This is a genomic window from Streptomyces litmocidini (assembly GCF_014649755.1).
GTDB classification, from domain to species: Bacteria; Actinomycetota; Actinomycetes; order Streptomycetales; family Streptomycetaceae; genus Streptomyces; species Streptomyces litmocidini.
This window is the reverse complement of record NZ_BMTQ01000004.1, coordinates 452,955-510,625: the sequence shown is the minus strand read 5'-3', so window position 1 is coordinate 510,625 and position 57,671 is coordinate 452,955. Positions and strand designations below refer to the sequence as shown.

Annotated in this window: 44 protein-coding genes and 2 pseudogenes (2 of these 46 cut by a window edge); 27 read left to right on the top strand and 19 right to left on the bottom strand. The window is 73.8% G+C overall.

The annotated features are described in order from the left end of the window. The 4 genes in view from IE180_RS11870 to IE180_RS11855 are tightly spaced (at most 23 nt apart) and all read right to left on the bottom strand, a layout consistent with a single transcriptional unit that may run on beyond the window. Window positions 1-408, bottom strand: the start of a protein-coding gene (locus IE180_RS11870) for an acyl-CoA dehydrogenase family protein (RefSeq protein ID WP_190156767.1). Its footprint begins 753 nt before the window's first position; only the first 408 of its 1,161 coding nucleotides appear in the window; the start codon lies at window positions 406-408; its stop codon lies off the left edge, out of view. 8 nt (window positions 409-416) lie between these two features. Then, window positions 417-1,352 carry a hydroxymethylglutaryl-CoA lyase gene (locus tag IE180_RS11865; protein WP_190156766.1) on the bottom strand — a complete coding sequence of 312 codons (936 nt, stop codon included), beginning with the start codon at window positions 1,350-1,352 and terminating at the stop codon, window positions 417-419. Beyond that, a complete protein-coding gene (locus tag IE180_RS11860; protein WP_190156765.1) occupies window positions 1,349-3,340 on the bottom strand; it encodes an ATP-binding protein in 1,992 nt (663 codons plus the stop codon). Before IE180_RS11860 ends, IE180_RS11865 begins: the two co-directional genes overlap by 4 nt. A 23-nt stretch (window positions 3,341-3,363) precedes the next feature. After that, entirely contained in the window at window positions 3,364-4,971 is a 1,608-nt protein-coding gene (locus IE180_RS11855; protein WP_190156764.1) for a carboxyl transferase domain-containing protein, read from the bottom strand. Window positions 4,972-5,058: 87 nt separating this feature from the next. Here IE180_RS11855 and IE180_RS11850 point away from each other — a divergent pair, with 87 nt between their 5' ends. Together IE180_RS11850 and IE180_RS11845 are read left to right on the top strand one after the other, a co-directional pair. Next, entirely contained in the window at window positions 5,059-5,646 is a 588-nt protein-coding gene (locus IE180_RS11850; protein ID WP_190156763.1) for an SACE_7040 family transcriptional regulator, read from the top strand. Window positions 5,647-5,711: 65 nt separating this feature from the next. Further along, window positions 5,712-6,488, top strand: coding sequence for a phosphatase (locus IE180_RS11845; RefSeq protein ID WP_190156762.1), 777 nt, complete (start codon window positions 5,712-5,714; stop codon window positions 6,486-6,488). A gap of 13 nt (window positions 6,489-6,501) precedes the next feature. Here the strand turns inward: IE180_RS11845 and IE180_RS11840 are convergent, their stop codons facing one another. From IE180_RS11840 to IE180_RS11825, 4 genes are all read right to left on the bottom strand, one after another. Beyond that, window positions 6,502-7,446: a cation diffusion facilitator family transporter gene (locus IE180_RS11840; protein WP_190156761.1), complete on the bottom strand. Its 945-nt coding sequence runs from the start codon at window positions 7,444-7,446 to the stop codon at window positions 6,502-6,504. A gap of 21 nt (window positions 7,447-7,467) precedes the next feature. Then, window positions 7,468-8,337, bottom strand: a complete 870-nt coding sequence (locus tag IE180_RS11835; RefSeq protein WP_190156760.1) for an acyl-CoA thioesterase — start codon at window positions 8,335-8,337, stop codon at window positions 7,468-7,470. Continuing rightward, window positions 8,338-9,495, bottom strand: a complete 1,158-nt coding sequence (locus tag IE180_RS11830) for an acyl-CoA dehydrogenase family protein (protein ID WP_190156759.1) — start codon at window positions 9,493-9,495, stop codon at window positions 8,338-8,340. Between the two features lie 71 nt (window positions 9,496-9,566). Further along, window positions 9,567-10,766 (bottom strand): helix-turn-helix domain-containing protein, encoded by a 1,200-nt coding sequence (locus IE180_RS11825; protein ID WP_190156758.1) that lies wholly within the window; start codon window positions 10,764-10,766, stop codon window positions 9,567-9,569. Window positions 10,767-10,927: 161 nt separating this feature from the next. Here IE180_RS11825 and IE180_RS11820 point away from each other — a divergent pair, with 161 nt between their 5' ends. After that, window positions 10,928-11,533, top strand: coding sequence for a hypothetical protein (locus tag IE180_RS11820; protein WP_190156757.1), 606 nt, complete (start codon window positions 10,928-10,930; stop codon window positions 11,531-11,533). Between the two features lie 3 nt (window positions 11,534-11,536). Here the strand turns inward: IE180_RS11820 and IE180_RS11815 are convergent, their stop codons facing one another. Beyond that, window positions 11,537-13,105, bottom strand: coding sequence for a PucR family transcriptional regulator (locus IE180_RS11815; RefSeq protein WP_229860436.1), 1,569 nt, complete (start codon window positions 13,103-13,105; stop codon window positions 11,537-11,539). Window positions 13,106-13,220: 115 nt separating this feature from the next. Here IE180_RS11815 and speB point away from each other — a divergent pair, with 115 nt between their 5' ends. Next, the gene (gene speB, locus IE180_RS11810) at window positions 13,221-14,198 is read left to right on the top strand and encodes an agmatinase (RefSeq protein ID WP_041129339.1); all 978 of its coding nucleotides are present in this window, start codon (window positions 13,221-13,223) and stop codon (window positions 14,196-14,198) included. A gap of 130 nt (window positions 14,199-14,328) precedes the next feature. Beyond that, complete coding sequence (locus IE180_RS11805) at window positions 14,329-16,011, top strand: thiamine pyrophosphate-binding protein (protein ID WP_190156756.1); 1,683 nt, start codon at window positions 14,329-14,331, stop codon at window positions 16,009-16,011. A 129-nt stretch (window positions 16,012-16,140) separates the two neighbouring features. Here IE180_RS11805 and IE180_RS11800 read toward each other — a convergent pair whose 3' ends face one another. Further along, window positions 16,141-16,512: a hypothetical protein gene (locus IE180_RS11800; protein WP_190156755.1), complete on the bottom strand. Its 372-nt coding sequence runs from the start codon at window positions 16,510-16,512 to the stop codon at window positions 16,141-16,143. Between the two features lie 149 nt (window positions 16,513-16,661). Here IE180_RS11800 and IE180_RS11795 point away from each other — a divergent pair, with 149 nt between their 5' ends. The 3 genes from IE180_RS11795 to IE180_RS11785 all read left to right on the top strand — a co-directional run bounded on the left by IE180_RS11795 (window position 16,662) and on the right by IE180_RS11785 (window position 22,822). Continuing rightward, entirely contained in the window at window positions 16,662-20,384 is a 3,723-nt protein-coding gene (locus IE180_RS11795) for an ABC transporter ATP-binding protein (protein WP_190156754.1), read from the top strand. A 383-nt stretch (window positions 20,385-20,767) separates the two neighbouring features. Further along, the gene (locus IE180_RS11790) at window positions 20,768-21,271 is read left to right on the top strand and encodes a hypothetical protein (protein WP_373302732.1); all 504 of its coding nucleotides are present in this window, start codon (window positions 20,768-20,770) and stop codon (window positions 21,269-21,271) included. Window positions 21,272-21,370: 99 nt separating this feature from the next. After that, entirely contained in the window at window positions 21,371-22,822 is a 1,452-nt protein-coding gene (locus IE180_RS11785) for a serine protease (RefSeq protein WP_190156753.1), read from the top strand. Between the two features lie 73 nt (window positions 22,823-22,895). On the opposite strand, the gene IE180_RS11780 is transcribed toward IE180_RS11785, so the two are convergent. Together IE180_RS11780 and IE180_RS11775 are read right to left on the bottom strand one after the other, a co-directional pair. After that, a complete protein-coding gene (locus IE180_RS11780; protein WP_190156752.1) occupies window positions 22,896-24,725 on the bottom strand; it encodes a glycoside hydrolase family 3 protein in 1,830 nt (609 codons plus the stop codon). Window positions 24,726-24,835: 110 nt separating this feature from the next. Beyond that, window positions 24,836-25,312 (bottom strand): annotated as a pseudogene (locus IE180_RS11775) (LysR substrate-binding domain-containing protein); the annotation flags it as partial. Here IE180_RS11775 and IE180_RS11770 point away from each other — a divergent pair. From IE180_RS11770 to IE180_RS11760, 3 genes and pseudogenes are all read left to right on the top strand, one after another. Next, window positions 25,304-25,730 (top strand): annotated as a pseudogene (locus IE180_RS11770) (EamA family transporter); the annotation flags it as partial. The pseudogenes IE180_RS11775 and IE180_RS11770 sit on opposite strands and share 9 nt — an antisense overlap. Window positions 25,731-25,939: 209 nt before the next feature. After that, window positions 25,940-26,542 (top strand): LppU/SCO3897 family protein, encoded by a 603-nt coding sequence (locus IE180_RS11765; RefSeq protein WP_373302741.1) that lies wholly within the window; start codon window positions 25,940-25,942, stop codon window positions 26,540-26,542. Window positions 26,543-26,578: 36 nt separating this feature from the next. Beyond that, entirely contained in the window at window positions 26,579-27,217 is a 639-nt protein-coding gene (locus tag IE180_RS11760; protein ID WP_190156750.1) for an AAA family ATPase, read from the top strand. Window positions 27,218-27,224: 7 nt separating this feature from the next. On the opposite strand, the gene IE180_RS11755 is transcribed toward IE180_RS11760, so the two are convergent. After that, a complete protein-coding gene (locus tag IE180_RS11755) occupies window positions 27,225-28,271 on the bottom strand; it encodes a LacI family DNA-binding transcriptional regulator (RefSeq protein ID WP_190156749.1) in 1,047 nt (348 codons plus the stop codon). Between the two features lie 142 nt (window positions 28,272-28,413). Between IE180_RS11755 and IE180_RS11750 the strand changes: the two genes are divergently transcribed. Genes IE180_RS11750 through IE180_RS11740 form a run of 3 tightly spaced genes read left to right on the top strand, consistent with a single transcriptional unit; the run spans window position 28,414 to window position 31,513 of the window. After that, window positions 28,414-29,565, top strand: coding sequence for a Gfo/Idh/MocA family protein (locus IE180_RS11750; RefSeq protein ID WP_190156748.1), 1,152 nt, complete (start codon window positions 28,414-28,416; stop codon window positions 29,563-29,565). Further along, window positions 29,562-30,713 carry a dihydrodipicolinate synthase family protein gene (locus tag IE180_RS11745; RefSeq protein ID WP_190156747.1) on the top strand — a complete coding sequence of 384 codons (1,152 nt, stop codon included), beginning with the start codon at window positions 29,562-29,564 and terminating at the stop codon, window positions 30,711-30,713. The genes IE180_RS11750 and IE180_RS11745 overlap by 4 nt, the downstream gene beginning before the upstream one ends. A gap of 26 nt (window positions 30,714-30,739) precedes the next feature. Beyond that, window positions 30,740-31,513, top strand: coding sequence for a sugar phosphate isomerase/epimerase family protein (locus IE180_RS11740; protein WP_190156870.1), 774 nt, complete (start codon window positions 30,740-30,742; stop codon window positions 31,511-31,513). Between the two features lie 105 nt (window positions 31,514-31,618). On the opposite strand, the gene IE180_RS11735 is transcribed toward IE180_RS11740, so the two are convergent. Beyond that, window positions 31,619-32,161: a hypothetical protein gene (locus IE180_RS11735; RefSeq protein ID WP_229860434.1), complete on the bottom strand. Its 543-nt coding sequence runs from the start codon at window positions 32,159-32,161 to the stop codon at window positions 31,619-31,621. 219 nt (window positions 32,162-32,380) lie between these two features. On the opposite strand from IE180_RS11735, the gene recD2 reads away from it, so the two are divergent. Then, on the top strand, window positions 32,381-34,606 hold the full coding sequence (recD2, locus tag IE180_RS11730; RefSeq protein ID WP_190156746.1) for an SF1B family DNA helicase RecD2: 2,226 nt from the start codon (window positions 32,381-32,383) through the stop codon (window positions 34,604-34,606). A gap of 179 nt (window positions 34,607-34,785) precedes the next feature. Further along, window positions 34,786-36,075, top strand: a complete 1,290-nt coding sequence (locus IE180_RS11725) for a citrate synthase (RefSeq protein WP_030685223.1) — start codon at window positions 34,786-34,788, stop codon at window positions 36,073-36,075. Between the two features lie 370 nt (window positions 36,076-36,445). Here IE180_RS11725 and IE180_RS11720 read toward each other — a convergent pair whose 3' ends face one another. Together IE180_RS11720 and IE180_RS11715 are read right to left on the bottom strand one after the other, a co-directional pair. Beyond that, window positions 36,446-38,659, bottom strand: coding sequence for a heavy metal translocating P-type ATPase (locus IE180_RS11720; RefSeq protein WP_190156745.1), 2,214 nt, complete (start codon window positions 38,657-38,659; stop codon window positions 36,446-36,448). A 72-nt stretch (window positions 38,660-38,731) separates the two neighbouring features. After that, window positions 38,732-38,956 (bottom strand): heavy-metal-associated domain-containing protein, encoded by a 225-nt coding sequence (locus IE180_RS11715; RefSeq protein WP_190156744.1) that lies wholly within the window; start codon window positions 38,954-38,956, stop codon window positions 38,732-38,734. 134 nt (window positions 38,957-39,090) lie between these two features. On the opposite strand from IE180_RS11715, the gene IE180_RS11710 reads away from it, so the two are divergent. Further along, complete coding sequence (locus IE180_RS11710) at window positions 39,091-40,323, top strand: cation:proton antiporter (protein ID WP_190156743.1); 1,233 nt, start codon at window positions 39,091-39,093, stop codon at window positions 40,321-40,323. On the opposite strand, the gene IE180_RS11705 is transcribed toward IE180_RS11710, so the two are convergent. Then, a complete protein-coding gene (locus IE180_RS11705; RefSeq protein ID WP_190156742.1) occupies window positions 40,301-40,954 on the bottom strand; it encodes a TetR/AcrR family transcriptional regulator in 654 nt (217 codons plus the stop codon). The two genes, IE180_RS11710 and IE180_RS11705, sit on opposite strands and share 23 nt — an antisense overlap. A gap of 164 nt (window positions 40,955-41,118) precedes the next feature. Between IE180_RS11705 and IE180_RS11700 the strand changes: the two genes are divergently transcribed. The 4 genes from IE180_RS11700 to IE180_RS11685 are packed head-to-tail and all read left to right on the top strand — an operon-like array spanning window position 41,119 to window position 47,430. Continuing rightward, window positions 41,119-43,443, top strand: a complete 2,325-nt coding sequence (locus IE180_RS11700) for an MMPL family transporter (protein ID WP_190156741.1) — start codon at window positions 41,119-41,121, stop codon at window positions 43,441-43,443. A gap of 21 nt (window positions 43,444-43,464) precedes the next feature. After that, complete coding sequence (locus IE180_RS11695; RefSeq protein ID WP_190156740.1) at window positions 43,465-44,772, top strand: tachylectin-related carbohydrate-binding protein; 1,308 nt, start codon at window positions 43,465-43,467, stop codon at window positions 44,770-44,772. Between the two features lie 28 nt (window positions 44,773-44,800). Next, window positions 44,801-46,099 (top strand): tachylectin-related carbohydrate-binding protein, encoded by a 1,299-nt coding sequence (locus IE180_RS11690; protein WP_190156739.1) that lies wholly within the window; start codon window positions 44,801-44,803, stop codon window positions 46,097-46,099. A gap of 32 nt (window positions 46,100-46,131) precedes the next feature. Further along, on the top strand, window positions 46,132-47,430 hold the full coding sequence (locus IE180_RS11685) for a tachylectin-related carbohydrate-binding protein (protein WP_229860433.1): 1,299 nt from the start codon (window positions 46,132-46,134) through the stop codon (window positions 47,428-47,430). Between the two features lie 50 nt (window positions 47,431-47,480). Here the strand turns inward: IE180_RS11685 and IE180_RS11680 are convergent, their stop codons facing one another. Then, window positions 47,481-47,678, bottom strand: coding sequence for a helix-turn-helix transcriptional regulator (locus IE180_RS11680; RefSeq protein ID WP_190156738.1), 198 nt, complete (start codon window positions 47,676-47,678; stop codon window positions 47,481-47,483). 475 nt (window positions 47,679-48,153) lie between these two features. Between IE180_RS11680 and iolC the strand changes: the two genes are divergently transcribed. The 6 genes from iolC (at window position 48,154) to IE180_RS11650 (ending at window position 57,070) form a co-directional block, all read left to right on the top strand. Next, window positions 48,154-49,101 carry a 5-dehydro-2-deoxygluconokinase gene (gene iolC, locus IE180_RS11675; RefSeq protein WP_190156867.1) on the top strand — a complete coding sequence of 316 codons (948 nt, stop codon included), beginning with the start codon at window positions 48,154-48,156 and terminating at the stop codon, window positions 49,099-49,101. 9 nt (window positions 49,102-49,110) lie between these two features. Next, window positions 49,111-49,923 carry a 5-deoxy-glucuronate isomerase gene (gene iolB, locus IE180_RS11670; protein ID WP_190156737.1) on the top strand — a complete coding sequence of 271 codons (813 nt, stop codon included), beginning with the start codon at window positions 49,111-49,113 and terminating at the stop codon, window positions 49,921-49,923. Next, window positions 49,920-51,782 (top strand): 3D-(3,5/4)-trihydroxycyclohexane-1,2-dione acylhydrolase (decyclizing), encoded by a 1,863-nt coding sequence (gene iolD, locus IE180_RS11665; protein ID WP_190156736.1) that lies wholly within the window; start codon window positions 49,920-49,922, stop codon window positions 51,780-51,782. The genes iolB and iolD overlap by 4 nt, the downstream gene beginning before the upstream one ends. A 23-nt stretch (window positions 51,783-51,805) precedes the next feature. Continuing rightward, entirely contained in the window at window positions 51,806-53,308 is a 1,503-nt protein-coding gene (gene mmsA, locus IE180_RS11660) for a CoA-acylating methylmalonate-semialdehyde dehydrogenase (protein ID WP_190156735.1), read from the top strand. Window positions 53,309-53,480: 172 nt separating this feature from the next. Further along, on the top strand, window positions 53,481-56,171 hold the full coding sequence (locus IE180_RS11655) for an alpha/beta fold hydrolase (RefSeq protein ID WP_190156734.1): 2,691 nt from the start codon (window positions 53,481-53,483) through the stop codon (window positions 56,169-56,171). Continuing rightward, complete coding sequence (locus tag IE180_RS11650; RefSeq protein WP_190156866.1) at window positions 56,171-57,070, top strand: ABC transporter permease; 900 nt, start codon at window positions 56,171-56,173, stop codon at window positions 57,068-57,070. Before IE180_RS11655 ends, IE180_RS11650 begins: the two co-directional genes overlap by 1 nt. 20 nt (window positions 57,071-57,090) lie before the next feature. Here IE180_RS11650 and IE180_RS11645 read toward each other — a convergent pair whose 3' ends face one another. Next, window positions 57,091-57,671, bottom strand: partial view of a helix-turn-helix domain-containing protein gene (locus IE180_RS11645; protein ID WP_190156733.1) — the 3' portion only. The gene runs 151 nt beyond the window's last position; the window shows 581 of its 732 coding nt (coding positions 152-732); its start codon lies beyond the right edge, outside the window; its stop codon occupies window positions 57,091-57,093.

Here is a 57,671-nt window from a genome sequence, read left to right as displayed (position 1 = left end):
GGCGTCGCTGCCCGCGCCGGGCTCGGTGAGGCCGAAGGCGCCCAGCACCTCGCCGGAGCACAGCTTCGGCAGCCACTCGCGCTTCTGCTCCTCCGTGCCGAAGCGGAAGACCGGCATGGCGCCGAGCGAGACGCCCGCCTCCAGGGTGATGGCCACGGAGGAGTCGACCCGGGCCAGCTCCTCCAGGGCGATCCCGAGGGCCAGGTAGTCGCCGCCCATGCCGCCGTACTCCTCGGGGAAGGGCAGCCCGAAGAGGCCCATGCGGCCCATCTCGCGGACGATCTCGTACGGGAACTCGTGCCGCTCGTAGTAGTCGCCGATCTTCGGCGCCACGACGTCGTGGGCGAACTCCTCGACGGTGCGGCGGAGTTCCTCGTGCTCTTCGGTGAGCCGGTGGTCGAGGGACATGTCTTTCGTCACTCCTTGTGGGAGAGGGCGCGGACGGTACGGGAGGGGCTGGGCCGGCCCAGCTGTTCGGCCATCCACACGCTCGTGGCGGTGAGGGCGGCCAGATCGACCCCGGTCTCGATGCCGAGGCCGTCGAGCATCCACACGAGGTCCTCGGTGGCGAGGTTTCCGGTCGCGCTCTTCGCGTACGGGCAGCCGCCGAGGCCGCCGGCGGAGGCGTCGACGGTGGTCACCCCGTGCCGCAGGGCGGCCAGGGTGTTGGACAGCGCCTGCCCGTACGTGTCGTGGAAGTGCACGGCGATGCGGGAGGTGGGCACCCCGCCCTCGTCCAGGGCCGTCAGGAGCGCCCGGACGTGGCCCGGGGTCGCGACCCCGATGGTGTCCCCGAGGCTCAGCTCGTCGCAGCCCATGTCGGCGAGGGCCTTGGTGACCCTGACCACCTGCTCGACCGGCACGGCGCCCTCCCAGGGGTCGCCGAAGCACATCGACAGGTAGCCGCGCACCTTCAGCCCGGCCTCTATGGCCCGGGTGACGGTCGGCGCGAACATCGCGAGCGCCTCGTCCACGGTCCGGTTCAGATTGGCCTTCGCGAAGGACTCGGTCGCCGAGGCGAACACGGCGACCTCACGGGCGCCCAGCGCGAGGGCGCGGTCGAGACCGCGCTCGTTCGGCACGAGGACGGGCAGCCGGACCGGGAGGTCGCGGACGAGCGGGAACAGCTCCTCCGCGTCGGCGAGCTGCGGCACCCACTTCGGGTGCACGAAGCTCGTCGCCTCGATCGTCGTCAGGCCGGCGGCCGCGAGCCGCCGCACGAACTCGGCCTTCACCCCGGTCGGGACGGCCGTCTTCTCGTTCTGCAGCCCGTCCCGGGCCCCGACCTCGTGGATCCGCACCCGGGCGGGCAGCGACGGGTCGGGCACGGTCATCGGCAGTGCGGCGCTCATGCGTCCTCCTCGCGGGGCGTCACCACGGCCAGGACCTGGTCCATGGCGACGGTGGTGCCGGGCGTGACGTCCAGCTCGGTGACGGTGCCGGCGTGCGGGGCGGAGATGACGTGCTCCATCTTCATCGCCTCGACCACCAGCAGGCTCTGCCCGGCCTCCACCTCGTCCCCGACGGCCACCTTCACGACCGTCACGGTCCCGGGCATCGGCGCGGCGAGCGTGTCGGCGCCCCCGTGCCGGGCCCCGGAGAGCGCGGCCTCGACGGGGTCGTGGTCCAGGACGTGCCAGGAGTCCCCGTCCCGGCCGAGCCAGCGCCCCTCCGGGGAGGGGGCGACGGTGAAGCGGTGGGTGACGCCGTCGACGGCCACGACCAGCTCGGATCCGGTGACCGTGCCGACGGTGGCGGCGGAGACGGCCTCCGCGCCCTCGCCGAGCAGGAGCTCGGCGGACGGTGCCCCGCCGCGCAGGCGGACGGTCACCGGCTCGTGGCCGGGGACGCGGAAGTCCAGCGCCGTCCAGGCGGGGGTGCCGCCCAGGCGCCAGCCCGTACGGCCGCCGAAGGGGTCGGCCCAGCCGGAAGCGGCGGGGGCCGGCGGGAAGTGGCGCAGCAGTGCCGCCGCCGCGTACACCTCCGCCGGGACCCCCGTGTCGACCAGCGACTCCGCGTCCCGCTCCACCAGGCCCGTGTCCAGGTCGCCCGAGACGACGTCCGGGTGGGCGAGGAGACGGCGCAGGAAGCCCGCGTTCGTGGGCACGCCCAGGGTGACCAGTTCGCCGAGCGCGGCGCGCAGCTTCCGCAGGGCCGTGGGACGGTCCGCCGCGTGCACGATGACCTTCGACAGCATCGGGTCGTAGAGGGACGAGACCTCCGTGCCCTCGGAGAGGCCCGAGTCGGTCCGTACGCCCGCGCCCCGGGGCTCGTGGAGCGCCAGCACCGTGCCGCCCGACGGCAGGAAGCCGCGCGCGGGGTCCTCCGCGCAGATCCGGGCCTCGACCGCCCAGCCGTCCAGGCGGACGTCCTCCTGGGCGAACGGCAGCGGCTCGCCCGCCGCCACCCGCAGCTGCCACTCCACCAGGTCGATGCCGGTGATCAGCTCGGTCACCGGGTGCTCGACCTGGAGGCGGGTGTTCATCTCCATGAAGTAGTACGAGGAGGGGTCGCCGCCCGGCACGATGAACTCGACCGTGCCCGCGCCCACATAGCCGCAGGAACGCGCCGCCTCGACCGCCGCCGCGCCCATCGACGCCCGGATCTCCGGGGTGAGCAGGACGCTCGGCGCCTCCTCGATGATCTTCTGGTGGCGGCGCTGGAGCGAGCACTCGCGCTCGCCGAGGTGGATCACGTTCCCGTGGGAGTCCGCGAGCACCTGGATCTCGATGTGCCGGGGCCGGTCGATCCACCGCTCCACGAGCAGCGTGTCGTCGCCGAAGGAGGAACGGGCCTCGCGCCGGGCCGCCGCGATCTCGTCGTCGAGCGTCGACAGGTCGCGGACCAGCCGCATGCCCTTGCCGCCGCCGCCCGCGCTGGGCTTGAGCAGGACGGGCGCGCCCAGCTCGCGGGCGGCCTCGGCCAGTTCGGGGTCGGCCGCGCCGGGGACCACGGGCACGCCCGCGGCCTTCACGGTCTCCTTGGCGCGGATCTTGTCGCCCATGAGGGAGATCGCGGTCGCGGACGGGCCGATGAAGACGAGACCCGCGTCCGCGCAGGCCTGCGCGAAGGCGGCGTTCTCCGCCAGGAACCCGTAGCCGGGGTGCACGGCCTGCGCCCCGGTCCGCCGGGCCGCCTCCAGCAGCGCCGGCACGGACAGGTACGACTCGGCGGCCGGCGGCGGACCGATCCGCACCGCCGTGTCCGCCTCCCGCACGTGCCGGGCCTCGGCGTCCGCGTCGCTGTGGACGGCCACCGAGCGCACGCCCATCTCCCGCAGGGTGCGGATGACGCGGACGGCGATCTCGCCCCGGTTGGCCACGAGGACGGTGTCGAACATGCTCTGCATCTTCTGGGAGCCCTTCACATCCGGAAGACGCCGAACTGGGGGTCACCCAGGGGCGCGTTGGCACAGGCGGTCAGGGCGAGGCCGAGGACCTGCCGGGTCTCCAGCGGGTCGATGACCCCGTCGTCCCACAGTCGGGCGGTCGCGTAGTAGGCGCTGCCCTGCGTCTCGTACTGCTCGCGGATCGGGGCCTTGAAGGCCTCTTCCTCCTCGGCGCTCCACCCGTCGCCGAGCTGGTCGCGCTTGACGGTCGCGAGGACGGAAGCGGCCTGCTCGCCGCCCATGACCGAGATCTTGGCGTTGGGCCACATCCACAGGAAGCGGGGGGAGTACGCCCGGCCGCACATCGAGTAGTTGCCCGCGCCGTACGAACCGCCGACGACGACCGTCAGCTTCGGCACCCGGGTGGTGGCCACGGCCGTGACCATCTTGGCGCCGTGCTTCGCGATGCCGCCGTGCTCGTAGGCCTTGCCGACCATGAAGCCGGTGATGTTCTGCAGGAAGACGAGCGGGATCCCGCGCTGGTCGCACAGCTCGATGAAGTGCGCGCCCTTCTGGGCCGACTCGGCGAACAGGATGCCGTTGTTGGCGACGATGCCGACCGGGTGGCCGTGGATCCGGGCGAAGCCGGTGACCAGCGTCTGCCCGTACTCGGCCTTGAACTCCTGGAAGCGGGAGCCGTCCACGACCCGGGCGATCACCTCGCGCACGTCGTAGGGGGTCCGGGAGTCCACCGGCACCGCCCCGTACAGCCCGTACGGGTCGACCTTCGGCTCCTCGGCCGGCTCGACCTTCCAGGGCAGCGGGCCCCGCTCGGGCAGCGTGGCGACGATGTTCCGGACGATGCGCAGCGCGTGCGCGTCGTCCTCGGCGAGGTGGTCGGTGACGCCGGAGATCCGCGAGTGGACCTCGCCGCCGCCGAGCTCCTCCGCCGTGACGACCTCGCCCGTCGCGGCCTTCACCAGCGGCGGACCGCCCAGGAAGATCGTGCCCTGGTTCCGTACGATCACGGCCTCGTCGCTCATCGCCGGGACGTACGCGCCGCCGGCCGTGCAGGAGCCCATGACCGCCGCGATCTGCGGGATGCCGGCGCCGGACATCCGGGCCTGGTTGAAGAAGATCCGGCCGAAGTGCTCCCGGTCCGGGAAGACCTCGTCCTGCATCGGCAGGAAGGCGCCGCCCGAGTCGACCAGGTAGAGGCAGGGGAGACGGTTCTCCAGTGCCACCTCCTGGGCGCGCAGGTGCTTCTTCACCGTCATCGGGTAGTACGTGCCGCCCTTGACGGTCGCGTCGTTCGCCACGATCACGCACTCGCGCCCGGAGACCCGGCCGATGCCCGCGATGACGCCGGCCGCCGGGGCCTGGTCGCCGTACATGCCGTTCGCCGCGAGCGGGGCCAGCTCCAGGAACGGCGAGCCCGGGTCGAGCAGCGCGTCCACCCGGTCCCGCGGCAGCAGCTTGCCGCGCGCGGTGTGCCGGGCCCTGGACTTCTCACCACCGCCCAGGGCGGCCGCCGCGAGCTTGGCGCGCAGGGTCGCCGCCAGCTCGTGATGGGCCGCCTCGTTGGCCTGCCAGGCCGCGGACGCGGGATCCGCCGCGCTCGTCAGCACAGGTGCCTGCTGCATCCCTCGAGCTCCCTTGCTCGGTTAATGAGCGTTAACGTATGTCGCTCAGGTTAACGACCGCTAACGGGGTTGTCTAGAATTGATCGCATGACCACGAGCCCGACGCGGATCGACGCGCCCACCCGCCGCGAGCAGATCCTCAAGGAGGCCGCCCGCCTCTTCGCCGAGCGCGGTTTCCACGGCGTGGGCGTGGACGAGATAGGAGCCGCCGTCGGCATCAGCGGCCCCGGGCTCTACCGCCACTTCCCGGGCAAGGACGCGATGCTCGCCGAGCTGCTCGTCGGCATCAGCGAGCGCCTCCTCGACGGCGGCCGGCTGCGGACCGCCGAATCGGACGGCGACCCCAGGGCGCTCCTCGCCTCCCTCATCGACGGGCACATCGACTTCGCCCTGGACGACCGGCCGCTCATCACCCTCCACGACCGCGAGCTCGACCGGCTCAAGGACGAGGACCGCAAGCGGGTGCGGCAGCTCCAGCGGCAGTACGTCGAACTGTGGGTCGCGGTCGTCCGCGAGCTGTACCCCGACGCGGGGGAGTCCGAGTCCCGCACGGCCGTCCACGCCGTCTTCGGCCTGCTCAACTCGACCCCGCACCTGGCGGCCCTCGGCCGCCGGCCGATGGAGGACCTGCTGCGGAAGCTGGCGCACGGGGCGTTCGGGGCGCTGAGGGCGTAGTCCCTCCGGTCCACGGGGCGGAACGGGGTGCCCTTCGCCTCCGGGGCTCGGCCAGAATGAACCCCATGCCGATACTCAGCCGCCCCGCCCTCGTCGAGCACCTCGTCCGCACCCGGATCGCGGGAGACGTCGCCACCCCGCGCGACAACAACCTCTCCCACTACCGCAAGCTCGCCAACGGCGACCGGCACTACTGGCTCGGCCTCGAACTCGGCGACCGCTGGACCGACGAGCAGGACGTGCTCGCCGTCATGGCCGAGCGGTGCGGGGTCGTCGACGACCCGGCGCACCGGGTCGGCCAGGACACCATCGACCCCGAGCTCACCGTCGACGGCCTCGACCGGATGGCCGCCCGGCTCCGCAAGGCCGCCGCGGGCCGTGAGCGGGTCCTCTTCGCGACCGGGCACCCCGGCTCCCTCATCGACGTCCACAGCCGGGTCGCGGCCGCGCTGCGCGCCCAGGGCTGCGACATCGTCCGCATCCCCGGCGGTCTCGTCGCCGACGAGGGGTACGTCGTGCAGTTCGCCGACGTCGCCGTCTTCGAACGCGGCGCGAGCCTGTGGCACACCCACTCCCCGGAGCCGATGAACGCGATCCTCGACGCGCTCGGGGAGCCCGGCCGCCCCGACCTCGTCATCGCCGACCACGGCTGGGCCGGGCGCGCCGGCCAGCGCGGGATCGACTCCGTCGGCTACGCCGACTGCAACGACCCCGCGCTCTTCATCGGCGAGGCGGAGGGCACGATGCAGGTCACGATCCCCCTGGACGACCACGTCCTGGACCCCCGCTTCTACGAGCCCCTGACGGCGTACACGCTGAACGCGGCGGGGCTCGCGGGCTGACCCGCCCCGCCCGTCAGCGCGCCTGGCGGGAGGTGGGGTCCAGGTACACCCGGCGGACGGCCGGGATCCGCTCGCGCAACCGCGCCTCGGCGCGGTCGCAGGCCTGTTCGATCTCCTCGGCCGTCGATCCGTTCCGGAAGTCGATCTTCGCGGCGACCAGGGCCTCGTCCGGACCCTGGATCAGGGTCGTCAGGTCGACCACCGCGATCACGTGCTCGTCCGCGAGCAGCTCCTCGTGCACGGCCTCCCGCAGGCTCGGGGGGAGTGCCCGGCCGATCAGGAGCTCCGCGTTGGAACGGCCCAGGACCCAGGCCACGTACACCAGCAGCGCGCCGATGAGGATCGAGGCGACGCCGTCCCAGACGCCCGAGCCGGTGAGCTGGCCGCCGATCAGGCCGCCGGCCGCGAGCAGCAGGCCGGCCAGCGCCGCGGAGTCCTCCATGACGACGGCCTTCACGGTCGTGTCCGGGGTGCGCCGCAGGTAGCGGGTGAAGGGGGTGCGGGTGCGCCGCGCCTCGGCCCGGACCTGGCGGACCGCCGTCCGCAGCGAGAAGCCCTCCAGGACGAAGGCGACGGCGAGCACCACGTACGAGGCGACCGGGTCGCCCAGGTCCTCGCCGCGGGTGAGGGTGTGGACGCCGTCGTACACGGAGAAGACCGCGCCGCCGACGAAGGTGGCGACCGCGGCCAGCAGTGCCCACACGTACCGCTCGCCCGCGTAGCCCAACGGATGGTCCTCGTCCGCCGGTTTCTCGCTGCGCTTGAGCGCGGCCAGGAGCAGCACCTCGGTGACCGTGTCGGCCACCGAGTGCGCCGCCTCGGAGAGCATCGCGCTGGATCCGCTGATGAGGCCCGCGACGGCCTTGGCGGCGGCGATGCCGAGATTGGCCACCGCCGCCACGATCACCGTGAAGGTGCTCTCACCGTTCTTCGGCCTGTCCGCCGTGATTTCCGCCATGGTCGGACTTATGCCCGGTCGTCAGCGCGGGACGCGGACCACACCCTCCTGGATGACGGAGATCGCGAGCCGCCCGTCCCGGGTGTGGATCCGGGCCTGGCCGAGGCCGCGCCCGCCGGACGCGGTCGGCGACTCCTGGTCGTACAGGAGCCACTCGTCGGCCCGGAAGGGCCGGTGGAACCACATGGCGTGGTCCAGGGACGCCCCGACCACGTCGCCGACGGCCCAGCCGCCCCGCCCGTGGGCGAGGAGGACCGAGTCGAGCAGGGTCATGTCGGAGACGTACGTGGCGAGGACGACGTGCAGCAGCGGGTCGTCGGCCAGTTTGCCGTTCGTACGGAACCACACCTGGGAGCGCGGTTCGCGCGGCTGCCCGACCGTCCCCCACGGAGGCGTCTCGACGTACCGCAGGTCGACCGCCGCCCGCGCCTCGATCAGCCGGTCCGCGACCTCGCGGGGGAGGTGGCGGGGGAGCATCTCGGCCGGCGTCGGCAGGGACTCCGGGTCCGGGGCGGGCGGCATCTCCACCTGGTGGTCGAGCCCCTCCTCGTACGTCTGGAAGGACGCGGAGAGGTGGAAGATCGGCTGCCCGTGCTGGACGGCCACGACCCGCCGGGTGGTGAAGGAGCGTCCGTCGCGGATCCGGTCGACCGTGTAGACGATCGGCGCGCCCGGGTCGCCGGGGCGCAGGAAGTACGCGTGGAGCGAGTGCGCGAGCCGGTCCTCGGGCACGGTCCGGCCCGCCGCCACCAGCGCCTGGGCGGCCACCTGGCCGCCGAAGACGCGGGGGACGAGCGCGGACCGGGACTGCCCCCGGAAGATGTCCCGCTCGATCCGCTCCAGGTCGAGCAGATCGAGCAGGTCGTCCAGCGCGGTGTGTGCTTCGGGCACTCAGAGACCCATCGACTTGGCGATGATCGACTTCATGATCTCGCTGGTGCCGCCGTAGATGCGGTTGACGCGGTTGTCGGCGTACAGGCGGGCGATCGGGTACTCGTTCATGTAGCCGTAGCCGCCGTGCAGCTGGAGGCAGCGGTCGATGACGCGGTGCGCGACCTCGGTGCAGAACAGCTTGGCGCTCGCGGCCTCGGCCGGGGAGAGCTCGCCCGCGTCCAGGGCCTCCAGGGCGCGGTCGGCGACGGCCTCGGCGGCGTCGACCTCGGCCTGGCAGGCGGCCAGCTCGAACTTGGTGTTCTGGAAGGAGGCGACCGGCTTGCCGAAGACCGTGCGGTCCGTGACGTACTGCTGGGCGAAGCGGACGGCGGCCTTGGCCTGGGCGTAGGCGCCGAAGGCGATGCCCCAGCGCTCGGAGGCCAGGTTGTGGCCGAGGTAGGAGAAGCCCTTGCCCTCCTCGCCGAGCAGGTCCTCGGCGGGCACCTTGACGTCGACGAAGGCCAGCTCGGCGGTGTCGGAGGTGCGCAGGCCGAGCTTGTCCAGCTTGCGGCCGATGGAGTAGCCCTCGGACTTGGTGTCGACGGCGAAGAGGGAGATGCCGAAGCGGCGGTCCTCGGCCGAGGGGGCGGAGGTGCGGGCGCACACGATCACGCGGTCGGCGTGGACGCCACCGGTGATGAAGGTCTTGGCGCCGTTGAGGACGTAGTGGGTGCCGTCCTCGGAGAGCTTGGCGGTGGTCTTCATGCCCGCGACGTCGGAGCCGGTGCCCGGCTCCGTCATGGCGAGCGCCCACATCTCCTCGCCGGTGACGAACTTCGGCAGGAAGCGCTTCTTCTGCTCGTCGGTGGCGAGCATCTTGATGTACGGCAGGGCGAGCAGCACGTGGACGCCGGAGCCGCCGAACTGGACGCCCGCGCGCGCGGTCTCCTCGTACAGGACGGCCTCGAACTTGTGGGTGTCCAGGCCCGCGCCGCCGAACTCCTCGGGCACGTTGATGCCGAAGATGCCCAGCTCGCCGAGCTTGTCGTAGAACTCGCGCGGCGCCTGGCCCGCGGCGAACCACTCGTCGTAGACGGGGACGACCTCGGCCTCGATGAAGGCGCGGATAGTCTCCCGGAACGCCTCGTGGTCCTCGTTGAATACGGTACGGCGCACGAGCCGCCTCCTTGTCGCTGCCGATTGTCTAAGCGCTTGCTCAGTCTGTTCCGTTCGAAGTTACCCAGCGGTCACCCGCCCTGTCCAGACTCCGTGCCTGTGATCCAGAGCCCCTTCGACGGGTCGTAGGCGTGGACCGGGCCCCCCTTCGCCCGTCCGCTCGTACGGAAGGCCGCCCCGCCCGGGTCCGCGATCCTCGCCACACCGCTCCGTCCTTCCGAGCTCCACTCCAGCTCCAGGTACCAGCGGCAGTCGCAGTGGGCCGCGCGGGCGGAGACCAGCAGCTCCTCGGGCTCGGCCGCGGTGACGGCGTACGGGAACCTCACGGCCGGGACCTCCCTCCCCTCCTCCCCCGAGGCGTCGTACCCGTCGACCGGCCGCGCGAGCGGGCGCGGCGCGTCGAGGTCCACGGCGAAGTGGCGGGGGGTGACGGCCCCGCCGCACCCCTCGTCCATGCGGTACGCCGACCAGGGCAGCGGCCCCGCCCGGCCCACCACCCGCACGTGCAGCCCCTGGAGGACGACGGCGGAGGCCCCCTTCCCCTGGACCGAGAGCCGCACGAGCGTCTGCCCGCCGTCCACGGCCCCGAGCGCCCCGGCCCACCGGCCGGCGTCGACGGGCACCGGAGGAGCGGGGACCCGCGCGGGGGGCCGGTCGGCGAGATAGGTGTGGCCGCAGCCGTTCTCCCAGAGGTGGGAGGAGACGGTGTACGTGAACGGGAGCGCCGTCTCCGGCTTCGCGCGCTGCTGCGGCTCCCGTCCGCGCCCGGGCAGCAGGACGCTCCCGAGCGCGAAGGCCACGACGGCGAGGACGGCGCCGCCCACGAGCCAGGACTTGCGGCGGGGCCGCGCGGCGGCGACCGCGACGGGCTCGGGCCCGGCCGGTGCGACGTCCTGGGCCGCCGGTGGGGCCGGTGGGGCCGGTGGGGCCGATGGGGCCGGTGAGGCCGGTGGGGTTGGTGTGGACGGTGCTGACGGTGCGGCGCCCGGTGTCGCCCGGCGTCCCGGGCCGGCGTCCCGGGCCGGGGGCCTGCGGACGCGGTCCGCGCGCCGCCAGTGCTCCTCCAGCTCCCGCGTCTCGTCCGCGCCGGCCCCGCACAACCGGCCCAGGCGCTCCACCACCGCGAAGGACTCCGGGACGGCGGCTCCGGAGCCGTAACGGTGCAGCGTGGAGGCGCTGACGCCCAGGCGCCGCCCCAGTGCCTCGTAACTCCGTCCGTCCCGTTCCTTCAGCGCGCGCACCCGCGCCGCGAACTCCTCGACCGCACCCATCCGCCCACCCCCGCTTGTTCCACCCCTCTTGCGTTCTCCCACGTCAGAGGGGGTGGAATGGTTCCGGGACGGGTGGAGGGCGCGTCGCCGTTGTCCGGGGCGGGCGGGGGCCCGACGCTGGTGGAGCACTGACCGAACGACCCGACGGGGGATCCACCACCATGAACGAGCTCCGCACCGCGCTCGCCACCGCCGCCGCTGCCGCCCTGGGCCTCGCGGCCCTCGCCGCGGCCCCGGCGCAGGCCGCCGCCCGGCCCGCCTTCCTCTCCGCCGCCCAGATGCCGTCGTCGTCGACGCCGTGGACCGCCACCCGGGTCTTCACCGGCGTCCCGGAGAACGGCGGCGCCCTCTGCGCCCCGTACAAGATCCCGGCGCAGAACTCCCGCTACCGCGAGTTCACCACCGAGCTCGACACCAACGGCGTCCAGATCACCACCGTCGCCCGCACCGAGGCCGACGCGGCGAAGCTGGTCGACACCCTCCGCAAGGCCCTCGCCGGCTGCGGGACCCTCCTGGAGCGACAGAACCCGGGCCTGCACGCCGTCAGCGCCTCCCACGGCAAGATCTCCGTGGAGGAGGGCGCCTGGGTCTACAGCCTGGACACCGCCGACCCGCAGATCGGCACCACCGACGTCCACCTCTTCGCCGTGGGCCGCGACGGCCGGACCGTCACCTATGTGCGGTGGGGACAGACGGGCGACCTGAAGGACGCGCCGCTGGCCGCCTTCCGCACGACGGCGAAGACGGCGGTGAACAAGCTCTGGTGAGCGTCACGGGGCGCGGAGCGCGAACCACAGCTCCATCCGCACGTCCGGATCGTCCAGGTCCCGGTCGAGCAGCGTCGCGCAGCGGGCGATGCGCTGGCGGACGGTGTTCCGGTGGATCTCCAGGGCCACCGCCGTCCGGTCCCAGCTGCCGTGGAGGGAGAGCCAGACCCGGAGGGTCTCGGTGAGGGGCCCGGTGAGCGGGGCCAGTACCTCCCGGGCGTACGCCGCGGCCTCGTCGCGGTCCACGAGCGCGGCGAAGCCGTGGGCACGGTGCCGGACGAGCGCCGCCCGGGAGGCCTCCGCCCTGCGCAGCGCCCGCGCCGCCTGCGCGTCCCCGGCCGCCAGCTCCGAGGCCGCCACGGGGGCGCTCGCCCCGAGCGTCCAGCCCTGCTGGGCGGTGACGGCGGTCGAGGAGGGGAGCAGGAGCCGCACGGTGCCGGGGCGCGCGCGGCCGGGAACGCCCGGCCCCGAGGCCGTGGCGCCTGCCGCGCCCGTGTCCGTGGCGCCTTCCGCGCCCGCGCTCGCGGTGCCTTCCGCGCCCGTGCCCGTGGCGTCCTCCGCTCCCGCTCCCGTGCCCGCGTCCATCAGCGGTGTCCCCAGCGCCGCCGCCAGGCTCGCCGCCGCGAACGGCGTGCCGTCGCCGCCCCGCGCGTGGACCACCGTCCAGGGGCCCGGCCCCAGGGCGCCCGCGACCTCCGCCGGGGCCACACCGAGCAGCAGCCGGACCAGGGCCCCGTCCCGTACGGTCACGTCCGCGCCCCGGTGCGGGGCCGTGAGCAGCGAGAGCAGGACCACCGCCACGCCCGCGATCGTGTGGTCGCCGGGGCCGCGCCGCTCCGTCGCCACCCCCAGGGTCAGGCCGTCCCCGCCGCCCAGGGCGTACGCGGCGAGCCGCAGCCCCCCGCCGTCCCCGCTCGCCGAGGCCGGCCCGCCCGGGCGCGGCCCGAGCACTCCCGCCAGGTCCCGCAGCGCCCGCGCCGCCTCCACCGGGACCTCCCGGCCCGCCGCCGCCGACTCCGTGCCGTCCACGCCGAACAGCACCGCCCGCCCCCCGAGCCGGGAGGCGAGCGCGCCGAGCACCGCCGGGACCGGGGCCGGCCGGGCCGCGGCCGCCGCCAGCGACTGCTGGGCCTCGGTCACCCGGCGCAGCTCGTGCAGCCGGGCCTCCGCCATCAGCCGCCACAGCGCCCGTGCCACCGCCGTGAACGGGGTCCGGGGCGGGACCTCCACGAGCGGCAGGCCGTGCCGCCCGCACGCGGCGACGAGCTCCGGCGGCACCGTGTCCCACACCGGGGTCACCCCGAAGGCGAGCGCCGCGGCCCCCGCCTCCACGACCCGGCCGACGTAGTGCGCCGGATCGGTGAGCTGCACGCCCGCCGTCATGAGCAGCTCGCCGCCGAGCAGGTACGGACAGGGGTCGGCCATCTCCGAGGTGTGCACCCAGTGCAGCGGGACGTCCTCGGGCCCGGAGAGCAGCCGCAGGCCCAGGTCGGGGCGGGCGAGCAGCGCGGCGAGCGGCACCGGCGGCGCCGGGGGAGCGGAGCCGGGCTCCGGGGCGGACATGCTGCTCATGGTTCCTTCGTACATCATCGGTGTCAGGAGTGGAGGAAACGTACACTTCAGCGGGGGGCGCGGACGACCTACCGTCGACACCGATCACCCGTTCACCCCCAGGAGGACCCCGACCATGAGCAGCAGCGACCAGAACGCCTTCCGCGGCCCGATCGACTCGTCCCGCATCCCGCGGTACGCCGGTCCCGCGACGTTCGCCCGTCTGCCGCGCCTCGACGAGGTCGGCACCGCCGACGTCGCCGTGGTCGGCGTCCCCTTCGACACCGGCGTCTCCTACCGCCCCGGCGCCCGCTTCGGCGGCAACGCCATCCGCGAGGCCTCCCGCCTCCTCCGCCCCTACAACCCGGCGCAGGACGCCTCCCCCTTCGCCCTCGCCCAGGTCGCGGACGCCGGCGACATCGCCGCCAACCCGTTCAACATCAACGAGGCCGTCGAGACCATCGAGGCCGCCGCCGACGACCTCCTCGGCACCGGCGCCCGCATGATGACCCTCGGCGGCGACCACACCATCGCCCTGCCGCTGCTCCGCTCCGTCGCCAAGAAGCACGGCCCCGTCGCCCTGCTCCACTTCGACGCGCACCTCGACACCTGGGACACCTACTTCGGCGCCGAGTACACGCACGGCACCCCGTTCCGCCGCGCCGTCGAGGAGGGCATCCTCGACACCTCCGCCCTCTCCCACGTCGGCACCCGCGGCCCGCTCTACGGCAAGCAGGACCTCACCGACGACGAGAAGCTCGGCTTCGGCATCGTCACCTCCTCCGACGTCTACCGCCGCGGCGCCGACGAGGTCGCCGACCAGCTGCGCCAGCGCATCGGCGACCGCCCGCTGTACATCTCCATCGACATCGACTGCCTCGACCCGGCCCACGCCCCCGGCACCGGCACCCCCGAGGCCGGCGGCATGACCTCCCGCGAGCTCCTGGAGATCCTCCGCGGCCTCTCCTCCTGCAACCTGGTCTCCGCCGACGTCGTCGAGGTCGCCCCGGCCTACGACCACGCCGAGATCACCGCGGTCGCCGCCTCCCACACGGCGTACGAACTGACGACGATCATGTCCCGCCAGATCGCGGCGGCGCGCGACGCGAAGTAACCTCCGCGGGCGCGGGCCGGGCGGTGCCCGACCCGCGCCGCCCGGGTTGTGGGCGTGCGTTCCGCGGGGCGGAACGGGTGGGCACAACCCGCCCACCGGGCCGCATCCGACCACCGAGCCAAGGGATCCCATGACCCACGACCACGACCTCGTGCTGCGTCCGACCGCGGCCCAGACGGAAGCCGCCCTCAACCCGCCCGAGGGGCGGAACGGCGGCGACCTCGTCGTCGAGACCCTCACCGGCCTCGGCGCCACCACCGTCTTCGGACTCCCCGGCCAGCACGCCCTCGGCATGTTCGACGCCCTGCGCCGCTCCGACCTCCGCTACGTCGGCCTCCGCGTCGAGAACAACGCCGGCTTCGCCGCCGACGCGTACGGCCGGATCACCGGCGAGGCGGCACCCCTCCTCCTCTCCACCGGACCCGGCGCCCTCATGTCGCTCGCCGCGCTCCAGGAGGCGGCCGCCGCCTCCGCCCCCGTCCTCGCCATCGGCAGCCAGATCCCGGCGGCCGGGCTCGGCGGCGGCCGGCACGGCTACCTCCACGAGCTCCGCGACCAGCAGGCCTCCTTCCGGGACGTCGTGAAGTCCGTCCACACGGTCCGCACGCAGTCCCAGATCCCCTCCGCGATCGCGGCGGCCTGGGAATCGGCGCTCACCGCCCCGCACGGGCCGGTCTGGGTGGAGATCCCGCAGGACGTGCTCCTCGCCGGGACGGGCCTGCCGGTGGTCACCGCCATGGACGCGACGCCCGAGGAGGTCGCCCCGCGCCCCGAGCTGACGGCGGTCGCCGCGCACCTCCTGGAGAACGCCGAGCGGCCCGCGATCATCGCGGGCGGCGGGGTCGTCCGCTCCGACGCCTCCGGCAAGCTCCTCGCGCTCGCCGAGAAGCTCGACGTCCCCGTCGTCACCACCTTCGGCGGCAAGGGCGCCTTCCCGTGGGAGCACCCGCTGTCGCTCCAGTCCTGGCTGGAGGACCGGCACACCACGGACTTCCTGGAGGACGCCGACGTCCTCCTCGTCGTCGGCTCGGGCCTCGGCGAGCTGTCCTCGAACTACCACACGTTCGCCCCGCGCGGCCGGGTGATCCAGATCGAGGCCGACGCGGGCAAGCTGGAGTCCAACCACCCGGCGCTCGGCATCCACGCGGACGCCCGCCTCGCGCTCCAGGCGCTCCTGGAGACGGTCGGGGAGCGCACCGACCCGGCCGCCCCCGAGCGGGTCTCGGCCGTCCTCGGCAAGGTGCGGGACCGGATCGCCGCGCAGGACCTCGGTCTGGAGCAGCGGATCGTCGCGGCGGTCCGGGAGGCGCTCCCGGACCGGGCCCCGAGCTTCTGGGACATGACGATCCTGGCGTACTGGGCGTGGTCGGCCTTCGACGCGCGGCACCCGAACACGATGCACTCCGCCCAGGGCGCGGGCGGCCTCGGCTACGGCTTCCCCGCCGCCCTCGGCGCGGCCGTCGCCGACCCGTCCCAGCCGGTCCTCGCGGTCTCCGGCGACGGCGGCGCGATGTACTCGATCGCGGAGCTGGCGACGGCGAAGCAGTACGGCCTCGACGTGACCTGGCTGATCGTCGACGACGGCGGCTACGGGATCCTGCGGGAGTACATGACGGGCGCGTTCGGCGAGGCCACGGCCACCGAGCTCACCCGCCCGGACTTCGTCGCCCTGTCCGAGTCCTTCGGCGTCCCCGCCACCCTGACGACCCCGGAGACCCTGGCGACGGACCTCGCGAAGGCCCTCGCCGCCCCGGGCCCGTCGGTGGTGGTCCTCCCGGCCCTCCTGAGGATGTTCGAGCCGACGCACCTGTGACGGGGGCGGGCGGCCCGCCCGGTCGTGGGGCCCGGCGACCCGCCCGTCGTGGAGCGAGTGACCCCGCCCGCCGCGGGGCGGAGCGCCTCCCGCCCGCCAGGCCCGTGGGGGGCCGGGCGGGCGGGTCGCTCAGTCGACGAGCCCCTCCCAGGCCTTCCGGTACTCGGCGAGCTGCGCCTCGTACCCCTGGCGGAACCGCTCCGCCCGCGGGGTGATCTGGTCGCCCTCCATGCGCCGCGGGGGGATCAGCCGCGCCACGTCGGCGAAGGCCGTCGCCGCGGCCTCGGCGACGGCCCCGCCCCGTTCCCGGGCCGCCAGCACGTCGAGGCCCGCGTTCCGCAGGAAGCCCCGGAAGACCGTCCGGGGCCTGCTGGCCGTGTCCTCCAGCTCACGGTCCGTCGCCGGCGTCACCCGCCCGGCCGCCGCGAACCCGTGCACCGCCCGCAGCGCCGCGTACAGCCGCCCCCACCGGTACGGCCTGTCCTCCTCGGCCTTTCCCACGGACCTCCCCTTCCCCTCCGCCCACGGAGCCGCCCGTCCGGCGGCCCCGGGGACTCCTACCCGCTCCGGCGGCGATTGTTGCGGCGGGATGAAATGGCACGTCGGCCGTGTTGGGCCTTCCGGTAGAACAGGACGAACGGGAGGCCCTCGTGGCGGTCGGGGAGAAACAGCGGGGCTGGGCGCGCAGGCTGGCCGGATACGCGTGGCGGTACAAGGCGAACACGCTGCTCGCCCTGGGATCCTCACTCGCGGGCATGGCCCTGCTCGCCCTCGTGCCGCTCATCACCAAGGTGATCATCGACGACGTCATCGGGACGAGGACCCGGAGCCTCGGCGTCTGGACGGGGCTGCTCATCGCCGCCGCCGCCCTCGTCTACCTCCTCACCTACGTCCGCCGCTACTACGGCGGACGCCTCGCCCTCGACGTCCAGCACGACCTGCGGACCGACATGTACGGCACGGTCACCCGGCTCGACGGGCGGCGGCAGGACGAGCTGTCCACCGGGCAGGTCGTGGGGCGGGCCACCAGCGACCTCCAGCTGATCCAGGGCCTGCTCTTCATGCTCCCGATGACCGTCGGGAACGTCCTGCTGTTCCTCATCTCGCTGGCCGTCATGGCCTGGCTGTCGATCCCGCTCACCCTCGTCGCGCTCGCCGTCGCCCCCGCCCTCTGGTGGATCGCCAAGCGCAGCCGCACCCGCCTCCACCCCGCCACCTGGCACGCGCAGCAGCAGGCGGCCGTCGTCGCCGGCGTCGTCGACGGGGCCGTGACCGGCGTCCGGGTCGTGAAGGGCTTCGGCCAGGAGGACCAGGAGACCGGCAAGATCCGCGAGGCCGGGCGGAAGCTCTTCGCCGGCCGGCTGCGGACGATCCGGCTGAACGCCAAGTACACCCCCGCCCTCCAGGCCGTGCCCGCCCTCGGCCAGGTCGCGGTCCTCGCGCTCGGCGGCTGGCTCGCCTACCGGCACCAGATCACCCTCGGCACCTTCGTCGCCTTCTCCTCCTACCTGGCCTCCCTCGTCGGCCCGGTCCGCATGCTCGCCATGGTCCTCACCGTCGGCCAGCAGGCCCGCGCCGGCGTCGAGCGGGTCTACGACCTCATCGACACCGAGCCGGTGATCGAGGACGGGACCAAGGAGCTCCCGGCGGACGCGCCCGCCACCGTCGAGTTCGACGACGTGTCCTTCGCGTACGAAGACGGCCGGCCCGTACTGGACGGGTTCTCCCTGGAGATCCGGCCCGGCGAGACCGTCGCCGTCGTCGGCGCCTCCGGCTCCGGCAAGTCGACCGTCTCGCTCCTCCTGCCGCGCTTCTACGACGTCGCCCACGGCGCCGTCCTCGTCGGCGGCCACGACGTCCGCGAGCTCACCCTCGACTCGCTGCGCGCCGCCATCGGCCTGGTCCCCGAGGACTCCTTCCTCTTCTCCGACACGGTCGCCGCCAACATCGCGTACGGCGTCCCCGACGCCACCCGCGAGCAGATCGAGACCGCCGCCCGCGCCGCCCAGGCGGACCGTTTCATCGCCGAGCTCCCGGACGGTTACGACACCAAGGTCGGCGAGCACGGCCTCACCCTCTCCGGCGGCCAGCGCCAGCGCGTCGCACTCGCCCGCGCGATCCTCACCGACCCCCGGCTGCTCCTCCTCGACGACGCCACCTCCGCCGTCGACGCCAAGGTCGAGCACGAGATCCACGAGGCCCTGAAGTCGGTGATGGCGGGCCGCACCACCCTGCTCATCGCCCACCGCCGCTCCACCCTCGGCCTCGCCGACCGCATCGCCGTCCTCGACGAGGGCCGCCTCGCCGACATCGGCACCCACGCCGAGCTGGAGGAGCGCTCCCCGCTCTTCCGCCGCCTCCTCACCGACCCCGAGGAGCTCGGCGCCGTCTCGCCCGGCCACCTCGTGCCGCAGGAGGAGCTTCCCGAGGACCGCACGCTGCGGGCCGAGCTGGACGCCGAGTTCGACGCCGAGCGGGGCATCACCCCGGCCCTGTGGGTACGGGACGAGACCACCGGCCGCGAGAGCCCCGCGCCCGGGGCGACCCCCGAGCTGCTCGCCGCCGTCGAGGCCCTGCCGCCCGCCACCGACACCCCCGACATCGACGAGGCCCGGGCCGTGGCGCCCGAGGACGCGTACGGGCTGCGCCGGCTGCTGCGCGGCTTCGGCGCCCCGCTGCTCATCAGCCTCGGCCTGGTCGCCCTCGACGCGGGCGCGGGCCTGCTCCTCCCGGTCCTGATCCGGCACGGCATCGACGAGGGCGTGAACCGGCTCGCGATCGGCGCCGTCTGGGCGGCCTCCGCGCTCGCCCTGGTCACCGTCCTCGTGCAGTGGGTCGCGCAGACCGCCGAGACCCGGATGACCGGCCGCACCGGCGAGCGGGTCCTGTACGCGCTGCGCCTGAAGATCTTCGCCCAGCTCCAGCGGCTCGGCCTCGACTACTACGAGCGCGAGCTCACCGGCCGGATCATGACCCGGATGACCACGGACGTCGACGCCCTGTCGACGTTCCTGCAGACGGGCCTGGTCACCGCCTTCGTCTCGGTCGTCACCTTCTTCGGGATCATGGTCGCGCTGCTCGTGCTCGACCTCCAGCTCGCCCTGGTCGTCTTCGCGACCCTGCCGGTCCTCGCCGTCGCCACGTACTACTTCCGCCGCTCCAGCGTGAAGGCGTACGAGCTGGCGCGCGAACGGATCAGCGTCGTCAACGCCGACCTCCAGGAGTCGGTCTCCGGCCTGCGGATCGTGCAGGCCTTCCGCCGCGAGCAGGCGGGCGCGGCCCGGTTCGCGGAGCGCAGCGACGAGTACCGCCGGGCGCGCGTCCGGGGCCAGTGGCTGATCTCGGTCTACTTCCCGTTCGTGAGCCTGCTGTCCTCGGCCGCGGCCGCCGCCGTCATGATCGTCGGCGCGAACCGCATCGAGGCGGGCACCCTCACCACCGGCGCCCTCGTCGCCTACCTCCTCTACATCGACCTCTTCTTCGCCCCCGTGCAGCAGCTCTCGCAGGTCTTCGACGGCTACCAGCAGGCCGCCGTCTCGCTGAAGCGGATGCAGGAACTCCTCCAGGAGCCGACGTCGACGGCCGCCGCCGACGCGCCCCTGGACGTGCTCTCGCTGCGCGGCGAGATCGCCTTCGAGGACGTGTCCTTCGCGTACGGCGCGGAGGAGGAGGCCCTGACCGGGATCGACCTGCGGATCCCCGCCGGTCAGACCGTCGCCTTCGTCGGCGAGACCGGCGCCGGGAAGTCCACGCTGGTCAAGCTGGTCGCCCGGTTCTACGACCCGACGAGCGGCCGGGTCACCGCCGACGGCACCGACCTGCGGGACCTCGACCTCACCGCGTACCGCCACCGGCTCGGCGTCGTCCCCCAGGAGGCGTACCTCTTCGCCGGGACGGTCCGCGACGCCATCGCGTACGGCCGCCCCGAGGCGACCGACGCCGAGGTCGAGGCGGCGGCCCGCGCGGTCGGCGCGCACGACATGATCGCCACGCTCGACGGCGGCTACCTCCACGAGGTCGCCGAGCGCGGCCGGAACCTCTCCGCCGGGCAGCGCCAGCTGATCGCCCTGGCCCGCGCCGAGCTCGTCGACCCGGACGTCCTGCTGCTGGACGAGGCCACGGCGGCCCTGGACCTGGCGACCGAGGCCCAGGTCAACCAGGCCACCGACCGGCTCGCGGGCCGCCGTACGACGCTCGTCGTCGCCCACCGGCTGACGACGGCCGCCCGTGCCGACCGCGTGGTCGTCATGGACCACGGCCGGGTCGCCGAGGACGGCACCCACGACGAGCTCCTCGCCCTGGGCGGCCGGTACGCGACGCTGTGGAACACCTTCATCGGCGAGGCGGAGGAGTCGGAGCCGGAGCGGGTCTGACCGCCACCGGGGAACGGGCCCGCATGCGGGGGCCCACCGGGTGGGCCCCCGGCGGATCCCCCACCGCCGTCCGACGGACCCGGACGAGGCGCGCGCCTCGAGACCCGCGTCCGCGCCACCGCCCCGCCCGCCGTTCCCGGCCTCCGGGACGGCCGGGCGGCGTCTGCGGAAGCCGTCCCCGGTCCGGGCGGGCCCCTTCGTCCCGGCGACCGCGCTCGCCGGGGTCGTCGCCCGGACCGCGTTCCGGGTCCAGTGCGGCGCGGAGGCCGTCCTCCTGTCCCTGGCCATGGCGGCCTCCGGGCGACCGGTACGTGCGGAGGCAACCATTCCGGAGCGGTGTGCGTCGTACGGCCGTACGACGACCCGCCCAGGGAGGGGAACGCATGAGCACGGACCGGCGGCCCGCAGGGCACGACCGCCCCGAGGGGTACGACCGCCCCGAGGAGCGGCGTCACCGCCCCGAGGGGGACGGCCGCCCCGACAGGCCTCACCGCCCCGCACCCGCCCGCGCCCTCGCGCGCGTGCTCGCCCCGCTCCTCGCCGCCCTCGCGCTGCTCCTCCTCCCCGGACCCGGGCCCGGCGGCGGAACCGCCGACGCCGCCGCCGCCTGCCACGGCCGGCCCACCCGGACGATCACCTTCGCCACCGGGGAACTCCGCCTCTACCGGACCCGCCAGTACGTCTGCGCCGTCACCGTCGCCGGGCGGCCCGGCCCCCGCCGCCCGATGTCCGTCTCGCTCCAGCCGCGCGGCGGCCGCCCCGTCGTCCGGGCCGGGCGCTTCGACCGGCAGGCGGGCCCCCTGACCGTCCACGCCCTCAACCGCTGCGTCAAGGCGACCGGTTCGGTGGCGGGCCGGGGCACGGCGACGGGCTGGATCCTGTGCTGATGCGCAGGAAAGTCCAAGGGTGAGGACCAACTGGGTCTGGCGGTCCGTACGTTGCCCCCGCTAGGTTCGCGACACCGTTGTGAACCAAGGGGAGGGTGAATGCGCAAGTCGCTGAGATGGGCGTTGTCGCTTTCGGTGCTCATAGGCACCGTCGGGTCGTCCGGTGTGGCCACCGCCGCGGACACGGAGACCGGCAGCGCGACCGTCGTCGACTCGCAGAGCACGAGCACCGACATCAAGGACCGCATCCTGGCGATCCCCGGGATGAGCCTGATCGAGGAGAAGCCGTACGCCGGCTACCGCTACTTCGTCCTGGAGTACGTCCAGCCGATCGACCACCACCGCCCGTGGGCGGGCACGTTCAAGCAGCGGATCTCGATCCTCCACAAGGACGCGAGCCGCCCCACCGTCTTCCGCACCAGCGGCTACGGCCTGTCCACCACGCCGAGCCGGACCGAGCCGACGCGGATCATCGACGGCAACCAGGTCTCCATGGAGTACCGCTTCTTCACGCCGTCCCGCCCGCAGCCCGCCGACTGGTCGAAGCTCGACATCTGGCAGGCGGCCAGCGACCAGCACCGCATCTACACGGCGCTGAAGTCGATCTACGGCCAGAAGTGGCTGTCCACCGGCGCCTCCAAGGGCGGCATGACCGCCACGTACTACGAGCGCTTCTACCCGCGCGACATGGACGGCGTCGTCGCCTACGTGGCCCCGAACGACGTGGTCAACAAGGAGGACTCGGCCTACGACCGGTTCTTCGAGACCGTCGGCACGAAGGACTGCCGCGACCGCCTGAACGCCATGCAGCGCGAGGCGCTCGTCCGGCGCGAGCCGCTGGAGAAGAAGTACGAGGCCTGGGCCGAGTCCGAGGGCGCCACCTTCCACACGGTCGGCTCCCTCGACAAGGCGTACGAGGCCGTCGTCCTCGACTTCGTGTGGGGCTTCTGGCAGTACTACGGCCAGGACGTCTGCGACCGGATCCCGGACGCGGCGACCGCGAGCGACGACACCGTCTACGAGACGATCGACGCCTACTCCGGCTGGTCCGCCTACACCGACCAGGACCTCGAGTACTACACGCCGTACTACTACCAGGCCGCCACCGAACTCGGTTCGCCCACCATCAAGCAGCCGCACCTGAACGGACTCAGCCGCTACGGCTACCAGCCGGCCAGCAGCTTCGTGCCGAGCGACATCCCCATGAAGTTCAAGCCGCAGGTCATGCGGGACGTCGACGACTGGGTCCGCAAGAACGCGAACCAGATGCTCTTCGTCTACGGCGGCAACGACCCGTGGGGCTCGGAGAAGTTCCGCCTCGGCAAGGGCGCGCGGGACAGCTACGTGTACGTGGCGCCGGGCATGAACCACGGCGCGAACGTCGCCGGGCTCGTCGAGTCCGAGCGCGCCAACGCGACCGCCCGCATCCTGGCCTGGGCCGGGGTCCCCGCCCCGGCGGTCCGGGAGGCGCGGCCGCTGGCGGCCTTCGACGCGCGCGTCGACGTGGCGGTCGACGAGGACGCAACCCGGGAGCACGGCCTGCGGCCGTGACCCGCTGCGGGGGTGCGACCGGCCACGGGCCACCCGCACCCCCGCCCGTGCGGGCCGGTCCCGTCCGGCGGCGTCAGTACGACAAGCCGTAGCCCACCGGGTACAGCTCCCGCCCCGGGTCCTCCGCGCTCTGGACCGGGACCGGCAGGCGGCCGACGGGCCGGGCCCGGCCGGCCAGGACGCGGGCGGCGGCCCGGAGTTCGACGTCCGTCCAGGAGTAGGTCGCGAGAGAGGCCCGCTGTCCCCCGAGCCGCGCGATGTCGTACGGGTTGCGGATCGCGACCGTCACGACGGGCACCCCGGTGGCGACGAGCCGCGCGACCAGCGTCCGCTGCGGACTGGTGGCGCCGACGTTGTACGTGCCCACCACGACCACGTCCTTGCCGGCCGCCGCCGCCACCGCCTCCTCGACCTTCGCGGCCGTGGGGGTGGTCCCGGTGGAGAGGGCGGTCGCGGTGAAGCCCAGGTCCGAGAGCGCCGTCGCGAGCGTCGTGGTCGGCGGGCCCGTGGTGCCGGACGGCGAGGCCGGGTCGGCGCCGACGACGAGGACCGAGCGGTGGACGGCCGGGCTCAGCGGCAGGAAGCCGTCCTCGTTGAGCAGCAGGGTCGTGGTCGCCTCGGCGATCCGGTCGGCGTGGGCGAGGTGCTCCTCGCTGCCGACGATCCGTTCGACGCCCGCCCGGGTCGCGTACGCCTGCCGGAAGAGACCGAGCTTCGCCTTGAGCCGCAGGATCCGCAGGATCGATTCGTCGAGCCGTTCCTCCGTCAGTTCGCCGTCCCTGACGGCCTTGAGGACCGCGTTCCAGGCCACGTCGAGCCTGGGCGGGTTGAGCAGCTGGTCCGCTCCGGCCTTCAGGGCGAGGACGGGGACGCGCTCGTCGCCGTACTTGGTGCGGACGCCCTCCATGCCGAGGGAGTCGGTGACCACCACGCCGTCGTAGCCGAGCTGTTCGCGCAGGATGCCGGTGAGGATGGGCCGGGACAGGGTCGCCGGGTCCTCGCTGGGGTCGAGCGCGGGGACCACGATGTGCGCGGTCATGATCGAATCGATGCCGGCGTCGATCGCCGCCCGGAACGGCGGCGCGTCGAGCTCCGCCCACTGTTCCCGGGTGTGGGTGATGGTCGGCAGCCCGTAGTGGCTGTCGACGGCGGTGTCGCCGTGGCCGGGGAAGTGCTTGGAGGTGGCCGCGACCCCGGCCCGCTGGTACCCCTTCACCTGCGCGGCGACGAGCCCGGCGACCGCCTGCGGGTCCGATCCGAAGGAGCGGACGCCGATGACGGGGTTGGCCGGGTTGACGTTCACGTCGGCGACGGGGGCGTAGTTCTGCCGGATGCCGACGGCGGCGAGTTCCTCGCCCGCGATCTGCGCGGCCTTGCGGGCGTCCGCGTGCGAGCCGCCGGCGCCGAGGGCCATCGCGCCGGGCAGCAGGGTGGCCGGCGCGCCGACCCGGCAGACGATGCCGTGCTCCTGGTCGGTGGAGATGAGCACCGGGACCGGGGTGGACCGGGCGAGCGCGGCCTGCTGGATGCCGTTGGAGAGTTCCGCGATCTGCTGCGGGGCGCGGGTGTTGTGGGCCCAGGTGAAGTAGATGATCCCGCCGACGTGGTACCGCTCGATCAGTTCGGCGGCGGTGCGGACGCCGATCTCGGCGAGGTTGGCGTCGATGTCGGCCTGGTCGGGCGCGGTGGCGGAGTGGCCGTAGACCCGCATCACGAAGAGCTGGCCGACCTTCTCCTCCAGCGACATCCGGTCGATGATCCGCCGGAGCCCGCGGTCGTTCGTCTCGGATTCGGCGGTGGCGGAGGCGGCGGGGGCGAGGGTGCCGGTGACGGCCGCCGCGGCGGCTGCGGCGGTCACCGTGAGGAGGGTGCGTCGGGAGGGGGCGGGGGCGCGGTGGTGCACTGATGCTCCTTCCGGCCGTGCAGGGTTGAAGGAAACTTCCAAGGTGTCACGGATAGCCCGAAAGTAACTGCCAGGTCAAGGACCCGCGCAGGAATCCCCCGCGCGGGGACTCACCCGGTCGACGCGATCGCGGGCCAGAGGTCCTGGAGCGTACGGACCGCCTCCCGGATCGCCGGGCGCCGCGCCGCGCCCGTCCGCCACATGGCGTGCAGCCGGCGCGTCGGCGTCGGGCCCAGCCGCACCGGCGTCACCTCCGGGGGCGGCACGCCCCGCCCCGGGCGCGGGACCGGGGCGATCCCCGGACCGGCCGCCACCAGGGCCGCCCGCGGGTGGTTCTCCTCCGCCCGATGGACGATCGGCGGCTCGTGCCCCGTCGCCCGCAGCGTCCGTGTGAGCCGGTCGTGCGCCACCGCCAGGTCGATCACGCCCCGCGCCACGAGGCCGACCGAGAGGTGCGGGTCCAGCTCCGAGAGGCGGGCGTCGAGCTCGGGGTGGAGGCGGGCCGGTTCGGCCGGCACCCGGGGCGTCAGGCCGCGCGCCGCGCTCGCGAAGCAGGCGAGGGCGAGCCGTCCGGCGGGGCGGCCCCGCCCGACGCGCTCACCTTCATGGTCTGGGTCAGCACCGTGCCCGTTCTGCCGCTCCTCGCCCCCTCCCTCCTCCTGGAGGGCCCCGAGCGCGACCTCGCGGCCCTGCGCGGGCTCGACCGGTGCCGGCGTCCCCGTCCACGTCGCCTGGATCACGACCGTCTTCGGCTTCGGCGCCTGGGGCCGGCTCCTGCGCCGCCACCCCGCCTCCTCCGTCGCCCCCTTCTCCCTCCTCGTTCCCGTCTTCGGCACGTCCTCGGCCGCGCTGTTCCTGGGGGAGGGCGTGAGTCCCCTCCGCTGGTGCGCGGCCGTGCTGTTGGTGGGGGGCGTGGCGCTGACGTCCGTCCGGCGGAAGGCGGTCGGGGCGCCGGGGGCTAGGGTGCTGGTGCCGACGACGCCGAACGGGGGAGCGCCACCATGACCCATCCGCAGCCGTACGGGCAGCCGCCGCAACCGTACGGGCAGCCGCAGCCGCAGCCGCAGCCGCAGCCGCAGCCGTACGGGTACGGGCCGCCGCCCCAGCCGTACGGACAACCGGTGCCCTCCCAGCCGTACGGACAACCGGTCCCGCCCCAGCCGTACGGTCGGACCCACCCGCCCCACGGGGCCCCCGTCCCGCACGGTTGCGAGGTGTGCGGGGCGCAGCCCGCGACGGCGGCGACGGTCCGCGCCCACCAGGGCATGGTCGTCATCATGCGCACGCTCACCCGGCGCGGCGTCTTCTGCCGCACCTGCGGTCTCGCCGTCTACCGGACCATGACCTCCGACACGCTCGTGACCGGCTGGTGGGGCGTTTTCTCGCTGTTCGTCACGCCGTTCGTCGTGCTCGGCAACGTCCTCGGCGCCCGCTCGGCGTTCCGCCGCCTGCCCGAGCCGTACGGCGCCCTGCGCCCGCCGCTGGACCCGGGAAGGCGGGTGCTGCGGCGCCCGCCCGCGATGCTGGTGCTCACCCCCTTCGTGCTCGTCGCGGCCGCGATCCCGACGCTCTTCCTCATCGGGCTGATCGCGGGCCCCGACGGGGACGGCGAGCGCGTCGGGCTCTCCGTCGGCGACTGCGTCGACCAGACGGCCGAGTGGCCCGAGCAGGCGCTCCTGAAGGTGGACTGCGGTTCGCCGCGGGCCGAGTACCGGGTCGCGGACCGGGATTCCTGCGGGCCGGAGGACCAACTCCTGCACGCCGAGTACGTGTCCGGCTCCTCCGGGAAGCCGGGCTACTGTGTCAGGCGTCTGTGACCGCGCGCCGCCGCTGAGCCGGGAGGCCCCGCCCGCATGACCTTCGAGAACGTCACCGTCGACAGCGCCGAACCCGCCCCCGGCGCCGTCCTGTTGGCGGGCATCCCCGGGAGCGGGAAGAGCACCGTCGCGGCGGCCCTCGCGGCACGTTTCGCCCGGGCCGCGCACATCGAGGTCGACCGCCTCCAGGAGCTGATCGTCCGGGGCGGCCACTCGCCGACCCCGGACGGCGACCCGGAGGCGGACCGGCAGATCCTGCTGCGCGCCCGCAACGGCTGTCTCCTCGCGGACAGCTTCGCCGCGGCGGGCTTCCTGCCGGTCCTCGACGACGTGGTCGTGCGCCGCTCCCACCTGGACTTCTACCGCGCCCACGCGAAGGCGGTCCCGTTCCGCACGGTGATCCTGGCCCCCGGCCCGGACAAGGCCTGGGAGCGCAACAACGCCCGTCACAAGAGGCTGACCACGAACTGGGCGTTCCTGGACGGGGTCATGCGCGCCGAACTCTCCGGCGAGGGCGTCTGGATCGACAACGCGGAGCAGACGGTCGAGGAGACGGTCGCCGCGGTCCTCGCGGCGACGGGCCTGACCGCCCGCGCGGACGCCGCCACCCGTGCGGACGCCGCCACCCGTGCGGACGCGCGGTCGAACGGCCCGGTCGGCCCGGTCGGCCCGTAGCGGCCGCCTACCCCCGAGGCGCCCCCGTCGACCCCCGTACCACCAGCTCCCCCGGCACCCTCTCCACGCCCCCCGCCGGAGGCTCCTCCGCGCCCATCGCCAGACGGCCCGCCCGGGCACCCGTCTCGTGCAGCGGGAGGCGGACGGTCGTGAGGGCCGGGACCGCGTCCACCGAGAACGGCAGGTCGTCGAAGCCCGCGACCGACACGTCCCCGGGGAGGGAGAGCCCCCGCTCCCGCAGGGCCGCGCAGACGCCCAGCGCCACCGTGTCGTTGGCCGCGACGACGGCCGTGAGGTGCGGGTCGCGGGCGAGGAGCTCGGCCGCGGCCCCGTGGCCGGAGGCGCGGTCGTACGGCCCGTGGACCGTCGGCCCCTCGGCGACCCCGGCCGCCGCGAGCGCGTCCCGGTGGCCCTCCAGGCGGTGCCGGGTGGTGGTGCGGTCGGCCGGGCCCGCCACGTAGCCGATCCGCCGGTGCCCGAGGCCGAGCAGGTGCTCGGTGAGGCGGCGCGCTCCGGTGCGGTTGTCGAAGACGAGCGCCGCCGCGCTCGCGTCCCCCGGCGTCGGCGGCCGCCCGCACAGCACGACCCGGGTCCCCGCCTCCGCCAGCTTCGTCAGCTTGCCGGCCGTCGCCGCGAGGTGCTCCGGGTCCTCCAGGGAGCCGCCCATGAGGATCACGGCCGCGGCCCGCTGCCGCTGGAGCAGGGTGAGGTAGGTCAGCTCGCGTTCGGCGGAGCCGCCCGTGTTGCAGACGACGGCGAGCTTCTCGCCCCCGCCGCGCCCCGTGGCGCTCTCCCCGATCGCGCTCTGCGCCGCGCTCGCCATGATCCCGAAGAAGGGGTCGGCGATGTCGTTGACGAGGACGCCGACCAGGTCGGAGGTGGCGGCGGCGAGGGCGCTCGCGGGGCCGTTGAGGACGTAGTCGAGCTCGTCCACGGCCCTCAGCACCCGCTCCCGGGTCGCCTCGGCGACGGGGTAGTTGCCGTTCAGGACGCGGGAGACGGTGGCGGGGGAGACCCGTGCGCGGGCGGCCACGTCCGCCAGGGTGACGGTCATCGCGTGCGTACCTCCAGGGCCTTGTCGGCGGTGATGTCGGCAGGCTAGCGTCACCTCCGATGGAAAGCGCTTTCTATCCTTGGGTCCGGTTTCCCCGCGGATCCGGACGGACCGCGCGGAGCACCTCGGAGAGGAACCCTTCGTGACACGCAGGACAGTCCGCATCGCCATGAACGGCGTCACCGGGCGCATGGGCCACCGCCAGCACCTCGTCCGCTCGATCCTCGCCCTGCGCGAACAGGGCGGCCTCGACCTCGGCAACGGCGAGACCCTCTGGCCCGAGCCCGTCCTCGTCGGCCGCCGCGAACACGCCCTGCGCGCCCTCGCCGAGCGCCACGGCCTCACCGAGTGGTCCACCGACCTCGACGCCGTCCTCGCCGACGACACCGTCGACGTCTACTTCGACGCCCAGGTCACCTCCGCCCGCGTCGACGCCCTCACCAGGGCCATCACCGCCGGCAAGCACGTCTACGCCGAGAAGCCCACCGCCACCGACCTCGCCGGCGCCCTCCGGCTCGCCCGCCTCGCCACCGAGAAGGGCGTCAAGCACGGCGTCGTCCAGGACAAGCTGTTCCTCCCCGGCCTGCTCAAGCTCAAGCGCCTCGTCGACGGCGGCTTCTTCGGCGAGATCCTGTCCGTGCGCGGCGAGTTCGGCTACTGGGTCTTCGAGGGCGACTGGCAGGAGGCCCAGCGCCCCAGCTGGAACTACCGCGCGGAGGACGGCGGCGGCATCGTCGTCGACATGTTCCCCCACTGGGAGTACGTGCTCCACGAGCTCTTCGGCCGGGTCACCTCCGTCACCGCCCAGGTCGCCACCCACGTCCCGCGCCGCTGGGACGAGCACGGCAAGCCCTACGAGGCCACCGCCGACGACGCCGCGTACGGCATCTTCCAGCTGGAGGGCGGCGCCGTCGCCCAGATCAACTCCTCCTGGGCGGTCCGCGTCCACCGCGACGAACTCGTCGAGTTCCAGGTCGACGGCACCCACGGCTCCGCCGTCGCGGGCCTGCGCGACTGCCGCGTCCAGCACCGGAGCCTCACCCCCAAGCCGGTCTGGAACCCCGACCTCCCCGCGGCCCACTCCTTCCGCGACCAGTGGCAGGAGGTCCCCGACAACGCCGAGTTCGACAACGGCTTCAAGGCCCAGTGGGAGCTGTTCCTCCGGCACGTCGTCCTCGACGAGCCGTACCACTGGGACCTCCTCGCCGGAGCCCGCGGCGTCCAGCTCGCCGAACTGGGCCTCAGGTCCGCCGCCGAGGGCCGCCGCCTGGAGGTCCCGGAGGTGACCCCGTGACCCTCCGCCTGCCGCTCCCGGACGGCTCCACGCGCGCGTACACCCCCCGCACCGAACCGCTCGCGCTCTCCCCGGCCGGCCCCCCCACCTCCCGTACGGTCTTCTCCGCCGCGCACGTCGTCGCCGACCCGTACGCCGACACCACCCCCGACTCCCCGGCCGCCGTCGACTGGGACGCCACCCTCGCCTTCCGCCGCCACCTCTGGTCCCACGGCCTCGGGGTCGCCGAGGCCATGGACACCGCCCAGCGCGGGATGGGCCTCGACTGGGCGGGCGCCGCCGAGCTGATCCGCCGGTCCGCCGCCGAGGCCGGGGCGGTCGGCGGCCGGATCGCCTGCGGCGTCGGCACCGACCAGATCACGGGCGGCACGCTCGCGGAGATCCGCGCGGCGTACGAGGAACAGCTCGCGGTCGTCGAGGAGTCGGGCGCGCAGGCCGTCCTCATGGCCTCCCGCGCCCTCGCCGCCGCCGCGACCGGCCCCGAGGACTACCTCGACCTCTACGGCCACCTCCTCCGCCAGGCGGGCGAACCCGTGATCCTGCACTGGCTGGGCCCGATGTTCGACCCGGCGCTCGACGGCTACTGGGGATCGGCCGACCTGGACGCGGCCACCGAGACCTTCCTCGACGTGATCGGGGCCCACCCCGACAAGGTCGACGGCATCAAGGTCTCCCTCCTCGACGCCCGGCGCGAGGTCGAACTGCGCCGCCGCCTCCCCGAAGGCGTCCGCTGCTACACGGGCGACGACTTCCACTACCCGGAGCTGATCGCGGGCGACGAGCAGGGCTTCAGCCACGCCCTCCTCGGCGTCTTCGACCCGCTGGGCCCGCTGGCGGCCGAGGCGGTCAGGATCCTCGACACCGGTGACGCCGCGGGCTTCCGCAAGGCGCTCGACCCCACCGTCGCCCTCTCCCGGCACCTCTTCCGGCCCCCCACCCGCTTCTACAAGACGGGCGTGGTGTTCCTGGCCTGGCTGGCCGGCCACCAGGAGCACTTCACGATGGTCGGCGGCCTGCAGTCCGCCCGCTCGCTCCCGCACCTGGCCCGCGCCTACGAACTCGCGGACGGTCTCGGCCTGTTCCCGGACCCGGCCCGCGCCCAGTCCCGGATGCGCTCGCTCCTCACCGTGTACGGAGTCCCGCAGTGAACCTCGACCGCTTCTCCCTCAACCAGATGACGGTGAAGCAGCTGGCCCTCCCCGAGCTCGTGCGGGAGTGCGTCCGGCTCGGTGTCCCCGGCGTGGGCCTGTGGCGCGAACCGGTCCGGGAGTACGGGGTGGAGGCCGCGGCCGCCCTCGTGCGGGACGCGGGGCTCGCCGTCACCACCCTCTGCCGGGGCGGCTTCTTCACCTCGGACGGCTGGGAGCCGGACAACCGCGCGGCGGTCGACGAGGCCGTCGCCCTCGGCACCGACACCCTCGTCCTGGTCTCCGGCGGCCTCACCCCGGCCTGCCCCGACCTGCCCTCCGCCCGGGCCCGCATCGCCGAGGCGATCGGCGTGCTGGCCCCCTACGCGGGGGAGCGGGGCGTCCGCCTGGCGATCGAGCCCCTGCACCCGATGTACGCCTCCGACCGGTGCGCGGTCTCGACGCTGGACCAGGCCCTGGAGATCGCGGAGCGCTTCCCCGCCTCCCAGGTGGGCGTCACGGTCGACACGTACCACCTCTGGTGGGACGACCGGGCCCCGGCGGCGGTGGCGCGCGCGGGCGCGGCGGGCCGCATCCACTCCTTCCAGCTCGCCGACTGGACCACCCCGCTCCCGGCGGGCGTCCTCGACGGCCGGGGCCAGCTGGGCACGGGAGCGATCGACCTCGCCGCCTGGGCGGGCCTCGTCGGGAAGGCCGGCTACACGGGCCCGGTCGAGGTGGAGCTCTTCAACGGCGAACTGTGGGCGAGGGACGGCGTGGAGGTCCTGGAGGAGACGCTGGAGGCGTTCCTGGCGATGTGACGCGCCACCGGCCGGCGCGGGCGGCCCTCGGAAAGCCCCGGACCGGACGGCGCTCCGCCTCCACCGACGTGGAGGCGGAGCGCCGTCCGGCCGGACTCCGGGAGGTCAACAGGGGCGGATGTGGTACACCGGCGTCCACGACGCCGTGCCGCTCTGCGGGGCCCTGCTGGTCCAGCGGAGGCTGCCGTCGCTGTTGTAGAACCTCGCGACGGTGCCCGAGGTCTGGTTGTTGTTGAAGTACCCGTCGCCGACACCGGAGAAGTCGTAGTAACCGCAGTAGTAGTAGTCCCAGCGGCTGCCGTTGCCGTCCTGGATGCACAGGTGCCCGTAGCCGCAGCTGATGGCGGCGGCGTCGGCGGTGCCGGTGGCGGAGAAGGTGACGGACCCGCCGGGCATGGTCGCCTTGCCCTCGGCGAGCTGACGCTCACCGGGGTGGCTCGCTAGATAGGCGTCGACCTTCTGCTGGAGGCCGTCCGCCCGGCCGGCCGCGGGCGCGGCCGACGCGGTGCCGGCCAGCAGTTGGCCGGCGGTCAGCACCACGGCCGCGCCCGTCATGGCCAGGCTCTTGATCCACTTCATGCCCTTGTTTCCCCTCACGTCGGTGACGTCGACGGCCCGGTCGTGACCGCCGCCCGAAGGCATGTCCATCGTTCCGGCGGCCCGGGACGCCTTGAAGGACGAATCAGGACAGGCGGGTGGCAGGCGCAGCTGTCTTGACGAAGGCGTCCCTGCGCACTTTCCGGGGATCATCAGCGCGTTCGCGCGGCGGTCGTCACCGAACGGGACGACCGCCGCGCGCCGTGTGGCGGAACAACGCCATTCCGGAGCCCGTCGCACGATGTCCGACCCCTTCGCTACCGTCGAGACATGTCCAACGAGGGCCGCGGGCCGGCAGTGGTCGAAGGTGTCCTGGAGCGGATCACCTACGCCAACGAGGAGAGCGGGTACACGGTCGCCCGGGTCGACACCGGGCGGGGCGCCGGGGACCTGCTCACGGTGGTCGGGGCGCTGCTCGGCGCGCAGCCGGGGGAGTCGCTGCGGATGGAGGGCCGCTGGGGGTCGCATCCGCAGTACGGCAAGCAGTTCACCGTCGACAACTACACGACCGTCCTGCCCGCCACCATCCAGGGCATCCGGCGCTACCTCGGCTCCGGTCTGATCAAGGGCATCGGCCCGGTCTTCGCCGACCGCATCACGCAGCACTTCGGGCTCGACACCCTCGACATCCTCGAAGAGGCCCCCGCGCGCCTGATCGAGGTCCCCGGGCTCGGGCCCAAGCGGACCAAGAACATCACCGCGGCCTGGGAGGAGCAGAAGGCGATCAAGGAGGTGATGGTCTTCCTCCAGGGCGTCGGCGTCTCGACCTCCATCGCCGTGCGGATCTACAAGAAGTACGGGGACGCGTCGATCTCGGTCGTGAGGAACCAGCCCTACCGCCTCGCCGCCGACGTGTGGGGCATCGGCTTCCTCACCGCCGACCGGATCGCCCAGGCCGTCGGCATCCCGCACGACAGCCCCGACCGGGTGAAGGCGGGCCTGCAGTACGCCCTGTCGCAGTCCAGCGACCAGGGGCACTGCTTCCTTCCCGAGGAGCGGCTCATCGCGGACGCCGTCAAGCTGCTGCAGGTCGACACCGGACTCGTCATCGAGTGCCTCGGCGAGCTCGCCGAGGATCCCGAAGGGGTCGTGCGGGAGGTCGTGCCCGGCCCCGAGGGGACGCCCGTCACGGCCGTGTACCTGATCCCCTTCCACCGGGCCGAGCTGTCCCTCGCCGGTCAGCTCCGGCGGCTCCTGCGGACCGAGGAGGACCGGATGCCGGCCTTCCGGGACGTGGCCTGGGACAAGGCGCTGGCCTGGCTCGCCGACCGGACGGGGGCGTCGCTGGCGCCCGAGCAGGAGGAGGCCGTGCGGCTCGCCCTCACCCGCAAGGTCGCCGTGCTCACCGGCGGTCCCGGCTGCGGGAAGTCCTTCACGGTCCGCTCGATCGTGGAGCTGGCCCGCGCCAAGAGGGCCAAGGTCGTGCTCGCCGCCCCCACCGGGCGGGCCGCCAAGCGGCTCGCCGAGCTGACCGGCGCCGAGGCCTCCACCGTGCACCGGCTCCTGGAGCTGAAGCCGGGCGGGGACGCGGCCTACGACCGGGACCGGCCGCTCGACGCCGATCTGATCGTCGTCGACGAGGCCTCCATGCTCGACCTGCTCCTGGCGAACAAGCTGGTCAAGGCCGTGGCGCCGGGTGCCCATCTGCTGCTGGTGGGGGACGTCGACCAGCTGCCGTCGGTCGGCGCGGGCGAGGTCCTCGGCGATCTGCTCTCCCCGGGCAGCCCCGTGCCGGCGGTGCGGCTGACCCGGATCTTCCGGCAGGCCCAGCAGTCCGGGGTGGTGGTCAACGCGCACCGGATCAACTCGGGCACCCCGCCGCAGACCCAGGGCCTGCCGGACTTCTTCCTCTTCGCCGAGGAGGAGACGGAGGACGCCGCCCGGGTCGCCGTGGACGTCGCGGCCCGGCGCATTCCGGCCAAGTTCGGCCTGGACCCGCGCCGGGACGTCCAGGTCCTCGCCCCCATGCACCGGGGCCCGGCGGGCGCGGGCGCGCTGAACGGCCTGCTCCAGCAGGCGATCACCCCGGCCCGTCCGGACCTGCCGGAGAAGCGGTTCGGCGGCCGGGTCTTCCGGGTCGGCGACAAGGTGACCCAGATTCGGAACAACTATGAGAAGGGGGCCAACGGGGTCTTCAACGGTACGGTCGGCGTCGTCACGGCCCTGGACGCCGTCGAGCAGCGGCTGACCGTGCGGACGGACGAGGACGAGGAGGTGCCGTACGACTTCGACGAGCTGGACGAACTCGCCCACGCGTACGCGGTCACCATCCACCGTTCGCAGGGCAGCGAGTATCCGGCGGTGGTGATTCCGGTCACCATGAGCGCCTGGATGATGCTCCAGCGGAACCTGCTCTACACGGCCGTGACCCGGGCCCGGAAGCTGGTCGTCCTGGTCGGATCCCGCCGGGCGATCGCCCAGGCGGTCCGTACGGTCTCGGCGGGCAGGCGCTTTACCGCACTGGCCCATCGCCTCACAGGGGACGCCCTCGTGTGAAAGATCACGGAGGGCTACCGGAACCGGGGCGAAGGGGGCAGGATATGAAGGTTGGCGGCACTGAGTGCCGCCGAATGGCCCAATGAGCGACCCCGAGTGCACTCTCCTGAGCCAAATGGGGGATGGTAGAGACAGTCAGGGCACCTCGAAGAAGAGGCACTACGTCGGTGAGGGATGACGTGAGCGACAACTCTGTAGTACTGCGGTACGCGGACGGTGAATACACCTACCCGGTGGTCGAGAGCACCGTCGGCGACAAGGGCTTCGACATCGGCAAACTCCGAGCCCAGACCGGTCTGGTCACCCTGGACAGCGGATACGGCAACACCGCCGCCTATAAATCCGCCATCACCTACCTCGACGGTGAGCAGGGCATTCTGCGGTACCGCGGCTACCCCATCGAGCAGCTGGCGGAGCGCTCCACCTTCCTTGAGGTGGCGTACCTGCTGATCAACGGTGAGCTGCCCAAGGTCGACGAGCTGTCGACCTTCAAGAACGAGATCACGCAGCACACGCTGGTCCACGAGGACGTCAAGAACTTCTTCCGCGGCTTCCCGCGGGACGCCCACCCGATGGCGATGCTGTCCTCGGTGGTCTCCGCGCTGTCCACCTTCTACCAGGACAGCCACAACCCGTTCGACGAGCAGCAGCGCCACCTCTCCACGATCCGGCTGCTCGCCAAGCTTCCGACGATCGCGGCGTACGCGTACAAGAAGTCGATCGGTCACCCGTTCGTCTACCCGCGCAACGACCTCGGCTACGTCGAGAACTTCCTGCGCATGACCTTCTCGGTCCCCGCGCAGGAGTACGACCTCGACCCGGTCGTCGTCTCCGCGCTCGACAAGCTGCTGATCCTGCACGCGGACCACGAGCAGAACTGCTCCACCTCCACCGTGCGCCTGGTCGGCTCCTCGCAGGCGAACATGTTCGCCTCGATCTCCGCCGGCATCTCGGCCCTGTGGGGTCCGCTGCACGGCGGCGCCAACCAGTCGGTCCTGGAGATGCTGGAGGGCATCCAGGCCAACGGCGGCGATGTCGACTCCTTCATCCGCAAGGTGAAGAACAAGGAGGACGGCGTCCGCCTGATGGGCTTCGGCCACCGGGTGTACAAGTCCTTCGACCCGCGCGCCAAGATCATCAAGGCAGCGGCGCACGATGTCCTCTCGGCCCTCGGCAAGTCCGACGAGCTGCTCGACATCGCGCTCAAGCTGGAGGAGCACGCGCTCTCCGACGAGTACTTCGTCTCGCGCAACCTCTACCCGAACGTGGACTTCTACACGGGCCTCATCTACCGCGCGATGGGCTTCCCGACCGAGATGTTCACCGTGCTCTTCGCGCTCGGCCGCCTTCCCGGCTGGATCGCCCAGTGGCACGAGATGATCAAGGAGCCGGGTTCCCGCATCGGCCGCCCGCGCCAGATCTACACGGGTGAGGTCCTCCGCGACTTCGTCCCGGTCGAGGCCCGCTAGTCGCCGACCGCCGGCAGCCGATCGCCGGTCGCGGTCGTCCGCTCGAGCGAAAAGCGCCCCGCCACCGATCCCCCCACGGGTCGGCGAGCGGGGCGCTTTCCATGTCCCGGTGCGGATTCCCCCCACGGGATCCGGGCCGGGCGTCTGGCGCGCGGTCTGCCGGGGTACGTACGGGAGGGCCGCTCAAAGCTCCCCGAGCACGTGCCCCGGCCGCGCTTGCCTGGGACGTCCCCCAAGACATCCCATGAACGTCCCCCAAGACGTTCTTGGCATCGCCCACTTAGACTCGCGAACAGCCCAGATGGTTACCCCCCAATATCTGTGATCTAGATCTCTTTGTGAAGGTCCTGTGCGTCACACGTGGGTGAATTCACGTGAACCGACGCAGTCGCAGGCTGTTGGACACGACGAAGACGGACGAAAGGGCCATGGCCAGGCCCGCGATCATCGGGTTGAGGAGTCCGGCCGCCGCGAGGGGCAGCGCGGCGAGGTTGTAGCCGAAGGCCCAGCCCAGGTTCCCCCGGATCGTCGCCAGGGTCCGCCGGGCGAGCCGGATGGCGTCCGCCGCGACCCGGAGGTCGCCCCGGACCAGGGTCAGGTCGCTCGCCTCGATCGCCGCGTCGGTGCCGGTCCCCATCGCGAGCCCCAGGTCGGCCGTGGCGAGCGCGGCGGCGTCGTTCACCCCGTCGCCCACCATCGCGACCGTACGGCCCTCGTCCTGGAGCCGCCGGACCACCTCGGCCTTCTCCTCGGGCAGCACCTCCGCGATCACCTCGTCGATGCCCACCTCGGCGGCGACCGCCTCCGCGACCGCCCGGTGGTCCCCGGTGAGCAGCACCGGCCGCAGTCCCAGGGCCCGCAGCCGGGCGACCGCCTCGGCGCTGGTGTCCTTGACGGCGTCGGCGACGGTCAGGGTGCCCCGGGCCACCCCGTCCCAGGCGACGTGGACGGCGCCGGGCTCCGTCGTCGCGGGCGCCTCGACGCCCTCGGACGCGAGCAGGGCGGCGCGCCCGACGAGGACGAGCCGGCCGTCGACGGAGCCGCGCACGCCGAGGCCGGGCACGTTCTCGAAGGTCTTCGGCGTGGGCAGCTCCCCGCAGCGCTCGGCGGCGCCGGCCGCGATCGCGCGGGCGACCGGGTGCTCGGAGGAGTGCTCCAGGGCGCCCGCGAGGCGCAGCAGCTCGGTCTCGTCGGCGGAGTCGGTGCCGTACCGCCCGCCGTGCACGTGCACGCCCGTCAGCCGCATCCGGCCGGTGGTGACCGTCCCGGTCTTGTCGAGGACGACCGTGTCGACGCGGCGGGTGGACTCCAGCACTTCGGGGCCCTTGATGAGGATGCCGAGCTGGGCGCCGCGGCCGGTGCCGACCATGAGGGCGGTCGGGGTGGCCAGGCCGAGGGCGCAGGGGCAGGCGATGATCAGGACGGCGACGGCGGCGGTGAAGGAGGCGGTGACGTCGTCCGTCAGGAGGAGCCAGGTCACGAGGGTGGCGAGGGCGACGAGGAGGACCGCCGGGACGAAGACGGCGGAGATCCGGTCGGCGAGCCGCTGCACCTCGGCCTTGCCGCTCTGGGCCTCCTCGACGAGCCGTGCGATGCGGGCCAGCCGCGTGTCGGTGCCGACCCGGGTCGCCTCGACGACGAGCCGGCCGGAGACGTTGACGCAGCCGCCGGTGACGGGGGAGCCGGGGGCGACGTCCAGGGGCAGCGACTCGCCGGTGAGCAGGGAGGCGTCGACGGCGGAGGCGCCCTCGGCGACGGTGCCGTCGGTGGCGATCTTCTCCCCGGGGCGTACGACGAAGTGGTCGCCGGTCCGGAGGTCGCCGACCGGCACCCGCACCTCCTTGCCCTCCCTGAGGACCGCCACGTCCTTGGCGCCGAGCTCCATCAGGGCCCGCAGCGCGGAGCCGGCCTTCCGCTTGGCGCGGGCCTCCAGGTAGCGGCCGAGGAGGATGAAGGCGACGACCCCGGCGGCGACCTCCAGGTAGATCGCGGAGGAGGCGTGGGCGCGGTCGGCGGTGAGGTCGAAGCCGTGCCGCATGCCCGGCATGCCGGCGTCGCCGAGGAAGAGGGCCCAGAGCGACCAGCCGTAGGCCGCCAGGGTGCCGACCGAGACGAGGGTGTCCATGGTGGCGGCGCCGTGCCGGAGGTTGGTCCAGGCGGCCCGGTGGAAGGGCAGTCCGCCCCAGACGACGACGGGGGAGGCGAGGGTGAGCGAGAGCCACTGCCAGTCGTCGAACTGGAGCGAGGGGATCATGGCGAGCAGGACCACGGGCGCCGCGAGGAGCGCGGAGACGGTGAGCCGCTGCCGGAGGGAGGCGAGCTCGGGGTCCTCCGGCTCGTCGGGCCCGTCCGGTTCTTCCACCGGAGGGGCGGGCTCCTCGGCGGTGTAGCCGGTCTTCACGACGGTGGCGATCAGCTCGTCGACGCCGACGTCCGGCGCGTGCTCGACGCGCGCCTTCTCGGTGGCGTAGTTGACGGTGGCGCTGACGCCGTCCATCCGGTTGAGCTTCTTCTCGACGCGGGCGGCGCAGGAGGCGCAGGTCATCCCGCCGATCGTCAGCTCGGTGACGGTGGTGCTTGGCATGTGCGGGTTCCAAAGGGGAGCAGGGCCGTACCCGACCACGGTACGGCCCTGCGACGCCTGTCCGGCGGGTGGTCAGACCAGCTCGTAGCCGGCCTCGTCCACGGCGGCGGCGACGGCCTCGCGGTCGAGGGCGGCGGCGGAGACGACGGTGACCTCGCCGGTCTTGGCGACGGCGGTGACGGAGGAGACGCCCGGGATCGCGGAGATCTCGCTGGAGACCGCGCCCTCGCAGTGGCCGCAGGTCATGCCCTTCACCTGGTAGACGGTGGTGAGTTCGGTCTTCGTCTCTGCGGACATGGCGCTCTCCTCCTGGGGATTCAGGGTCTTACGTCCACGAGCCTATACCCCTAGGGGGTATAAATTCCAGTCGGGGGCGGCCGGGGTGGGCAGGGCGGCCGGGTTCCGCCCGGAGTCCATGGTAAATACCCGACATGTCGCATTCGGGGAGCACGCTCATCCTGATCATGGCGATCGCCGTCCTGGCGCCGCTGCTCGCCTACGCGGTGGGGCGCAGGCTCCCCGTCCCCCTCGTCATCTTCGAGATCCTGCTCGGCATCCTCATCGGCCCCGACGTCCTCGACTGGGCCCGGCCCGACGCGCTGATCGACGGACTCTCCCAGCTCGGGCTCACCATGCTGATCTTCCTCGCCGGGTACGAGATCGAGTTCGGCAAGGTCCGCGGGGACACCCTCCGGCGCTCCGTGTGGGCCTGGGTGATCGCCCTCGGCCTCGGGCTCGCCACCGGCGTCCTGCTCGGCGGCGGCTACACCAAGGGCGTCTTCATCGGCGTCGCCCTGACCAGCACCGCGCTCGGCACCGTCCTGCCGGTGCTGCGGGACGCGGGCGACCTCCACGGACGGTTCGGCTCGGTCGTCATGGCCTTCGGGGCGGTCGGCGAGTTCGGCCCGATCATCGCGATGGCACTGCTGCTCAGCGGGCGGGGCGCCGCCGAGTCCACCGCCGTCCTCGCGGTCTTCGCCGCGCTCACGGCGGCGGCCGTCCTCTGGGCGCTGCGGCCCCGCCCGCCGTGGTTCTCGAAGGTCATCGCCAGGACCCTGCACAGCAGCGGCCAGTTCGCGGTCCGCTTCGTCTTCCTGCTGCTCGCCCTGATGCTCGGGGCGTCGACGGCCCTCGGGCTCGACGTGCTGCTCGGCGCCTTCGCGGCCGGACTCATCACCCGGCTCGTGCTGACCGGGGCCGCGCCCGAATCCGGGCCGCAGATCCTGGAGAAGGTCGAGGGCGTCGGCTTCGGCTTCCTCGTCCCGGTCTTCTTCGTCGTCACCGGGATCGAGTTCGACCTCGACTCGCTCCTCGGCGGGGGCCGGACCCTGCTCCTGCTGCCGGTCTTCCTGGCGCTCTTCCTGGTCGTGCGCGGCGGGCCGATCCGGTTCCTCGCCCCGCGCGACCTCGGCCGCGGGGACCGGCGCGGCCTCGTCCTGTACGGCTCCACGGCGCTGCCGCTCGTCGTCGCCATCACGACCATCGGTGTGGACGACAAGGAGATGACGGCCGGCGAGGCGGCGGCGCTCGTCGGGGCCGCCATGCTCTCCGTGCTCCTCTTCCCGCTGCTCGCGATGAAGCTGCGGGCGCGGACGGGGCCGGGGGCGGGCCCCGGCGAGGGGGCGCGGCCCCCGGAGTCGGTCAGCGGGGCGGAGGCGTGGTGACCGGTGTCCCGGCCAGCGGGCAGAGGTAGCGCAGCAGGACGGCCTTCAGCTCGGCGACCGTCGCGTCCCGCTCGGGGCCCTCGGGCGCGGCCAGGACGAGCCCCAGTCCGCCCTTGAAGATCGCGAAGGTCATGTTGGCGATCCGGGCGCGGTCGGCGGCGGAGAGCCCCGGGGCGTAGTGGCCGATCACCTCCTGCACCGAGGCCAGCAGGCCGGCGTGCAGGGCGTCGTGCTCCTCGGCGATCCGGCCGGGCACCTCGGAGCCGTGCATCAGGGCGAGGAAGACCGGGTTCTCGCAGTTGAACGCGATCAGCGGATCGACCACGACGTCCAGCATCTCGGGCAGCGGCAGGGCGAGGTTCTCCGGGGTGAACGCCTGGCCGTGGGCCTCCCGCATCTCGTTCAGGAGGCGCTCGCCGAGCTCTATGGCGATGGCCTCCTTGTTCGGGAAGTACTGGTAGAGCGTGCCGGGCGAGACGCTCGCCTCCCGGGCGATCGCGTTGGTGCTGGTCGCCGTGTACCCCGAGGCGCAGAAGACCCTCGCGGCGGCCTGGAGCAGCTGCGCGATGCGGCGTTCGCCACGGGCCTGGCGGCGGCGCGGCTTCGGTTCTTCGGACACGTCTCCGGACATGGCTGTCCCCGGCTCTCCTCGGCACGTTTGACAAACACGAGAGGTCGCTCGCATTCTTGAAAAACGCGAGTGATCACTCGTGTTTGCCAGTCTATGGCAATGGGCGGCCTCCGCGACCTGCCGGGAAGCGCGTGCGGGGGCCACGGTGAAGGGGACACCGCGTCATGTCCGAAGTCAAGAAATCGGCGTCCGGGGGCGGGCGTGGCGGCGGATGGACGCGGTTCGCCACCGCCCGGCCGCGCCTCACCCTCCTCGTGGCCCTCGTCCTCACCGCCCTCGCCGTCCTCGCGGGCGGCGGCGTCGCCGACCGCATGGGCAGCGGCGGCTGGGAGGACCCGGCCGCCGAGTCCACGTACGCCACCAAGGCACTGGAGCGGAGGTTCCCCGGCTCCCAGCCGAACGTGCTCCTCCTCGTCGACGCGAGCGGAGCCGAGCCCGCCCGGGGAGCCGAGCCCGCCGGGCGAGCCGGAGCCACAGGAGCGGCCGGGGCCACGAGGGGAGCCGCCCCCGTCGACGCCCCCGCCGTCGTCGCCGAGGCCCGGAGGCTCACCGAGCGGCTCGACGCCGAACCGGGCGTCGAGGGCGTCGGCTCCTACTGGTCCACCGGCTCGCCCGCCCTCCGCTCCGAGGACGGCCGCCGGGCCGTGATCGCCGCCCGCATACCCGGCGAGGAGAAGGACGCCGCCGCCGTCCTCGACCGGATCGCCCCCGCCTACCGGGGCACCCACGGCCCCGTCGAGGTCTCCCTCGGCGGCGGACTCGCCATCCGCCACGAGATGCAGACCGTCATCCAGGAGGACCTGCTGCGGGCCGAGCTCATCGCCCTGCCCGTCACCCTCGTCCTGCTCGTCATGGTCTTCGGCAGCGCCGTCGCCGCCCTCCTGCCGCTGGGCGTCGGCATCGTCGCCATCCTCGGCACCAACGCCGTCCTGCGCGGCATCACCGAACTCACCGACGTCTCCGTCTTCGCGCAGAACCTGACGACCGCCCTCGGGCTCGGACTCGCCATCGACTACGCCCTGTTCGTCGTCCGCCGCTACCGCGAGGAGCTCGCCGCCGGCGCCGACACGCACACCGCCGTCCGCACCACCCTGCGCACGGCCGGACGGACCGTGCTCTTCTCCGCCCTGACCGTCGCCGTCTCGCTCGCCGCGATGCTGGTCTTCCCGCAGTACTTCCTGCGCTCCTTCGCGTACGCCGGGATCGCCGTCGTCCTGCTCGCCGCCACCGCCGCGCTCACCCTGCTCCCGGCCGCCCTCGTGCTGCTCGGCGACCGGGTCAACGCCCTCGACCTGCGGCGCCTCCTCCGGCGCGGCCGGGCGGCGAGGGAGGCCGGAGACGGCGCGGGCTGGGGGAGGGCCGCCGCCCTGGTGATGCGCCGGGCACCCGTCTTCGCCGTCGTCACCACCGCCGGACTCGTCCTCCTCGGACTGCCTTTCCTCGGCGTGAGGTTCGGCACCGCCGACGACCGCCAGCTCCCCGTCACCGCCTCCTCCCGGGTCGTCCAGGACGAGCTGCGGGACGGCTTCCCCGGCAACCCGGGAGGCGGCATCACCGTCCTCGCGGAAGGGGCCGCCACCCCCGCCCAGTACGCCGACTACCGCGAGCGGATCGGCGCCCTCGACGGCGTCGTCCGGGCCGAAGGGCCCGTCACCGCCGGCGGCGGCGCCGCCTACTTCACCGTGGTGCCCGACGGCGAGACCGTCGGCGCCGACGCCCAGCGGGTCGTCGGGGAACTGCGCACGGCCGAGGCGCCGTTCGCGACCTCCGTCACCGGACCGGCCGCCGTCCTCGTCGACTCCAAGGACGCCATAGCCGAGCGGCTGCCCTGGGCGGCCGGGATCATCGTCCTCGTCACCCTGCTCCTCGTCTTCCTGCTCACCGGCAGCGTCGTCGTCCCCGTCCAGGCCGTCCTCCTCAACGCCCTCAGCCTCACGGCGATGTTCGGCGCCGTCGTCTGGGTCTTCCAGGAGGGGCACCTCGCCGGCTTCCTCGGCTTCACCTCCACCGGCGACATCGAGACCACCCTGCCCGTCCTCATGTTCTGCGTGGCCTTCGGACTCTCCATGGACTACGGGGTGTTCCTGCTCTCCCGCATCAAGGAGGAGTACGACGCCACCGGCGACCACGAGCGCTCCGTCCGCTTCGGACTGCGCCGCACCGGCGGCCTGATCACCGCCGCCGCCGTGATCCTCGCCGTCGTCATGGTCGCCATCGGCACCTCCCGCGTCACCAACACGAAGATGCTCGGACTCGGCGTCGCCCTCGCCGTCCTCATGGACGCGATGGTCGTCCGCAGCCTCCTGGTCCCCTCCGTGATGAAGCTGACCGGCCGCCTCACCTGGTGGGCGCCGGGGCCGCTGCGCCGCTTCCACGACCGCTTCGGAATCAGCGAGAACGAAAAGGAGGACGCGTACAACCCTGCGGGAACCCCGGATGTCATAGAGGTGTCCGAGGAGCGGCGGGAAGCCGCCTCCTCACGCCAATGACATGCAAATCTGGGGGATTTCGTGGCACGTATGCGTGTGGGCCTGGTTCTGGCGACGGCCCTCGTCGCCGGCATCGCACCGGTGGCGCTCGGGGGAGCGGCGGCCGCGGCCGCGCCGGCGGTGAACCGGGCGGAGGCCGCCGTGGAACCGGGCACGGTGGTCCAGGACGGCGGCCGGACGAAGGTGTGGGCCGGTGAAGAGGGCCCGGGGACCGTCCGTCTCCGCGCCTCCCTGCCCGCCGGAGTGACCGGCCCGGTGACGGCGACGCTCGGGCTCGCCAAGCCCCGCTCGACGTGGCCCGGCGGCGGCACCACGCCGGATCGCGTCGCGGCGGGGATGGTGACGACCTCGTCGGTGGACGGGTCCGCCCCGACGCCCCTGACGTGGCGACCGGTCGACGGCGGCGAGGAGGAGCCGATCGTCGCCGACCTCCCCGCCGTCGAGGCCAGGACCACCCTGAACTACGCGGTGACGTTCGACATGTCGTCCGCCGACCGGTGGTTCGGCTCGTTCGACCTGTCGGTGACGCTGAGGGACGCCCGGGGGACCGTGGTCTCGCAGGGCACCGCCGGCGTCGACGTCGTCCTCGGCACCCCCGAGGCGGCCCTCCGCGGCGCGGTCCACGCCCGCGACAAGGCCGGCGTCCTGTGGCGGTACGAGGCGACCGGCAGCGCCGACGGCAAGCTGACGGCGCGCAAGCGCGTCGGCGGCGGCTGGGGCGCGTACACCGCGATCGTTCCCGTCGGCCGCGCCACCGCGTCCGGGCAGGGCGACGTCGTCGCCCGCGACAAGGACGGCGTCCTCTGGTACTACCAGGGCTCCGGCAACCCGGACGCCCCCTTCAGGACCCGCGTGCGCGTCGGCGGCGGCTGGAACGTCTACACCGCCATCGCGGCCGACGGCCACGGCCTGGTCGCCCGCGACAAGGACGGCGTCCTGTGGAACTACGTCCGCGAGGGCCGGACCACGTTCCAGCCGCGCGTGCGCGTCGGCGGCGGCTGGAACGTCTACACGCGGATCAGCGGATACGCCGACGGCCTGGTCGCCCGTGACGCGGCCGGCGTCCTGTGGAAGTACAACTCCCGCACCGTCGCGCCGTCGTCGAGCAAGCCGTTCGACGCGCGGGCGAAGGTCGGCGGCGGCTGGAACGTCTACGACGCGCTCGCCGGCACCGGGGACCTCGGCCGCTGGAACCACCTCGACCTCCTCGCCCGCACCACCGGTGGCGACGTCTACGTCTACCAGGGCAGGACGTCCGGCTTCGGGTACGTCCCGACGACCCGCACCAAGGTCGGCCACGGCTGGAACATCTACGACATCGTCCTCTGAACGATCTGACGGGACACCCGGGGGAGCCATGAGACACACCACGCGCACGTTCCTGGTCGCGGCGAGCGCCCTGCTCGCCGCTCTGGTTCCCCCGGCCGCCGGAGGGGCGACGGCACTCGCCGCGCCCCTCGCGGCGCCCGCCGCGTCCGAGCAGACCCCCGGCACCGTCGTGCAACGGGACGGCACGCTCCGCGTTCCCGCAGGCGAGGAGGGGCCCGCCACCACGTACTTCCGGGCCGCGCTGCCCGCCGGAACCACCGGCACCGTGAAGGCCCGGCTGCTCCTGTCCGGCCTCACCTGGCCGCCCCCCGGCTCCGACGACCACCTCCCCGCCGAGCTGTACGGCAAGAGCTGGTCCTGCTCCGTGAACGGCGGCGCGTTCGCCGACTGCCCCTACGGGGGCGAGGGCCTGGCCCTCCCGGGCACCCAGGCCGCCCCCTTCCTCACCTACGCCGTCCGCGTCGACGCCGACTCGTGGGCGGGGGACGACCAGCCCCTCTCCGGCTCCTTCGACGTCACCGACGCGACGGGCCACCGGATCGCCACGGGCCGGGCCGGGTTCGCGTTCCACCCCGGCACCCCCGAGGCCCACTACCGCACGGTGCTGCACGCCCGGGACCGGAGCGGAGTGCTCTGGCAGTACGAGGGCACGGGCAAGGCGGCGACGCCCCTCAGGCCCCGGCAGCGGGTCGGCGGCGGCTGGGGCGCCTACACCGCGCTCACCCGGCTCGACACGCCGACCGCCGACGGCAGGGGCGACCTTGTGGCCCGCGACGCCGACGGCGTCCTCTGGTACTACCGGGGCTCCGGCGACCTCTCCGCCCCCTTCCGGCCGCGCGTGCGGATCGGCGGCGGGTGGAACGCGTACACCTCCCTCACCGGCATCTCCACCGGGCTCCTCGCCCGCGACCGGGACGGCGTCCTGTGGCACTACCGGCGTGCCGCCGACGCCCCGCTCTCCGCCCCCTTCGCCCCCCGCGTCCGCGTCGGCGGCGGCTGGAACGCGTACACCTCCCTCACCTCCTCCACCTTCCTCGACTCGACCGTCCTGGCCAGGGACACCGGCGGCGTGCTCTGGTCGTACCGGTCGAGCCGGTCCTCCGACCCCGCCGTCCCGCTGGATCCGCGCCGCCGCGTCGGCGGCGGCTGGAACGTCTACACGGCCCTCGTCGGCACCGGCGACCTGGGCTTCCACACCTCCCCGGACCTCCTGGCCCGCGACCGCGACGGCCGGCTCTGGCTGTACGAGGGCGACCACGACGGAGTGCCCGGCGCGACCCGGACGGCGGTCGGCCGGGGCTGGAACACCTACGACACCCTCCTCTGACCGAAGCCCGACGGAAGCCCGGGGGAAACGCCATGAGACAGCTGCGCAGAGTCCTCGTCACGGCGGGCCTCGCCCTCGCCCTCGCCTCCTCCGCCCTGGCCGGCGGGGCCGCCACGGCCGCCGCCGCGCCCGCGCCCGGCACCCTCGTCCAGGAGGGCGGCCCGCTCATCGTGCCGGCCGGCGAGGAGGGGCCCGTCACCACCCGGCTCACCGTCACCCTGCCGCCCGGCTTCGCCGGGGCGATCCCGGGACGGCGCCTCGCCTTCCAGGCCCCCCACGCAGCCCCGGGGGACCGGCCCGGCCTGCGGGTCACCTCGACCTGCGCGGTCGACGGCGGGGCCTTCGCGCCCTGCGCCTGGGACTCGCCCGATCCGGAGACGGTCGACGGCACCTGGCTGCTGTTCGACCTGCCCGCCGCCCACGTGCCCGCCGGCGCCCCCACCGTCACGTACGCCGTCACCATGGACGTCGGCTCGGACTTCGCCCGGTTCGGCCGCATCTCCACCGTCGTCGACCTGCGCGACACGGCCGGCACGGTCGTCGCGCAGGGCGAACTGGCCTTCGTCTTCGAGGAGGGGACCCCGGAGGCCTGGCTCCGGACCTCGCTGCACGCCCGCGACCGGGACGGCGTCCTCTGGCAGTACGACGCCACCGGCCGCCACGACATCCCGCTGAAGCCGCGCAAACGGGTCGGCGGCGGCTGGAACGCGTACACCGCGCTCACCAAGCTCGACCGCACGACCGCCGCGGGCGACGGCGACCTCGTGGCCCGCGACCGGGCCGGCGTGCTCTGGTACTACCGGGGCAGCGGACGGGAGGGCGCCCCCTTCGAACCGCGTCGGCGGGTCGGCGGCGGCTGGAACGCGTACACGAGCCTCGTCGGACTGCCCGGCGGCGACCTGTACGCCCGCGACCGGGACGGCGTCCTCTGGCGCTATCCGGGGACCGGCCTGGCCACGCGGCCGTTCGGGCTCCGGGTGCGGGTCGGCGGCGGCTGGAACGCGTACCGGAGCATCGTCGCCTTCGGGGACGGGCTGATCGCCCACACCCCGGACGGCCGGCAGTGGCGCTACGAGAAGGCCGACGGCCGGGACCCGGCCGTGCCCTTCGTGCCCCGCCGTGCCGTCGGCGGCGGCTGGAACGTCTACACCGCCCTGGCCGGGACGGGCCTGATCGGCTCCCTCGCGTACGGCGGAGATCCGTCCCTCGTGGCCCGGACCGGGGACGGCGGGCTCGTGGTCTACGGCGTGGTGCGGTTCGACGGCAAGAGCGAGCCGTACCACCCCCGGCCCGGCGGCCGGGGCTGGAACGTCTACGACCTGCTCGCCTGAGCCCGGAGAGGGCCCCGGCCCACGGCCGGGGCCCTCTCCGGGCGGGCGGGTCAGTCGCGGCGGGCCCGGTTGCCGGGACGGCTCGCGACCCAGGCGCGGATCGTGTCCGCGTACCAGTAGGGCTTGCCCGACTCCACCTGGTCCGGCGGTGGGAGAAGCCCGTGCTTCCGGTAGGAGCGGACCGTGTCGGGCTGCACCCGGATGTGCGCCGCGATGTCCTTGTACGACCAGAGCCTTCTGTCCGTCATGCCCGGTACCTCCCTGCGCGCCGCGCAGCGGCGGCGGGGGTGCCGTTCGGGGGCGCTGCGGGCGGGCGGTTGCGATCAAGCGATCCATCAGCCTGTGCCCGGTGCAACGCCCCTCCCGACGGGAGGGGAGCGGCTGTCGGACGCCTGTGACGCGAAGCCCGCGTAACGGAGACATGTGTGACGGCGCCGGGACCCGTGTGACGGAAGCGGCACACGCGCCCACCGGTGTGTCCGCGTGCGTCACCCCTGGTCGGCGGGGTATGCGCCGGGTCGCACCCGTCGTGCGCAGCCCGCACCGCTCGCGCACCGCCCGCCCCGGACGCTCCGTCAGCCGGGAGCGGTGCGGACCGGTCGTCCGAATGTCCGGACATATCGTTGACACGCCTCCCGGCGGACGGCTAGACCTGGATGCGGAGCCGACGGCGGCCCGACCGAGAGGTGGCGCGTGGAGACGGAGCCGTACGACCTGATCACCATGGGACGCCTCGGCGTGGACCTCTACCCCCTCCAGACCGGCGTCGGACTCGACCGGGTCGAGACCTTCCGCAAGTTCCTCGGCGGCTCCGCGGCCAACGTCGCCGTCGCCTCCGCCCGCCTCGGCCGCCGCACCGCGCTCGTCTCCCGCACCGGCGCCGACCCCTTCGGCACCTACCTGCGCCGCGAGCTCAAGGGCTTCGACGTGGACGACCGCTGGGTGACCGAGGTCCCCGAGCACCCCACCCCCGTCACCTTCTGCGCCCTCTTCCCGCCCGACGACTTCCCGCTGTACTTCTACCGCCGCCCCCGCGCCCCCGACCTGGAGATCCGGGCGCACGAGCTGGACCTCGACGCGATCCGCGCCGCCCGCGTCCTCTGGGCGACCGGCACCGGCCTGTGCGCCGAACCCAGCCGCACCGCGACGCTGGAGGCGCTGCGGGCCCGGTCCGGCCGGGCGACGACGGTCCTCGACCTGGACTGGCGGCCGATGTTCTGGACGGACCCGGCGGCGGCCCGCCCGTACTACGCCGAGGCGCTGCGGCACGCGACCGTCGCCGTCGGCAACCTCGACGAGTGCGAGGTCGCCACCGGTGAACGGGAGCCGGAGGCCGCCGCCCGCGCCCTCCTCGCGACCGGCGCGGTCCGGCTCGCCGTCGTCAAGCAGGGCCCCGCGGGTGTCCTCGCGCTCGCCGCCGACGGGACCCGCGCCGAGGTGCCGCCGCTGCCGGTCGAGGTCGTCAACGGGCTCGGCGCGGGCGACGCCTTCGGCGGGGCGCTCGTCCACGGACTGCTCGCCGGCCGGGACCTCGGCACGGTCCTGCGCCACGCGAACGCCGCCGGTGCGATCGTCGCGGGCCGCCTCGCCTGCTCCTCCGCCATGCCGGACGCCGCGGAGATCGCCGAAGCCCTCGCGGCGGGCACGGGAACGCTCCCGCGGAAGGGGTAGGGAACGGTCATGGAAACACGCCTCCACCTCCCCGCCGGGACCGCCGCTCACGGCCCGTACGCCGTCGACATCGACCCCGGACGGGCCGGATGGGCGTACTCCGCGCTGCGGGTCCTCGTCCTCGGACCGGGGGAGATCCACTCCTTCGGGAGCGGGGATTCCGAATGGGTCGTGCTTCCCCTCTCCGGTGCCTGTAGCGTGCGCGTCGACGGCGAGACCATCGAACTCCTGGGCCGCGCGAGCGTGTTCGACGGGGCGAGCGACTTCGCCTACGTGCCCCGCGACGCCCACGCCCAGATCGCCTCCGGCGCGGGAGGCCGCTTCGCTTTGGCAGGAGCGAAGTGCGAGCGACGACTCCCCGCCCGCTACGGCCCCGCGCCGGAGGTTCCCGTCGAGACCCGGGGGAGCGGGAACCGTTCCCGCCGGGTGCGGAACTTCGCCTCGGCCGACGCCTTCGCCTGCGACCGGCTCATCGCCGTCGAGGTCGTCACGCCCGGCGGGAACTGGTCCTCCTACCCGCCGCACAAGCACGACGAGCACCGCCCGGGCGCCGAGTCCGTCCTGGAGGAGATCTACTACTACGAGATCGACGGTCCGGGCGGCCTCGCCTACCAGCGGATCTCGCCCTCCCGGCCCGGCGGCGCCGAACTCCTCGCCGAGGTCCGGGGCGGCGACGCGGTCCTCGTCCCCGACGGCTGGCACGGCCCCTCCGTCGCCCAGCCGGGACACGACCTCTACTACCTCAACGTCATGGCGGGCCCCGGCCCCGAACGGGAGTGGAAGATCTGCTTCCACCCCGACCACACGGAGGGATACGCATGAGGCTCACCGTCGCGCAGGCCCTCGTCCGCTTCCTCGCCGCCCAGCACACGGAACGCGACGGCGCGCGCCACCGGCTGATCGCCGCCACCTGGGGCATCTTCGGCCACGGCAACGTCGCCGGAATCGGCCAGGCCCTGGTCGAAGAGGAACACATGCCCTTCCACCAGGGCCGCAACGAACAGGCCATGGTGCACGCCGCCGTCGGCCACGCCCGCCGGACGAACCGGCTCTCCGCGCACGCCGTCACCACCTCCATCGGCCCCGGCGCCACCAACCTCGTCACCGGCGCCGCCCTCGCCACGATCAACCACCTCCCCGTCCTGCTGCTGCCCGGCGACACCTTCGCGACCCGCCCCGCCGACCCCGTCCTCCAGCAGCTCCAACTCCCCCACGCGGGCGACGTCTCCGTCAACGACTGCCTCCGCCCCGTCTCCCGCTACTTCGACCGGGTCACCCGCCCCGAGGCCCTGATCCCGGCCGCCCTCGCCGCCGCCCGGGTCCTCGCCGACCCCGCCGAGACCGGCGCCGTGACCCTCGCCCTGCCCCAGGACGTCCAGGCGGAGGCGTACGACTGGCCGGAGGAGTTCTTCGCCGAGCGGATCTGGCGGGTCCGCCGCCCCTCCCCGGACGAGGACGAACTGGACGCGGCGGCCACGGCGATCGCCCGCGCCGCCCGCCCGCTGATCGTCGCCGGCGGCGGCGTCCGGTACAGCGGGGCCGAGGAGTCGCTCTCCGACCTCGCCGCCCGGACCGGAATCCCGGTCGCCGCCACCCAGGCCGGCAAGGGATCGCTGCCGCACGACCACCCCCAGGACGTCGGCGGCATCGGCCACACCGGCACCGCCGTCGCCGACCACCTGGCCCGCACCGCCGACCTGGTCATCGGCGTCGGCACCCGCTGGACCGACTTCACCACCGCCTCCGGCACCCTCTTCGCCCACCCCGGCGTGCGGTTCGTCAACCTCAACATCGCCGCCTTCGACTCCCACAAGATGGCGGCGCTCCCGCTCGTCGCCGACGCCCGCGAGGGCCTCGAACAGCTCCACGCGCTCCTGGAGCAGCACCACGTCCCCGCGCCCTACGCCCACGAGTACGCCGAGGAGAAGCTCCGCTGGGAGGCCCGCGTCGACGCCGCGTACGCCGTCCCCGACGAGGACGCCCGCCCCACCCAGACCCAGGTCCTCGGCGTACTCGACACCCTGGTGGACGCGGGCGACATCCTGATCAACGCCGCAGGCTCGCTCCCCGGCGACCTCCACAAGCTGTGGCGGACCCGCTCCCCGGAGCAGTACCACGTCGAGTACGGCTACTCCTGCATGGGCTACGAGATCCCCGCCGCCGTCGGCGTCCTCCTCGCCGACCCCGGCCGGCCCGTCTGGGCGCTCGTCGGAGACGGGACGTACCTGATGAATCCCACCGAGATCGTCACCGCCGTGCAGGAACGGCTCCCGCTCAGACTGGTGATCCTCCAGAACCACGGGTACGCCTCCATCGGCGGTCTCTCCGAGGCCGTCGGCGCCGAGCGGTACGGCACCGACTACCGCCTGCGGGCCGACGACGGGAGCTTCACCGGACCCCCGCTCCCCGTCGACCTCGGCGCCAACGCGGCCTCCCTCGGGATGCGCGTCCTGCGCCCCCGCACCATCCGTGACCTGCGAGAAGCCCTCGCGGACGCCCGCGCGGCCACGGATCCCACATGTGTCTACGTCGAGACCGAAACGGCAGACAGTGTGTCGGGCCCGCCCCCGGCCCAGGCGTGGTGGGATGTGCCCGTGGCCGAGATCTCGACCCGCCCGTCGGCGGTCAAGGCCCGCGAGGAGTACGACCGGCACGTCACCGCCCGACGCCGCCATCTCTGAAGGCTCTGAAGGAGTAACTCGTCATGACGAAGAGCGTCCACCACTGGATCGGTGGCAAGACCGTCGAGGGCACGTCGGGCAACTGGGGCCCGGTCACGGACCCGGCCACCGGCACCGTCACCACGCGGGTCGCCCTCGCCTCGGTGGAGGAGGTCGACGCGGCCGTCGCCGCCGCGAAGGACGCCTTCGCCACCTGGGGCACCTCCTCGCTCGCCCAGCGCACCACGATCCTCTTCAAGTTCCGCGCGCTGCTCGACGCCAACCGCGACGCGATCGCCGAGCTGATCGTCGCCGAGCACGGCAAGGTCCACTCGGACGCGCTCGGCGAGGTCGCCCGCGGCCTGGAGATCGTCGACCTGGCCTGCGGCATCACCACCCAGCTCAAGGGCGAGCTCTCCACCCAGGTGTCGAACCGCGTGGACGTGGCGTCCATCCGCCAGCCCGTCGGCGTCGTCGCGGGCATCACGCCCTTCAACTTCCCGGCCATGGTGCCGATGTGGATGTTCCCGATCGCCATCGCGACCGGCAACACCTTCATCCTCAAGCCCAGCGAGAAGGACCCCTCGCCCTCCCTGAAGATCGCCGAGCTGCTCGCCGAGGCGGGCCTCCCCGACGGCGTCTTCAACGTCGTCCACGGCGACAAGGTGGCCGTCGACCGCCTCCTGGAGCACCCGGACGTCTCCGCGATCTCCTTCGTCGGCTCGACCCCGATCGCCAAGTACATCCACACCACCGCCTCCGCCAACGGCAAGCGCGTCCAGGCGCTCGGCGGCGCCAAGAACCACATGCTGGTCCTCCCCGACGCCGACCTCGACGCCGCCGCCGACGCGGCCGTCTCCGCCGCGTACGGCTCCGCCGGCGAGCGCTGCATGGCGATCTCCGCGGTCGTCGCCGTCGGCTCCATCGGCGACGAGCTCGTCCAGAAGATCCGCGAGCGCGCCGAGAAGATCAAGATCGGCCCCGGCACCGACCCCACCTCCGAGATGGGCCCGCTCATCACGGCCGTCCACCGGGACAAGGTCGCCTCCTACGTCCACGGCGCGGCGGACGAGGGCTGCGAGGTCGTCCTCGACGGCACCGGGTGCACCGTCGACGGCCACGAGAACGGCCACTGGATCGGCCTCTCCCTCCTGGACCACGTGCCGACCACGGCCAAGGCCTACCAGGACGAGATCTTCGGCCCGGTCCTCTGCGTGCTGCGCGCCGAGACGTACGAGGAGGGCCTCGCCCTCATCAACGCCTCGCCGTTCGGCAACGGCACCGCGATCTTCACCCGCGACGGCGGCGCGGCCCGCCGCTTCCAGCTGGAGGTCGAGGCCGGCATGGTCGGCGTGAACGTGCCGATCCCGGTGCCGGTGGGCTACCACTCCTTCGGCGGCTGGAAGGACTCGCTCTTCGGCGACCACCACATCTACGGCAACGACGGCGTGCACTTCTACACCCGCGGCAAGGTCGTCACCACCCGCTGGCCGGACCCGTCCGAGGCCCCCGCGGGCGTCGACCTGGGCTTCCCGCGCAACCACTGATCCACGGACGACCGACGGCCCCCGGGTGCTGGACAGCACACCCGGGGGCCGTCCCCGTGTCCGCGTACAGCGGGCGCGGTACGCGGACCGCGCCGCGTACGACCCGAGAAGGCCGCCGATCTCCCCCCGCGGACAGCCGCGCCGCACGACGGCGCCCCCTAGGCTCGACCCCATGCGACTCCGACTTCCCCGGTGGGCCGCGGTCACCGCCGTCCTCGCCGTCCTCGCCGGCGCCGGCACCTGGACCGCCGTCGCCACGGACGAGGCGCCTCCCGTGCGGCGCGCGGACCGGGCCCTCGACATCGACGGGGTGCGCATCGACACCTCGTACTTCACCGACGGCTCCCCCGGCCGGCGCCCCGCCGTCCTCCTCGGCCACGGCTTCGGCGGCTCCAAGGACGACGTCCGCGCCCAGGCCGAGGGCCTCGCCCGCGACGGCTACGCCGTGCTCACCTGGTCCGCCCGCGGCTTCGGGGCCTCCGGCGGCGAGATCGGCCTCAACGACCCCGGCCACGAGGTCGCGGACGTCCGGAAGCTGATCGACTGGCTCGCGGCCCGACCCGAGGTCCTCCTCGACAAGCCCGGCGACCCGCGCGTCGGCGTCACCGGCGCCTCCTACGGCGGCGCGATCTCCCTGCTCGCCGCCGGCCACGACCCGCGCGTCGACGCGATCGCCCCCCAGATCACCTACTGGAACCTCGCCGACGCCCTCTTCCCGAACGGCGTCTTCAAGAAGCTGTGGGCCGGGATCTTCTTCTCCACGAGCGAGTCGCCCGCCGCCGACCGGCCCGCCGGCCAGGCCACCGGGGGCCGGCCGGAGGAGCGCCCCGGGGGTGCGAAGGCCGGTTCCTGCGGTCGGTTCACCGTCGAACTCTGCTCCCTCTACCAGCGCGTCGCCGTCTCCGGGAAGCCCGACCCCGCAGCCCGCGCCCTCCTCGAAGCCCGCAGCCCCTCGGCCGTCGGCTCCCGGATCAAGGTGCCCGCGCTCCTCGTCCAGGGCCAGTCCGACTCGCTCTTCACCCTCGCCCAGTCCGACGCCATGGCCCGCGCCCTCACGGCCAACGGCGCCCCCGTCGCCGTCGACTGGATCGCCGGCGGCCACGACGGCGGCGACCGCGAGACCGAGCGCGTCGAGCACCGGATCACCACCTGGTTCGACCGCTGGCTGAAGCGCGACGCCTCCGTCGACACCGGCCCCGCCTTCCGCGTCAGCCGCACCGGCGGCGTCGACTCCACCGACGGGCGGGCCACCCTCCGCGCCGCGTCCGCCGACCGCTACCCGGGCCTCACCTCCGGCACCGCGCGCATCGCCCTCGGCGGGCCGCCGCAGACCTTCGCCAACCCGCCCGGCGCCGCACCGCCCGCCGTGTCGGCGGTCCCCGGCCTCGGCGGCGGACTCTCCGGACTCTCCTCCCTCGGCGTCGGCCTCTCCCTCGACTTCCCCGGCCAGCACGCCCGCTTCGACGCCGCGCCCCAGACCGCGCCCCTCCGGATCACCGGCACGCCGACCGTCCGCGTCAAGGTCACCTCCACCGCCGCCGACGGCTCCGCCGTCCTCTTCGCCAAGGTGTACGACGTGGGGCCCGACGGACGGCAGCAGGTGCTGCCCGCCCAGCTCGTCGCCCCCGTCCGCGTCGACGGCGCCAAGGCGGGGAAGAGCCTCACGCTGACCCTGCCCGCGATCGACCACGAGGTGGAGGCCGGACACCGGCTGCGGCTCGTCGTCGCCGCCACCGACCTCGGCTACGCCTCCCCGGTCGTCCCCGCCGGCTACACCGTCGCCGTCGAGGGCCCCCTCGGCGTTCCCACCGCGCCCGGTCTCTCCACCCAGGCCGCCGCCCTGCCCCGGTGGGTGTGGGGCCTGCCGCTCCTCGGCCTCGCCGGCGCCGCCGCCCTGCTGCTCACCGCCCGCCGCAGGACGGCCGCGCCCGCGCCCGATCCCGAACTCGCCGCCGTACCGCTCCAGATCACCGGCCTGTCGAAGAAGTACAAGGGCGGCGACCGGTACAGCGTCCGGGACCTCTCCTTCCGCGTCGAACAGGGCCAGGTCCTCGGACTCCTCGGCCCCAACGGCGCCGGAAAGACCACCACCCTGCGCATGCTGATGGGCCTCATCACCCCCGACGAGGGCGAGATCCGGGTCTTCGGCCAGGCCATCAGGCCGGGCGCCCCGGTGCTCTCCCGCGTCGGCGCCTTCGTCGAGGGCGCCGGCTTCCTGCCGCACCTGTCGGGCCGGGAGAACCTGGACCTGTACTGGAAGGCCACCGGCCGCCCCGCCGAGGACGCCCACGTCGACGAGGCCCTGCGGATCGCGAACCTGGGCGGCGCCCTCGAACGCGCCGTCCGCACCTACTCGCAGGGCATGCGCCAGCGCCTCGCCCTCGCCCAGGCCATGCTCGGCCTGCCCGACCTGCTCATCCTCGACGAACCGACCAATGGACTCGACCCGCCGCAGATCCGCGAGATGCGCGAGGTGATGATCCGGTACGCGGCCGGGGGCCGTACCGTCATCGTCTCCAGTCACCTCCTCGCCGAGGTCGAACAGTCCTGCACCCACCTGGTCGTCATGGACCGGGGGCGGCTGGTGCAGGCCGGACCGGTCGCCGAGATCACCGGCTCCGGCGACACCCTCCTGGTGAGCCTGGCCGAGGAGATCGACGACGCCCTCGTCGCGAAGATCGACGCCCTGACCGGCGTCGGTGCGGCGACCCGCACCGACGGAGGGCTCCTGGTCCGCCTCGACGGCACCGGCCCGACCGCCCTCATCGGCGAACTCGTCCGCCTGGACGTGCCGCTGACCGGCGTCGGCCCCCACCGGCGTCTGGAAGACGCGTTCCTGACCCTGATCGGAGGAGCCGCGTGATCACCCCGGCCACCACGCCCACGCCGCCCACGCCGCCCACCCCGGCCACCACGCCCACGAGCGCCCCCGGCTACCGGCCCGGGCGCACCCTGCCCCTGCGGGTCGAGGCACTCCGTCAGTGGAAGCGCCGCCGTACCCTCGTCATGGGCGGCATCCTCGTCGCCCTCCCCTTCGTGCTGATCGCGGCCTTCGCGATCGGCGGCCCCGGGGGCGGCGGCCGCGAGGGCCGCATCACCCTGATGGACACGGCGACGGCATCCGGCGCCAACTTCGCCGCGACCTGTCTCTTCGTCTCCGCCGGCTTCCTCCTCGTCGTTCCGGTGGCGCTGTTCTGCGGGGACACGGTGGCCTCCGAGGCGAGCTGGTCCTCCCTGCGGTACCTGCTCGCCGCGCCCGTCCCGCGCTCCCGGCTCCTCGTCTCCAAGCTGGCGGTCGCCCTCGGCTACAGCGCGGCCGCGATGGTCCTCCTTCCGCTCGTGGCCCTGGTCGCGGGCACGGTCGCCTACGGCTGGGGGCCGCTCCGTCTGCCCACCGGCGGTTCGGTCCCCGCCGGGGACGCCCTGCTGCGGATCGGGATCGCCGTCGTCTTCGTCTTCGCCTCCCAACTGGTCACCGCCGGGCTCGCCTTCTGGCTGTCCACCCGCACCGACGCCCCATTGGGCGCGGTGGGCGGCGCCGTCGGCCTGACCATCGTCGGCAACGTCCTGGACGCCGTCACGGCGCTCGGCGACTGGCGCGACTTCCTGCCCGCGCACTGGCAGTTCGCCTGGATCGACGCACTCCAGCCCCAGCTGGAGTGGAGCGGCATGGTGAAGGGCACGGCGATCTCCGTGACGTACGCCCTGGTCCTCTTCGCGCTCGCCTTCCGGGGCTTCGCCCGCAAGGACATCGTCTCGTAGCCCCCGGGCCTACGGCCTTCTCACACCCACCCCCTTCGAGCCGCTTCCGCGCCCGCCCGGAAGCGGCTCGTCGTGCCGAGGGCGGCCATCAGCTCGCCCACCCTGCGGCTGTACGTCCGCGCGGACATGCCGAGCCGGGCGGCCGCCGTCTCGTCCGTGACCCCCGACAGGAGGGCGTCGAGCACCGGGCGCAGCTGGGAGGGCAGTTCGCACGGTGGCGGTGGCGAGGGCGGTGGGGGCGCCGCCGCGCAGGTCAGCTCCTCGGCCGTCGCCCAGGAGGCGTGATGCGTCCGGACGAGGGTCTGCACCACGACCGGGTCCCGGATCAGCAGCAGCCCGTTGTACAGCAGCTCCAGATCGAGCGGGATCGCGGCCACCGTCCGGTCGACGACGATCATCTTGAACGGGATGGCCTCCGCGAGGCGGGCCCGGCCGGGGAACCGGAGCCCTCCTTCGAGCCGGGGCAGGGCATGCCTCGGAACGATCCGTCTGACCTCCTCCGCCCGCTCCACCGCGGCCCGCATGCACGCTCCCGCCAGCTCCAGGAACGGCTCGGGGATCGCGAAGCCCGCGGACGCGACCGGGTCGTCGAAGGTCAGCA

Bases quoted from the DNA above. Each gene is read 5' to 3' on its own strand.
- IE180_RS11865 (WP_190156766.1), bottom strand. From the start codon at position 1,352: ATGAGCGCCGCACTGCCGATGACCGTGCCCGACCCGTCGCTGCCCGCC.
- IE180_RS11860 (WP_190156765.1), bottom strand. From the start codon at position 3,340: ATGTTCGACACCGTCCTCGTGGCCAACCGGGGCGAGATCGCCGTCCGC.
- IE180_RS11855 (WP_190156764.1), bottom strand. From the start codon at position 4,971: ATGCAGCAGGCACCTGTGCTGACGAGCGCGGCGGATCCCGCGTCCGCG.
- IE180_RS11850 (WP_190156763.1), top strand. From the start codon at position 5,059: ATGACCACGAGCCCGACGCGGATCGACGCGCCCACCCGCCGCGAGCAG.
- IE180_RS11845 (WP_190156762.1), top strand. From the start codon at position 5,712: ATGCCGATACTCAGCCGCCCCGCCCTCGTCGAGCACCTCGTCCGCACC.
- IE180_RS11840 (WP_190156761.1), bottom strand. From the start codon at position 7,446: ATGGCGGAAATCACGGCGGACAGGCCGAAGAACGGTGAGAGCACCTTC.
- IE180_RS11825 (WP_190156758.1), bottom strand. From the start codon at position 10,766: ATGGGTGCGGTCGAGGAGTTCGCGGCGCGGGTGCGCGCGCTGAAGGAA.
- IE180_RS11820 (WP_190156757.1), top strand. From the start codon at position 10,928: ATGAACGAGCTCCGCACCGCGCTCGCCACCGCCGCCGCTGCCGCCCTG.
- IE180_RS11815 (WP_229860436.1), bottom strand. From the start codon at position 13,105: ATGAGCAGCATGTCCGCCCCGGAGCCCGGCTCCGCTCCCCCGGCGCCG.
- speB (WP_041129339.1), top strand. From the start codon at position 13,221: ATGAGCAGCAGCGACCAGAACGCCTTCCGCGGCCCGATCGACTCGTCC.
- IE180_RS11805 (WP_190156756.1), top strand. From the start codon at position 14,329: ATGACCCACGACCACGACCTCGTGCTGCGTCCGACCGCGGCCCAGACG.
- IE180_RS11790 (WP_373302732.1), top strand. From the start codon at position 20,768: ATGAGCACGGACCGGCGGCCCGCAGGGCACGACCGCCCCGAGGGGTAC.
- IE180_RS11785 (WP_190156753.1), top strand. From the start codon at position 21,371: ATGCGCAAGTCGCTGAGATGGGCGTTGTCGCTTTCGGTGCTCATAGGC.
- IE180_RS11760 (WP_190156750.1), top strand. From the start codon at position 26,579: ATGACCTTCGAGAACGTCACCGTCGACAGCGCCGAACCCGCCCCCGGC.
- IE180_RS11755 (WP_190156749.1), bottom strand. From the start codon at position 28,271: ATGACCGTCACCCTGGCGGACGTGGCCGCCCGCGCACGGGTCTCCCCC.
- IE180_RS11740 (WP_190156870.1), top strand. From the start codon at position 30,740: ATGACGGTGAAGCAGCTGGCCCTCCCCGAGCTCGTGCGGGAGTGCGTC.
- IE180_RS11735 (WP_229860434.1), bottom strand. From the start codon at position 32,161: ATGGACATGCCTTCGGGCGGCGGTCACGACCGGGCCGTCGACGTCACC.
- recD2 (WP_190156746.1), top strand. From the start codon at position 32,381: ATGTCCAACGAGGGCCGCGGGCCGGCAGTGGTCGAAGGTGTCCTGGAG.
- IE180_RS11720 (WP_190156745.1), bottom strand. From the start codon at position 38,659: ATGCCAAGCACCACCGTCACCGAGCTGACGATCGGCGGGATGACCTGC.
- IE180_RS11715 (WP_190156744.1), bottom strand. From the start codon at position 38,956: ATGTCCGCAGAGACGAAGACCGAACTCACCACCGTCTACCAGGTGAAG.
- IE180_RS11710 (WP_190156743.1), top strand. From the start codon at position 39,091: ATGTCGCATTCGGGGAGCACGCTCATCCTGATCATGGCGATCGCCGTC.
- IE180_RS11705 (WP_190156742.1), bottom strand. From the start codon at position 40,954: ATGTCCGGAGACGTGTCCGAAGAACCGAAGCCGCGCCGCCGCCAGGCC.
- IE180_RS11700 (WP_190156741.1), top strand. From the start codon at position 41,119: ATGTCCGAAGTCAAGAAATCGGCGTCCGGGGGCGGGCGTGGCGGCGGA.
- IE180_RS11690 (WP_190156739.1), top strand. From the start codon at position 44,801: ATGAGACACACCACGCGCACGTTCCTGGTCGCGGCGAGCGCCCTGCTC.
- IE180_RS11685 (WP_229860433.1), top strand. From the start codon at position 46,132: ATGAGACAGCTGCGCAGAGTCCTCGTCACGGCGGGCCTCGCCCTCGCC.
- IE180_RS11680 (WP_190156738.1), bottom strand. From the start codon at position 47,678: ATGACGGACAGAAGGCTCTGGTCGTACAAGGACATCGCGGCGCACATC.
- iolC (WP_190156867.1), top strand. From the start codon at position 48,154: ATGGGACGCCTCGGCGTGGACCTCTACCCCCTCCAGACCGGCGTCGGA.
- iolB (WP_190156737.1), top strand. From the start codon at position 49,111: ATGGAAACACGCCTCCACCTCCCCGCCGGGACCGCCGCTCACGGCCCG.
- iolD (WP_190156736.1), top strand. From the start codon at position 49,920: ATGAGGCTCACCGTCGCGCAGGCCCTCGTCCGCTTCCTCGCCGCCCAG.
- mmsA (WP_190156735.1), top strand. From the start codon at position 51,806: ATGACGAAGAGCGTCCACCACTGGATCGGTGGCAAGACCGTCGAGGGC.
- IE180_RS11655 (WP_190156734.1), top strand. From the start codon at position 53,481: ATGCGACTCCGACTTCCCCGGTGGGCCGCGGTCACCGCCGTCCTCGCC.